Origin of the sequence: Luteimonas sp. TWI662, assembly GCF_039673825.1 — a bacterium.
In the GTDB taxonomy this organism is placed as follows: Bacteria; Pseudomonadota; Gammaproteobacteria; order Xanthomonadales; family Xanthomonadaceae; genus Luteimonas.
The window spans coordinates 55,840-113,152 of record NZ_JBDJMI010000007.1; the positions used below are offsets into that span (position 1 = coordinate 55,840).

Here is a 57,313-nt window from a genome sequence, read left to right on the forward strand (position 1 = left end):
GCGCGATCACTTTCAGCACGCGGCTCCTCCTGATACTGGCTTGTGCTTGCTCGCGCCACTGCGCGAGAGAGCACATGAGCAAACGACAACGGGGCGGCCCGAAGGCCGCCCCGCTCGGTGCTGCATGTCATGCGCCGCAGCGCGCGACATGGCTCACTTCAGCCCACGATGCTCCAGCAGCGGCTCGACGCTGGGGTCCTTGCCGCGGAACTCGCGGTAGGCGGTGGCGAGGTCTCGCGAGTGGCCGATCGACAGGATCTTGTCGCGGAAGGTCTGGCCGTTCTCACGGGTCAGGCCGCCGTTCTCGCCGAACCACTGGAAGGCGTCGTGGTCGAGGACTTCGGCACCGAAGTACGCGTAGTAACCCGCCGCGTAGCCGCCGCCCCAGATGTGGCTGAAGTAGCTGGTGCGGTAGCGCGGCGGCACGGCGGCCAGATCGACCTTGTACTTTTCGAGCGCCTGCTTTTCGAACGCGTCGACGTCCTGCTTGGCCTCGCCGGCCGGGAGCGTGTGCCAGGCGAGGTCGAGCAGCGCGGCCGAGAGGTACTCGGTGGTCGCATAGCCCTGGTTGAACGTACGCGCCTTGACGATCCGGTCGACCAAGTCCTGCGGCATCGCCTCGCCGGTCTCGTGGTGCTTGGCGTAGTTGGCGAACACCTTCGGGTCGAGCGCCCAGTGCTCGTTGAACTGCGAGGGGAACTCGACGAAGTCGCGCGGGGTGTTGGTGCCGGCGACCGACGGGTACTTGGTGTTGGAGAAGAAGCCGTGCAGCGCGTGGCCGAATTCGTGGAACAGCGTGGTCACGTCGTCGAAGCTCAGCAGCGCGGGCTGGCCGGCGGCGGGCTTGGTGAAGTTCTCGACGTTGTAGACCACCGGGATGGCGCCGGTCAGGCCGTTCTGCTCGACGAAGTTGCCCATCCACGCGCCGCCCTGCTTGCTGTCGCGCTTGAACGGGTCGAGGTAGAACAGCGCGAGCTGCTTGCCGTCGGCGTCCATGATGTCGAACACGCGCACGTCGGGGTGGTAGACCGGGATGTCCTTGCGCTCCTTGGCGGTGATGCCGTAGAGCTGGTTGGCAGCGAAGAACACACCGTCGTTGAGCACGCGGTCGAGCTCGAAGTAGGGCTTGATCTGCGCTTCGTCGAGGTCGAACTCAGCCTTGCGGACCTGCTCGGCATAGAAGTCCCAGTCGGCCGCGCCGGCGGTGAAGCCACCGTTCTGTGCGTCGACCACGCCCTGGATCTTCGCCAGCTCGGCGCGCGCACGTGCGGTGGCGGCCGGCACGGTGTCGGTCAGCAGCTTGAGCGCCGCTTCCGGGGTCTTCGCCATCTGATCGGCAATGCTGTAGGCCGCGTAGTTCGGGTAGCCGAGCAGCTGGGCCTGGCGCGCACGCAGTTCGGCCAGACGCTGGATGGTGGCGCGGGTGTCGTTGGCGTCGCCCTTCTCGGCGCGGCCGGTGGAGGCGGCGAGCACGCGCTCGCGCAAGCTCCGGTTCTTCAGCGAGGCCAGCACCGGTTGCTGGGTGGTGTTCTGCAGGCTCAGCAGCCACTGGCCCTCCTTGCCGGCGGCCTTGGCGGCGTCGGCCGCCGCGGCGATCGCGCCGGCGTCGAGGCCGTCGAGTTCGGCCACGTCGGTGACGAACACGCCACCGGCGTTGCTGGCGGCCAGCAGCTTGTTGCCGAACGCGGTCGACAGGGTGGACGACTCGGCGTTGAGCTTGCGCAGCTCGGCCTTGTCGGCGTCATTGAGCAACGCGCCGGCGCGCACGAAGTTGTCGTGCGTGTGCGCGAGCACGGTCGCCTGTTCGGGCGTGAGGCCCAGCGTGTCGCGCTGGTCGTACAGGGTCTTGACCCGGGCGAACAGCGCAGGGTCGAGGTAGATCGCATCGCTGTGCTCGGCGAGCTTGGGCGCCAGCGCCTCTTCGGCCGCCTGCAGGGTGTCGTTGGTGTTGGCGCCGGTAAGCATGAAGAACACGTTGGCGGCGCGGGTCAGCAGTTCGCCGCTGCGCTCCATCGCTTCGATGGTGTTCTCGAAGGTGGGCGCCTCGGTGTTGTCGGCGATCTTGCGGATCTCGGCCAGGTGCTGCTTCATGCCCTCTTCGATTGCCGGCTGGTAATCGGCGTCCTTGAGCTTGTCGAAGGGCGGGGCCTGGAACGGCAGCGTGCTGGCGACGAACAGCGGGTTGTCGGCCGGCGCGGCCGCGGCGGAGGCATCGGTAGCGGGCATCGTGGACTCGGCAGCAGGGCGGTCGCCGCAGGCGGTAAGCGCCAGCGCGATCGCGGAAGACAGGAGCAGCTTATGCAACATGGAGGGAACTCCGTTAGGGGACAGCGCGGTAACGGCGTCGGTCGCGGCACGCGGCCCGCCAACTGCGCAGGGTGCGCTCAATGGTAGAGCTTGGAAATGTGCCGTTGGTTTGCCGATTCAGGCGGGCGGTCGCCGGGTGGGGCACCCTGCACGCGTCCTTGTCGCTCGGAGTGCCCACGATGTCGTGCATTTTCGCGTTCGCGGCGGCGCTGGCTATGTGGGCCGCTGCCGAACCGGGCGGGCCGGCGACGCCGGTGGCGCCGGATCCGGCGATGGTTGCGGAGACTGCGCCGATCGGGACGGCGGTCATGCTCGCCGACGGCACGCTGGTGTTGCAACTGCGCGCGGCGCTCGACGGCGGCGCGGCGCACGGCGAGGCCGAAATCCGCTACCGGTCGGGCACGCCCGAACACGCGGCGGTACTGGCGCATATCGGTGGTCTGGCGCCGGGAGAGCGCAAGGCGGTGCCGCCCTGGCCGGAAGGGGAGTGACCGGCGATCTGGCGAGCCAGGCCAAGCATGGCGGGGCCTGGGGCCGGCCCGGCTCTGGGTCGTCTGCGATTGCAGGCCATGGCGGAGCATGTCCAAGTGCCCCAACCAAAGCGCACGCGACCTGCATGCGCAGGCGTGCCGATTCATTCGAACGACGCTTCGATCTGACCGGCATGTTGCCGCGCTTGGCCCGTGCCTTGGCCGCCAGAGGGACGCCCCCCGCGCAGCGACCACGGACGCCAGCTCAGATACGACGCGAACAGTCTGTCGGGGGAGGGGGTCCGCAAGGCGGACGAAGGCCGCCACCGGATGGCCGCCACGCGACGGCGTTCGCCCTGGCCCCGCTCCCGTGGGGAGCGGGCGCATGGCCGCACATGCGCGTGCGGCGGTCGATCTGCCACGGTACGCCGTCGGTCCGACGCACCTGGCTTGGGGTCACCGCGTCCGGCACGCGCCCGTCGAGCGGGTCGCGTGCCGAGTTGCGGTCAGAAGTGCCAGCGCCAGTTGAGCTGGGCGCCGAAGTCGCGGGCGCCGTCGCCCCTGCGGCCTTGCGCGGCGATCGACAGGCGACTGCGCTCAGACGTGCTCAAGGCGATGCCGAGGTCGGCGACCGCGGCGTTGGCCGCCATCGGCGCGCCCTGCACCATGAAGGCATCGCCGCCAGCAACGAACCGATGACGGCTGTCGCGCGTCAGGTCGCCGCTCGCGTGCTCCCAGGCCAGGCCACCGAACAGGGTGGCTTGGTCGCGCTGCCCGCCGCTGATGTCCCACGTCGCGCGGACGCCGGCGGTGGCGACGGTGTAGCGATCCTTGCTGGCATCGACGTGCAGCGCCGCGCTGCCGCCACGTTCGGACGCGGCATCGGTCTCCAGCCGCGTGTGCGCGACCGCCAACGTCGGCGTCAGCGTGAGCCGGTCGAACGGGAACTCCCATCCGGCCTGCAGGAAGGCGGTGGTCGCCTTGGCGTCGTAGCGCGACCCCACCTCCTGTGCCAGCGTGTTGCCAGCGACGACGCGACGCGATGTCTCCACGCGATAGTCGGCGCGGGTCGCGCCGCCGTGCAGCCACAACGCATCCCAGCGCGCGCCGGCATAGAGGCCGTACTGGGTGGCGTCGGTGTCCGCCTGCGATCCGCGCGCACGGACGCGGGTGGTGATGTCCTCGTTGCCCAGTGCCAGGCCGACCACCCAGTGCTCGCCCAGGCGCCGATCGGCACCGGCCATCAGGCCCTGGCGGCTGGTCCGAGTGCCGGCCGCGTTGCCGTCGGTGTCCATCCGCCCCTGCATGCCGCTGCCGGCGACCCAGGCCACGGTGGCATCGGTCCGCGTGGCGGCGGCCTGGCCATGGAAGCGCTGGCCGATGCCATCACGCAGGAAGCGGTCTTCGAGCAGCGTGCCGCGAACATCGGCATGCAGTTCGCCAGCCAGGTGGTCGAATGCAGTGCGCCCGGTGTTCGCATCGAACAGCAGCAGGGTGTTGTACAACGCCAGCGCGTCACCGGACTGCGGAAGCGTGTTGAGCGCCAGCGCGGTGCGGTACTGGTTGCCTGTCTGCGCGACGGTCTGGAAGACCGCCGGCGGCTTCGGCGTTGTCGGCGGCTCTGGGGTCGTGGGCGGCTCCGGCGTTGTGGGCGGCTCGGGCGTCGTGGGCGGTCCCACATCCTTCAGCGCGATGCCCAGCACGACCCGGTCGGGTTCGTAGGTCAAATGGGTGTCCAGGAACGCGGACTGGCTGGCCACGCTGGCGAAGGTGCCGGCGACGCCGCCCTGGGCCTGCACGATGGCGTAGGTCTGGCCGGTCGTGTAGCTGGTCTGCGGGTCCAGTGCGGTGACCTGCACGCGACCGCCGCCGAGGGTGGCCTTGCCGGTGGTGGTCAGCGTGTCGCTGCCGCCGTTGCCGGCGATGTCCACTGCGAAGATCGAATCGGCTGCGAACCGCACATCGCCGCTGGACGTCAGGCTGCCCAGCGCGCCGGTGCCACCGATCGACAGGGTGCCGCCGCCGAGGACCTCGAGGGCCCCGATCGTGCCGGTGCCGGTGTAGGTTTCGCCGTTGCCGACGGTCACGTCATCGTTGCCGCCACCGCCCAGCAGACCGATCTTCAGGTCGACCGAGGTGCCGGTGTAGGACAGGGCCACGTCGAGGAACGCGGACGCGCTGACGGCGTCGGCGAACGTGCCCTTCACGCCCTTGGCCGCCGTCAGGATGGTGTAGCTCTGCCCATTCTGGTAGCTGGTCGCCGGGTCGAGCGCGGTGACCACGACGCCCGCAGGGCCGCCGTCGAAGCCGTCGTGGGCGCCGATGCTGGCCTCGCCGCTGACCACCAGCAGGTCGCTGCTGCCGTTGCCCAGGATGTCCACGTCGTAGAACACCTTCTCGTCGCCGGCCGAGCCAGCGCCCAGCCGCAGGTCGCCGTCGATGGTCAGCGTGCCCACGGTGCCGTCGCCGGGGGCGATCCGCCCGCCCCGGCTCAGGCTCACGTCGCCGATCGTGCCGGTCCCGGCCAGCACGCCACCGGAGGTGACGCTCGCGGTGGCGGTGCGCTTCATCACGGGCGCCGAGACACCGGTGTTGAACTCCTGCAGGAAGCCGGCGGTGCCGTTGAGGACCAGCGTGCCGCCGGTGACCCGGTACTGCTGGTCGGCCAGGCGCCCGCTGAAGGCCGGCTCAGCCGGCTTGGCGTAGAGGTCGGCATCGAGGATCAGCTTGCCGCCGGTCACGACCACGTCACCACCGAACCGGCTCAGGTCGCCGGTCAGGCGCGTGGTGCCGGCCGCCTGGGTGATCGCGCCGGCGGTATGCGCATGGCCATTCGCGCCGCTGTTGGGCGCGCTCACGACGGCATTGGACAGTGCCAGCTCGTCGGTGTGGTTGAACAGCAGGCCGCCAGCACCCGACTGCATGGTGATCACGTCGTCGGTGTCGATCCCGCCGGCCGCCATGGCGGCCTCCAGCGCCGGACCGGCGGGTTGCGTGGCCCACGACGCCATGCCGCCGCCAAACACCAGATAGCCGAGCGACTTGAGCGTGATGCCGCCGGTGCCGCCGCCGACCTGGCCGCCGCGCGAGACGGTCAGCACGCCGTAGGCGTCGAACACCGAGTTGCCGATGGCGATGCCGTCGGTGGCCTGCAGGCGCGAGCCGGCGCCGTCCACGCGCACCTGTTCGTGCTTGAGGGCCGGGACGAACGAGACGCCGTCGCCACCACCGGAGATCAGCATGGTGCCGGTCTCCAGCACCGCCCCGTCGACGATCTGCAGGTTGGTGGTGACGTCCAGTTCGCCGGTGTTGGTCCACTTGGTCCCGGCGCCGGTCAGCGTCGCGGTCTCTTCCTGCTTGGCGAAGCTGTCGCGGACCTTGGCGGTCGTCGACGCGATGCTGGCCCCGTCCTCGACCCGCAGGTGGTTGGACACGACCAGCTCGCCCGCTTGGAGCGTCGAGCCCGCGCCGCGGACGATCACCCGGCCGGTCTGGTCGAAGTCGCCGATGCCGAGCGAATCCTGGGCCTCGGCGCGCAGCGAATCGGCAACCACCCGCGCCCCGTCTTCGACGGTCAGCGTGCCGTCGGCATTCTGCGCGACGACCACGCTGCCGGCCTCGAGTGCGGTACCGGCGCCGCTCAGCAGCAGCGTGCCGCTGCTGTCACGGCGCGACCCGATCACGACCGAATTGGCGGCGATGCGCGCGCCCTCACGGGCGCTGACAGTGCCGTTGCCTTCGTAGCCAATGGTGATGTTGCCGTTTGCGCCATTGGTGGCCAGGCGCGTGTCCGGGCCTTCCAGCTCGACGCGACCAGCGACGCCCTGGCGCAGGCCGATGGCGATGTTGTTGGCCCAGGCCTGGCCGCCGTCGGCAAGGCGCAGCGTGCCCTGACCCTCGCCGCCGACGTACAGGTCGCCGCCGGTGGCGCGCAGCGCCGAGCCGGCACCGGTGACCGTGGCACTGCCCACGCCGCCCGCGGAGGTGCCCAGCGAAATGCCGGCCCCATTGCCGCCGCGGGTCGCGGTGACCTGCGCGCCATCGGCGACATTCAGTGTGCCGGTGCCCGCGAATCCGATCTGCAACAGCTGGGCGGTCGCGCTGGAGCCGGCGCCCAGGACGTCCATGCGTCCTTCCGAACCGGCATCCACGCCCAGCGAAACCCGGTCACGCGCGGTGAACGTGGCCCCCGACAGGACGTCGAGACGGCCCTTGCCGGCGACGCCGATCCGCACCCGGTCGTCGTCGCCGACGGTCAGGCTCGCCTGTGCACCCTCGACGACGATCGTGCCGTCGGCACCGGCGCCCACGCCCAGTTGCAGGTGGCTGCCATCCACCACGACCGCGCCGTTACCGACGATGCGCAGCGTGCCCGTGCCCGCGTTGCCGACATTCAGTCCGGTGGTATAGCGCCGCGCCTCGTCGATCGTCAGCTGCTCGTCGACGTTGACCGCCTGCGCCGCTGCCCCGCTGGCGGCGGCCATACCCAGCACGGCCAGAACGGCAGCCGCCAGCGGGTGCCGGCCGACCGCCGGCAGCGCGCGGGCACAGGCGCCCGCGGCGCTGCCGGCGGCCAGTTCGGAGGCGACCTGCACCAGGCCGAGGCGGCGATTGAAGACCAAGCGGAAAACTCTGTTCACGGCGTTGAGATCCTTCGGATTTGAAGCGAAAAGGGGAGAAGGCGTCGACGACGGCGGGGGCCGTCGCGCATGCCTGCAAGGGCGCCGCGGCGGCCGGTCCGACCGCCGACGGGATGCGGGGGAGCGGCGCCGTCCACAGGGACTTGCGCGCCGGGCGCCACCATAGGCAGGCCGGTCCGGCATCGGGGGTACTTTCCGGTAACGGATAGGTAACGGCCCGTTTCGAGGCGGCGGACTGGTATCGTGACCGGCCGCGAACCGGCGCCAGAAGCGCGTCGCACCGCCATCGGACTCCACCTTGACCACCATCGACCAGACCGACGAACCGCTCGCCAACGACGACGAAGGCCTCGACTTCCGTTACCGGTTCGGCACGGCGACGTTCGACGAATCCACGTTCGAGCTCTGCGTCGACGACGCCCCGGTCGCGGTCGAGCGGCGCGCGTTGGAGGTGCTGGCCTACCTGCTGCGGCATGCCGGGGAGGTCGTCACCAAGGAAGAACTGTTCAAGGAGGTCTGGGCGGGACGGATCACCGTCGACAAGGTCCTGCCCAACGCCATCACCAAGCTGCGCAAGGCGCTGGGGCCGGCCAACGCGGGGGTGCTGACCACCCAGCCTCGGCTCGGCTATCGCCTGACCGGCCTGACCGAGCGCGTCGTCGTGCGCGCGCGCGCGCCGGCGCATCTGGCGCTACGCGAGTCCGATCCTGTGCCGCTGCGGCCGCGTTTCGTGCTGCGGCGGCTGCTCGGCAGTTCGTCGCATAGCGAAGTGTGGCTGGGCGAGCACGCCCGGACCGGCGAGCACCGGGTCTACAAGTACGCCAGCAGCGGCGGGCGCCTGCGCAGCCTCAAGCGCGAGGCCACGCTCGCGCGGTTGCTGGCCCGCGGCCACCAGGGGCCGTCGGAGGCGCCGTTCGCGCGACTGATCGACTGGCATTTCGAGGCGCCGCCGTTCTTCCTCGAATACGCCTACTGCGGCACCAACCTGTCCGAGTGGTCCACGACCCATCTGGCCGAACTGCCGACGCCGGCGCGACTGGCGCTGTTCCTGCAAATCGCCGACGCAGTCGCCGCGGCGCACCAGATCGGCGTGCTGCACAAGGACATCAAGCCAGCCAACGTGCTCGTCGCTGCGGCCGGCGACGGCTGGCGCGTCTGCCTGACCGATTTCGGCAGCGGTAGCCTGCTGGAACCGGGCCGGCTCGATGCGATGGGCATCACCCGCCACGACCTCACCGCGACCGGCCTGCTCAAGAACGGCCCCGATTCGGGCACGCCGCTGTACCTGGCGCCTGAAGTGGTCGCCGGGCAGCCGCAGACCGTGCGCAGCGACGTCTACGCACTGGGGCTGATCCTCTACCAACTGCTGCAGGGCGATCTGAGCCGGCCGATGGCCTCGGGCTGGGAGCACGACATCGACGATGCCCTGCTGCGCGAGGACATCACCCTGGCCACCCACGGCAACCCCGAACGCCGGCTGGCCTCGGCCCCGGAGCTGGCACGGCGCCTGCGTCGGCTCGGGCAGCGGCGCGAGGAGGCCGAGCGGGCCCGGCAGGACCGCGAGCACGCGCTGCAGACCGCCGCCGTGCTCGCCCGCACCCGCGCGCAGCGTCCCTATCTGATCGCCGCCTTCGTCCTGCTGGTCACCGGTCTGTCGGCCTCGCTCTGGTTTCACCGCGAGGCCCGCCACGCGCAACAGATCGCCGAGACCGAACTGGCGCGCGCCAACGCGCTCAATACCTTCGTGACCGAGGACGTGATCGGACGCGCCAATCCGCTGATCACCGCCAACGGCCACAACGCCAACATCCGCGACGTCCTGCTGGCCGCCCGTGACCGGGTGGACCCGCGGTTCGGCGCGCGCCCCTTGATCGCCGCAACCGTACACGCCTCGCTGGCGACGCTGTTCAACAGCGTGGAGCTGCTGCCCGAGGCCCGCCAGGAGTTCGCCCGCGCGCTCGAGTTGTTCGAGGCCCAGACCGGCGCCGACAGCCTGGAGACATTCAAGGCACGCTCCACGCTGATCCGGGTCATGACCCGGACCTCGGAGTTCGAGGCCGCGCGGCGCGCGCTCGACCTGCTCGAGGCGCAATACGCCGCCGCGCCCGATCCCGAGCGCGCGTACCAGCTCGCGCTGGCCCGGAGCACCTACTTCACCAACGCCGGCGAGTTCACCCGCGCCGTGCCCGAGTACGAGACCGCGTTGCGCCTGCTCGCGCAGTTGCACGCCGACGACCTGCCGATGCACGACTCGCTGCGCTTGGACCTGGTGCAGGTCTATACCCAGGTCGGCCGCGCCGAGGACGGGCGCCAACTGGCCCAGACCATGCTCGAGGACCTGCAAGCACGTGATGCACCCAATGCACTGGCCATTGCCGTCACCCGCCAGGTCATGGCCGGCGCCGAGATCAAGCTCGGCCGCTACGAGGAGGCCGAACGCATGCTGCTCGACGCGCAGCAGACCGTGGTCGCGATGACCGGCGCCGGCAGCATGCGCAACATGATGCTGGTCAACAGCCTGCTGGAAATCGACCAGCACAGGCAGCGCTGGCCGCAGGCGCTGGCCCACGCCCGCACGCTCTACGAAGGGATTCGCGCCAAGCTCGGCGAGGACAGCATCTTTGCCGCCACCACGCTGGGCGTTTGGGGACAGGTCCTGTTTCTGGCCGGCCAGCCGGACGAGGCCGCTCCCAAGCTCGAAGCGGCCTACCGGCAGTTGGTCCAGCTGCAGTCCTCGGCCAATCCGCAGACCCAGCTGATCGGCTTCTGGTACGCGGCCACGACCGGCGCGCTCGGACACTGGGAACAGAACGAGGCCACCCTGGCGACCCTGGACGCGGCCCAGCTCAACGCTGCCGCCGCCAGTCCCGCGTGGCCGCTCCGGCTGGACGCCCTGCGCGGCGTGCTGCGCCACCAGCATCACCACGATGCCCAAGCGCGCCCGGCCCTTGAGGCCACGCTGGCGAGCCTGCGCCAGCAGCCGGACGTCGAGCCGGCGCTGGTCGCGCTGGTCGAGACCGCATTGCACGCGCGCTGAACCACACCCGGCCGGCGGGAACCTTGGCGGCGGGGTGATGCCAAAGCTCTGCGCCACGCCCCAGGACGCGCTGTCGGGATGCCTCCAACAGCGCGTCGATCCGCGCATCCTTGCAGACAGCATGGCCGCCGACGGCCGACCGGGTCACACCGTGCCGCGGTTCTTGCCCATCCACGGGGCGTACCAGGCACGGATCCTGGCCATGTCGGCGTCGAGGTCGTCGCCGGGCTCGATCAGCGGGCCGAAGCCGATGACCTTGTCGGGATAGTGGAAGTACAGGGTCTGGATCGGCACATTGGCGGCCTTGGCGATCTTCCAGAAGCCGGTCTTCCAGCGCTCCACGCGCTTGCGCGTGCCTTCGGGTGCCAAGCCATACCAGAACGGGGCGCCGCCGTGGATCGCCGCGGCGGCCTGTTCGACCACGCGCGAGGCGCGGCTGCGATCGACCGGGATCACGCCCAGGCCGCGCATCGCCCAGCCCAGCACAGGCACACGGAACAGCGAGTCCTTGCCGAGCACGCGGATATCCAGGCCCAGCGCGGCCTTGGCCGCGAAGCCCCAGACGCCGTCCCAGTTCGACGAGTGCGGGGCACCGATGAGCACCAGCCGCGGCAGGTTGGGCAGCTCGCCGACCATGCGCCAGCCGCCCAGGCGCAGGATGCTGCGCCCGATCCAGCGCGCGAGCCGGCTGGGTTTGACCCGCGGCGCGAGCGGCGGGACGGGGATCAGAAACGGGTACTTCGATGTGCTCATGCGTCCTCGGCGCGAAGGCCCGCTCCGGCGGGCGTCAATCCCAGTCACGCCCGGCGCGACCGCGCTTGATGGTACTGCGTTCGCGTTTCGCGCCCAGTCGTCGTTCCTTGGCACCGCGCGTGGGGCGGGTGGCGACGCGCGGCTTGGGCACCTCGTAACCCGCGGCGACAAAGGCGGCCAGCCGCGCGCGCGCGTCTTCACGGTTACGGTCCTGGGTGCGGAAGCGCTGGGCGCTGATGACCAGCACGCCGGCGTCCGTGACGCGGCGGTCGCGGCGCGCCAGCAAGCGGGCGCGCACGGCGTCGGGCAGCGACGGCGAGCCGGCGATGTCGAAGCGCAGTTCGACCGCGGTGGCGACCTTGTTGACGTTCTGCCCGCCTGGCCCGCTCGCGCGCACGAAGCGTTCGACGAGTTCGGACTCGGGAATGGCGGGCGGCGTGGACATCGTCAGCGATTGTAAGAGGGTGGGTGTCGACGCGTGCTCGCGGGACAACAGCCCGTCATGCCGGTGGACCGGGAAACAGCAGCAAGGCCTTGGCGAATGCATCGCCGGGCGGCGCGGCGATGTCCATACGCTGTCCGGTGTGCGGATGGGTGAAGCGCAGACGCTCGGCGTGCAGCAGCATGCGGTGGATGCCGAGTGTGCGGAAATGGCGGTTGTGGCGCCCGTCGCCGTGGCTGGTGTCGCCGATCAGATGATGCGAGAGATGCTTGAGGTGGCGGCGGATCTGCCGGAAGCGGCCGGTCATCGGCTCGGCGCGCAGCAGGGCGTAGCGCGAGGTCGCAAAGCCCGCCGACGGCAGCGCCAGTTCGGTGGTCGCCAGCCGCGTGAAGCGCGTGACCGCGGGCTTCTTCGACGGTTTGCCGGGGCCGCCATCGAGCGGGTGGTCGACCTCCAGCGCGGCGTCGGGCCAGCCGCGGCACACGGCCAGGTAGTGCTTGTCGACGCTGCGCGCCATCCATTGCGTGCCCAGCGCCGAGGCGGTCTCGCGATCGAAGGCCAGCAACAGGCAGCCACTGGTGGCGCGGTCGAGTCGATGGACCAGGAACAACGGCCGGCCAAACTGCAGACGCAGTCGGTCGGCGAGAAAATCGTGCTCGCCGCGCGCGAGCGCGCTGTCGTGGACCATCAGACCGGCGGGCTTGTCGACCACCGCCAGCCAGTCGTCCGCATACCGCACATCGATCGTCATTCCTCGCGCTCCGGGCGTCGTGGGGCATCCAGGCGCGCGGATGCGATCTGCTATTTTCGGCGATCGACTCGCTCCAAGGGAAACCGCATGCGTCGCCGCCTTCGTGTCTGCCTGTTCGCGCTGCTGCTGTGCGCGGGCATCGCACCGGCCATCGCGGCGCCGCAGCTCGACGCGCCGGTGCACAGCGCCGAAGGCATCACCGAGTACCGCTTCGACAACGGCCTGCGGCTGGTGCTGTTTCCAGATCCCGGCAAGCCGGTGACCACGGTCAACGTGACCTATCGCGTGGGCTCGCGCCACGAGGGCTACGGCGAGACGGGCATGGCGCACCTGCTCGAGCACCTGCTGTTCAAGGGCACGCCGACACATCCCGACATCCCCGGCGAGATGAAGCAGCGCGGCATCCGCTTCAACGGCACGACCTGGTTCGACCGCACCAACTACTTCGCCAGCTTCTCCAGCGATCCGGTCACGCTCGACTGGCTGCTGGGCATGGAGGCAGACCGCATGGTGGCCTCGCGCATTGCGCGCGCGGATCTCGACAGCGAGATGACCGTGGTCCGTAACGAACTGGAGGCCGGCGAGAACAACCCGGTCCGGGTGCTGGTGCAGCGGCTGATGTCGGCGGCCTACGACTGGCACAACTACGGGAATCCGACGATCGGCGCGCGCAGCGACATCGAGGGCATGCCGATCGAACGGCTGCAGGCGTTCTATCGCACCTGGTACCGGCCCGACAACGCGGTGGTGGTGATCGCCGGCGATTTCGATCCGGCGCACGCGCTCGAGCGGGTGGCCGCGCACTTCGGCGCGCTGCCGCGGCCCGCGACCGCACTGCCGCGCACCTACACGCGCGAGCCGGCGCAGGATGGCGAACGCCACGTCGTCGTGCGGCGCGTCGGTCGCACCCCGTACCTGGCCGCGGGCTATCACATTCCCGCCGGCCGCCATCCCGATGCCGGCGCACTGACGGTCCTGGCGCAGATACTCGGGCATGCGCCCAGCGGCCGGCTGCACCGCGCCCTGGTCGAACCGGGCCTGGCGACCTCGGTCTCGGCCACGGGCTACCGCCTGGACGAGCCGGGGTATCTGAGCGTGGTCGTCGAGGCGCCGGCGGGCAGCGACCTCGATGCACTGCAGGCGCGGCTGCTCGCGGTGCTCGAACAGGAGACGGCGTTCACCGACGACGAGGTCGACGAGGCGCGGACGCGTCTGCTGGCCGGCTTTGAACGCGCGTTGCGCGACCCCAACGCGGTCGGCATTGCGCTGTCGGACGCGATCGCGCAGGGCGACTGGCGGTTGTTGCTGCAGTCACGCGATCAGCTGGAGGCGGTGACCGCGGCCGACGTGCAGCGGGTCGCGCGCGCCTACCTGCGCCGCGACAACCGCACGACGGCGCACTTCGTGCCGACCGACGCTCCCGAGCGCATCGAGATGCCCGAGGCCCCGGACGCGGCGACGCTGTTGGCCGGTTTCGTCGGCCGGCCCGCGCTCGCGGTCGGAGAGGCCTTCGATCCGACGCCCGAGATCATCGACGCGCGCACGCGGACCTGGACGCTGTCCAACGGGGCCAGGCTGGCGGTGCTCGACAAGGCGACCCGTGGACAGGCGGTGCAGTTGCGCATGACCCTGCGCCTGGGCAGCGAACAGACGCTGGACAGGCGCATCGACGCGGCGATGCTGGCCGGCGCGATGCTGATGCGCGGCGCGGGCGATCTCGACCGCGCGGCGATCTCGCGCCGGCTCACCGCGCTGCGCTCGACACTGGGTGCGAGCGGGGGCGCGACCACGGTCAGCGTCGCGGCCTCGAGCGACCGCGCGCATATTGCGGGGCTGCTCGATCTGATCGCGACCGTGCTGAAGCAGCCGACATTCCCGCAGGACGAATTCGCGCAACTGCGCACCCAGCGGATCACCGGCATCCAGGGCAGCATGAGCGAACCGGGTGCGGTGGCGAACCAGGCGATGGCGCGGCATTTCGACATCTTTCCGCCCGGCCATCCCTTTCACGCACGTACTTTCGAGCAGCGCATTGCCGGACTCGAGGCGACGACGCGCGATGATGCGGTCGCGTTCCACCGCGCGTTCTACGGCATGGGGCCGGGCACGACGATCGCGATCGTCGGCGATGTCGATGCCGAGGCGGTGCGTGCGCAACTCGAAGCGCTGTTCGGCGACTGGCGCCCGACCACCCCGTTCGTGCGCATTCCCACGCCGTATGCGGCGCAGCCAGCCGCGCAACTGCGCGTGGTCACGCCCGACCGGCCGAACGCGGTGTTCCTGGCGCAGCAGGCGCTGCGCTTGGGCCAGGATCACCCCGACTATCCGGCGTTGTATCTGGGCAATCACTTGTTCGGCAGCGGTGGCATGAAGTCGCGGCTGGCCGACCGTATCCGCCAGCGCGACGGCTTGAGCTACGGGGTCAGTTCGAGCTTTGGCGCCAGTGCGTTCGACACGGTCGGCACGTTCTCTGCGCAGGCGATTGCCGCGCCGGAGAACATCGCCAAGGTCGCGCAGGCTTTCGACGAAGAACTGCGTCGGCTGCTCGCCGAGGGCATCGACGAGACCGAGCTTGCGCAGACCCGCGACGGCCTGCTGCTGTCGCGCCGCACGGCACGAGCCAGCGATGCGCAACTGGCCGGCACGCTCAACGACAATCTCTACCTGGAACGCGACATGGCCTACTCGGCCGCGTTCGAGGACGCGCTGCGCGCGCTCGACGCCGAGGCCGTACGCGCGGCAATGGCGCGGCATCTGGATCCCGACGCGACCACAACCGTCGTCGCCGGCGATCTGGACGCGCCTGCCGCGGGACCTTGAGCCCGCGCAGCGTCCCGGCTATTCGGTCGCCGGCGCCGGCGCCGAGGACGCCATCGACTCGAGCTCGGCGCACATCTGCTGTTGCTGCGCCGGCGTCGCCGTGTCGTACTGCGCGCGCACCTTGTCGTGCGCGGATGCGAACTCGCGGTCGAACATCGCCGCGTCGCCGCCCATCTTCACGAACTCCTGCTGCTGTCGCGCCCTGGCCTGCGCCAGTTGCTCCGCCGGGATGCTCGGGTCGCACAGTTCGACCGCCGCGTGCATCGCACCGCCAAGACCGGCGAGCTGAGTCAGCATCGTCGTCGCGGCATCGCCGGTCAGCGGCGCTTCGACCGGGGCACTGCCGTCTTCGAGCTGTGCGGCCGCGGCCTCCGAGGGCACCGTGTGGGTGTCTTCGACTGGCGCGGTCTGCGCGGGCGCGCCGTCGGCCTGTCGGTCGCCGCAGGCAGCGAGTGCGAGCGCGCCAGCGATGGCCAGGCCCAGGGGAAGTCGTACACGCAGTGTCCGCATCCGGGTGATCTCCATGATCGGGTAGAGCTCGAGCCTAGCAGAGCGGGTGTGGCAGGCTGACTGCACGGCTGCGATCGCACATCACGGGGTGTCCGGGGTCTGGCGGCGGCTGCGATAGCACTGCAGGTGCACCCAGGCGGCCTGCAGCATCGGTGCCGCGATCTCCGCCGCCTTCGCCCGCGCCAGCATGTCGCCGACGATCTGCGCCGCTTCGACGTCCTGGCCCGATTCGAGATCGCGCAGCATCGACGCAGTGGCCGCAGAGCCGGCGCGGGTCAGCAGCGACCGGGCCTGCTCGGCGGGTTGCCCCGGAATCGCCTGGCCCTGCGCGGCGGCGACCGCAAGGCACTCATCGTGCAGCGCGGCCATGAAGGCGGCGCCCTCGTCGCTGGCCACGATCCGGCCGATGCTGGCGCGCATCAGGCACGTTGCCGCCGCCATCGCGGTGAGGAAGCTGAACTTGTTCCACGCCGCCTGCAGGAAGTCGTCGCTGCGCACGGCCTCGAAGCCTTCGGCGCGCGCGCACGTGTCGGCAAACGCCTGGGTGCGCGCGCTGCCGTTGCGGGCCGGGTCGCGCTCGCCGAACGTCAGCGACGGTGGCGAGGGCAGATGCACGACCTCACCATCGGCGCCCTTCACCGCGCTGATGAAACACAAGCCGCCGAGCACCGCGTCCGCACCGAAGCGCGCATCGAGCGCGGCATAGTGCTGCAGCCCGTTGAGGATCGGCATCACCGTCGTGTCGGCCCCGACGGCCGGTGCGATCGCGTCGATCGCGGCATCGAGGTCGTAGGCCTTGCAGCTGAGGATGATCAGATCGAACGGCTGCGCCGCAGCGAGCGCAGCCAGCGCGTCGGCGGTGACGTGCGCGACCGCGAGATCGGCATCGCCGAGCGGGCTACGCAGGCGCAGGCCCTCGCGTGCGAGTTGCGCTGCGCGCGCAGGGCGCACCAGGAACGTGACGTCGACGCCGGCCTGGGCCAGCCGGCCGCCGAAATAGCCGCCGGTGCCGCCGGCACCAAGGACGAGAATGCGCATGGGGGACTCCTGGCAAGAACGGGTGTCGCGTCCAGCTTAGCGGTGCGCGCAGCGCTGCGACCGCCGAACCGTTGCCACCATCGCGCTCGCTCGATGGCGATCGGCGACGCGTACACGGGTCAGCGTCAGCTGCGCAAGCCCACCCCGCGCTTGAGCAGCGTCAGCGCGACCACCGTGAGCACGACCACAAAGCCCAGCATCAGTGTGTAGGCCACGGTCAGCGGAATGTCCGAGGTGCCCAGCAGGCCATAGCGGAACGCGTTGACCATGTAGAAGATCGGGTTGGCGTGGGTCGCGGCCTCGGCCCAACCGGGCAGCAGCTTGACCGAATAGAACACGCCGCCCAGGTACGTCAGCGGGGTCAGGATGAAGGTCGGCACGATCGCGACGTCGTCGAACTTCTTGGCGTAGACCGCGTTGATAAAGCCGGCCAGCGAGAAGATCGTGGCGCCCAGCAGCACCGTGCTCAGCGTCACCAGCGGATGCGGGATGCGCACCGTGGTGAACAGCATCGCGATGCCGAGCACGATCACGCCGACCGCCACCCCACGCGCGACCGCGCCCATGACGTAGCCGCCGAGCACGACCCAGCCGGGCATCGGGCTGACCAGCAGTTCCTCGACATGACGGCCGAACTTCGCGCCGAAGAAGCTCGAGGAGATGTTGCCGTAGCTGTTCTGGATGACGCTCATCATCACCAGGCCGGGCACGATGAAGTCCATGTAGGACACGCCGCCCATGTCGCCGATGCGCGCGCCGATCAGGCCGCCGAAGATCAGGAAGTACAACGTCATCGTGATCGCCGGCGGCACCAGGGTCTGGGCCCAGATCCGCAGGATGCGCACGATCTCGCGCCGGGCGATGGTGCCCAGGGCGGTCAGGTTGCGGGCAGTCGTGGTGGGTTCTGTGTGCATGCTCGGCGTCTGTGGAAAGAGGGGCGGGCGGGAGGCTCGCTGTGCGCGACCGGCGTCTACGACGCCTGATGCCCCGATCCGGAATCGCGTGCGGTCAGCCGCACGAACAGTTCTTCCAGGCGGTTGGACTTGGTCCGCATCGAGCGCACGCGCAGCCCGGCCGCATCGAGCGCGGCGAACACCCGGTTGAGATCCATCGCGCGCGGCATGTCGATGTCGAGCGTGTGCGCGTCGGGCGCCGTGATCGTCACGCCGTCGATCGCCGGCAATGCGTCGGGCAGCGCGCCGTCGATATCGAACATGAAGCCCTCGACGTCGAGCTGGGCGAGCAGGGCGCGGATCGGCCCCTGCTCGACGATGCGGCCGTGGTCGATGATCGCCAGGTTGCGGCACAGCGACTCGGCTTCCTCGAGGTAGTGCGTGGTCAGGATGATCGTCGTCCCTGCCGCGTTGATGTCGCGCAGGCTGCGCCACATGCCGCGGCGGATCTCGATGTCCACACCGGCCGTCGGTTCGTCGAGGATCAGCAGTCGGGGTCGGGTCATCATGGCGCGGGCGATCATCAGCCGCCGCTTCATGCCGCCCGACAGCGTGCGGCTCATGACGTGGGCCTTGTCCCACAACTGCGCGGCGCGCAGCTCGGCCTCGGCCCGCTCGGCGGCCTCGCGGCGCGAGACCCCGTAGAAGCCGGCGTAGTTGACCAGGATGTCGAAGGGCTTTTCGAACAGATTGAAGTTGATTTCCTGCGGCACCAGGCCGATCAGGCGCATGGCCTGGTCGCGGTGGCGGACGATGTCCACGCCGAACACCTCGACGCTGCCCGCACTCATGTTGACCAGCGAGGAGACGATGCCGATCAGCGTGCTCTTGCCCGCGCCGTTGGGGCCGAGCAGGGCATGGAAATCGCCGGGCGCGACGTCGAGCGAGATGCCCTTGAGCGCCTCCACGCCACCGGCGTAGGTCTTGCGCAGCTCACGGACGGACAGCGCCGGCGCATCGGCCGGCAGGGGGCGGCTTGGAGTCATGGGTGCGAGGGGTCCGATGCCGGCGGCCGGGGGGAGGCCTGGGCGGAAAACGCTAGTATAGGCGCCCGGTCGCAGCCGGCCCCGCGATGCAGCGTTGCGCGGACGCGCGTCCGTTCCGCTTACGATCCGGTTGACCCGTGGCCATCCAGCACTTCCCACTCAAGCTCACCGGCCGGCGCATGATCGCGCCGACCGTCGCCCATCTGTCGTTCATGCGCGACGACGGCCAGCCGCTGGATTTCGTGCCCGGCCAGTTCATCCAGGTGCACTTCGCCTACGCCGACGGCACGCCGACCAAGCGCTCGTACTCGCTGGCAACGATCCACGACCATGCGATGGGGCCGGGCGAGGCGGTGGAGATCGCGGTCAGCTACGTGCCCGGCGGCGCCGCGACGGCGCTGTTCGAAGGCCTGGCGCTCGGCGACCACGTCCAGGCCAGCGGTCCGTTCGGCCGGTTCTGCCTGCTGCCGCACGACAGCAACCGCCGCTACCTGTTGATCGGCACCGGCACCGGCGTGACCCCGTATCGGTCGATGCTGCCGCTGCTGGAACGGGCGATCGCCGAACGCGGCGTGGAGGTCGTGCTGTTGCTGGGCGCACGCACGCCGGCCGAGCTGCTGTACGGCGACGATTTTCGCGCCTTCGCGCAGGCGCACCCGCAGTTCCGCTTCGTGCCGTGTTTCTCGCGCGAGCTGCCGGCGCCCGGGGATGCGCACGCGCACGCCGACGTGCGCCATGGCTATGTGCAGCAGTTCGTCGGCGAGTTCGCGCCCGACGCCGACGACATCGCCTACCTGTGCGGCAACCCGGACATGGTCGACGCGGCATTCGAGGCACTGAAGGGCTTCGGCTTGCCGGTGCCGCGGATCCGGCGCGAGAAGTACGTCAGCAGCAAGTAGGGCGGACATCATCGTGTCTGCAACCAACGCCCGATCGTCGATGCCGCATGAGGCGGACATCGCGGCGCTGATGCCGCCGCCCGATGCGCCGGCATCGTCGCGCACCGGGCTGCGCCGCCTGCTGCCGACGCTGGGCGGGGCGATCGGCGGCGCCGTGGTCGGCGTGGGCGCGGCGATGATCGGCATTCCGCTGCTCGACGCATTGCCGCCCGGTGCACTGACCGCGCTGCTGCTGGGCTTCGTGCTGTCGATCTGGCCACACGTCGTGCTGCACGAGGCCGGACATGCCGTCGCCGGGCTGTCGCGCGGCATGCGCGCGATCGCGTTCGGCGTCGGGCCGTTCCGGTGCGAGCGGCGCGGCACGCGCTGGCGTTGGCGGCGGGGCGGACGTCTGCACGGCATCGGCGGGTTCGCGGCGCTCCTGCCCCAGGGCACGCGCGGGCTGTCGCGCCTCGACCAGGCCGTGTTCCTGCTCGGCGGTCCGATGGCCAATCTCCTCACCGCTGTGCTGTTGTTGGCCTGTGCGCGGTGGCTGCCGCTGCCGGTGCACCTGGCGGCCGCCTGCATCGGCAGCGCCATCGCCGCCGCGCTGCTGGGCCTGGGCAACCTGCTGCCGTTGCAGCTCTCGGGCTGGCGCCTGGATGGCCGGGTGCTGCTGGACCTGCTGCGCCGGACACCCGATGCCGCGCTGCACCTGCAGATCAGCCAGCTGATGGCCCTGAGCCTGGCCGGCGTGCGGCCGCGCGACTGGCCCGAGGCCGCCATTCCTGTGCTGTCGGCGTCGCTCGCCAGCGACGGCCTGGCGCTGAGCGGACGGATGCTGCGGCTATCACATGCGATCGACCGACGCGATGCCGGGGCCGCCCAGACCGATGCCGTCGCGTTGACGGCCGCATTCGCCTCTGCGCCCGCGGTGTCGCGAGGCCCCATCGCCGTCACCCTGGCCAGCCATGCCGCGCTGCTGGTCGGCGACCGGGCCTTGCTAGCGGCGTGGCGCCTACGCTGCGACGGCGGGCTGCTGGACCTTTCGCCCTACCGGGCCTGGCTGGATGCGGAGCTCGCGCGACTGGACGGCGATGCGGGCGCGCTGACGACGCACCTGGCAGATGCGCGCGCGCTGGCCGAGCGGATTCCGGACGCGGCAAGCCGGAAGGTTTTCGACGACCGGCTTGAGGCCCTCGCCCAGGCGCTTCGGTCCGAGGTGTAAAGCGCGCTTGACATCCGGCGCGGTGCGGCCGCATGCTCACTGTCAAGTAAACTTGACAACGCAGGCCGCCATGACCCGTTGCTTCCGCCACCAGTTCCTGCTGACCGTCGCCGCGATGCTGATGACCGCGGCGATCGCATTGCGCCTGCTGCTGCCCGCCGTCCCGGCCTGGGCCCCCGCGCTGATCCTGCTGTCGGCGATCGCGATCGGTGCAGTCGCCGTGCGGCACGGCGCGAGCGACTGCGTGAACGCGCCGCCCGCCCTGCAGCGCCGCTACACCCGCGACATGACGATCGGGATGGTCAGCTATATGGCGTTGCTGTTCGCCTCGTTGCTGCTGCTGCGCACCGTGGAGGCGCCGGCGCTGCGGGCGCTGATCGCGCTGCTGCCAGCCGCACCGATCGCGTTGTTGTTGCGCGCGATGGTGCGCTTCATCCGCGGCGTCGACGAGCTGCAGCAGCGCATCGAGCTCGAGGCGATCTGCATCGCCGCCGCGCTGGTGTCCTTCGGCTACATGACCGGCGGGTTCCTGCAGGCGGCCCAGGTCATCGACGTGCCAGCGAGCGCCGCGATGCTGTGGGTGTTCCCCCTGGTGTGCGGCCTGTACGGCATCGCGAAATCGGTCGTCGCGCGGCGGTACCGGTAAGGGGCCCGGCATGAAGAGCCGGGTGCGGGCACTGCGCGAGGCAAGGGGCTGGTCACAAGCACAGCTGGGCGAACGTCTGCAGGTGTCGAGGCAGACGATCAACGCGATCGAGACGGAAAAGTACGACCCCAGCCTGCCGCTGGCGTTCCGGATCGCACGCGAGTTCGCCGAGCCCATCGAATCCATTTTCCTGTTCGAGGACGTTCCATGAGGACATCAACGCTTTCCGCGCTGGCGCTGGCCGCGGGCATCGGGCTCGCCGGCTGCAGTGGGAGTGCGCCGGCACCGGCAACCGGCGAGGCCGCCCGGCCGACGCGGATGTTCGGGCAGATCCCGTTCCACGCCTGCACGCTGGACGCGGGCAACGCGGCGACCCGGATCGAAGCGCAGTGCGCGACCTACGAGGTCCCCGAGAATCCCGGCGCGCCCGACGGCCGGCGCATCGCGCTCAACATCGCCTGGCTGCCGGCCGATGCGAAGGACGGCGGCACCGCCGATCCGGTGTTCTTCCTCGCCGGCGGCCCGGGCCAGGCCGCGACCGAACTCGCCGCGCAGATCAACGCCGGCCTGCGCGAAGTGCGCCGCCAGCGCGACATCGTGCTGGTCGACCAGCGCGGTACCGGCAAGTCGAACCCGCTGACCTGCACCGATGCCGACGGCAAGGCGATGGAACTCGATGCGCTGGCCGCACCCGACGACGCCGCGCTCGACGCCTACGTCGGCCGATGCCTGGCCGGCCTCGACGGCCGCGCCGATCCGCGCTTCTACACGACGGCCAATGCGATCGTCGACCTGGACACCGTGCGCGCCGCGCTCGGTGCCGAACAGGTCAACCTCATCGGCGGCTCCTACGGGACCCGCGTCGCACAGCAGTACGCGATGGCCTATCCGCAGCACACGCGCAGCATCGTGCTCGACGGCGTGGCGCCGAACGATCTGGTCGTCGGCGGCGAGTTCGCGCATACCTTCGAGGATGCGCTGGCGCTGCAGTCCAAGCAATGCGCGCAGGACGCCGAGTGCCGCACGCGCTTTCCCACCGATCTGCAGGCGCAGCTGCGTGGGGTGCTGTCGACGCTGCGCACGACGCCGGCCCCGGTGACCTATCGCGACCCGACCACCGGCGCGCAGCGCGATGGCGTGGTCACGCCGGACACGGTGACCGGCCTTGCGTTCCTGTTCTCGTACGCGCCGCAGACCGCGTCGCTGCTGCCGTTGATCCTCGACGAAGCGGCGCAGGGCCGCTACGGCCCGCTGATGTCGCTGTCGCAACTGATGTACAGCAACGTCGACGGCCAGATGACGCGCGGCATGCAGTGGTCGGTGATCTGCGCCGAAGACGCAGGCCGTTACCGCGAGGACGGTCGCGTCGCCGACACGATCCTGGGCCCCAGTGTCGCGCGCATGTTCTTCGGCGCGTGCCGCACCTGGCCGACGGGTGCGCCGCCGGCGAACCACACCGCCGCGCTGCAATCCGATGTGCCGGCCCTGCTGATGTCGGGCGAACTCGATCCGGTGACGCCGCCCGCCTACGCCGAGCGCGTGCTGGCCGGCCTGCCGAACGGACGCCATCTGGTGTTCAAGGGCCAGGGCCACGGCACGTTCGCGCTCGGCTGCGCGCCCAAGCTGCTCGCGCAGTTCATCGAATCCACCGATGCGAAGGCGCTCGACGCCAAGTGCCTGGACGCGATGCGTCCGGTGCCGCCATTCACCAGTTTCAACGGGTGGTCGCCGTGACCGCGCCGCGCCTTGCGATGTCCCTCTTTCTTCCGGAGCTCCGCCGATGATCACCGCCCAGAAACTGCACAAGGCGTTCAAGACCAAGACCGGCACGGTCCAGGCGGTCGACGGCGTGGACTTCGTCGCCGAGGACGGCCGCATCACCGGCCTGCTCGGGCCCAACGGCGCCGGCAAGACCACGACGCTGCGCATGCTCTACACGCTGATGAAGCCCGACCGCGGCCAGGTGTTGGTGGACGGCCTCGATGCGAGCCGCGACCCGGCGGCGGTGCGACGCGTGCTTGGCGTGCTGCCCGACGCGCGCGGTGTGTACAAGCGGCTGACCGCACGCGAGAACATCCACTACTTCGGCCAGTTGCACGGCATGACGCCCGACCAGATCGCCGCGCGCACGCAGGCGCTGAGCGACCAGCTGGACATGGGCGAGATCCTCGACCGCCAGACCGACGGCTTCAGCCAGGGCCAGCGCACCAAGACCGCGATCGCGCGCGCGCTGGTGCACGACCCGCGCAACGTCATCCTCGACGAGCCGACCAACGGCCTGGATGTGATGACGACCCGCGCGATGCGCGAATTCCTGTTCAAACTGCGCGACGAGGGCCGCTGCGTGATCTTCTCCAGCCACATCATGCAAGAGGTCGCCGCGCTGTGCGACCGCATCGTCATCATCGCCAAGGGACGGGTGGTCGCCGCCGGTACCTCCGATGAGCTGCGCGCGCGCTACGGCACGCAGAACCTCGAGGACGCGTTCGTGCGTGCGATCGGCTCGGAAGAGGGGCTGCTGGCATGAGCGGAGCACTGCGATGGGTGTGGTGCGTGATGCGCAAGGAGCTGCTCGACATCGGGCGCGACCGGCGCACGCTGTTCATGGCGCTGCTGCTCGGTCCGCTGCTGTATCCGGTGTTGATGACCGGCATGAACGTGATGATGGAAAAGCGCGCCAAGACCGAACAGGACCGCATCCTGGAGGTCCCGGTGCTCGGCGCGGCGCATGCGCCGAACCTGGTCGCGCATCTGGCGACAATGGGCATCATCGCGGTCGATGCGCCGGATGATCTCGATGCGGCCATCGCCCGGCAGGACGTCGACGTTGCGATCGAGATCCCGGCCTCGTTCGCCGAGGATTGGCAGGCCGGGCGCCCGGCGACGGTCGAGGTCATCAGCGACAGCACCCAGCGCAATGCGCAGACGCCGGCCACGCGTGTACGCGTGGCGATCGCGAGCTACGGGCAGCAGGTCGGCGCGTTGCGCCTGCTCGCGCGCGGCATCGACCCGTCGGTGGTGCAGCCGATCGCGGTCGGCACGCGCGATATGGCCAGCGAAGAGGCCAAACGCGGCGTCCTGCTCGCGGCGCTGCTGCCGTATCTGTTGATCCTGTCGAGCTTCATCGGTGGCTCGTATCTGATCATCGACGCAACCGCCGGCGAACGCGAACGCCAGTCGATCGAGCCGCTGTTGGCCACGCCCGCCGCACGCAGTGCGATCGTCAGCGGCAAGATGCTGGCCGCCTGCGCGATCGGCCTGCTGTCGTTGCTGCTCACGTTGCTGGCCTTCAAGCTCAGCGCCCAGATCGGCACCGGCATGACCCGCATGCTCGATGTGCGACTGGCGGCGATCGGCAAGATGCTGTTGGTGCTGCTGCCGATGCTCTTCATCGGGACCTCGCTGCTGACCTTCCTCGCGGCCGCGGCCAAGAGCATGAAGGAAGCGCAGAGCCACATCGTCTGGCTGATGCTGCTGCCGATGGTCCCGACGTTCGTGCTGATCGTCAATCCGATCAAGACCGAGCTGTGGCAGTTCGCGGTGCCGTTCCTGGCGCAGAACCAGCTGCTGCTCAAGATCATCCGCGCCGAACCGATCGCACCGCAGATCTGGGCGGTGTACCTGCTCGCGAGCCTCGCGCTGGTGGCGGTGTTCTGGGGACTGGCGGTGTGGCGCTACCGCCAGGAACGGCTCGCGATCTCGGGCTGAGTTCGCGCCGGCATGGGTCGCGTGCGTCATGCGTGGCCCAAGCGCCGTCTCGCGCGGAGGCCCGACGTCCGCACGAGCCATGCGCCGGTGGGGCGCTCGCGTCAGTTGGCGGTCGGAGAGAACCCGATTGTGCGCCGCGTGGTGACCGGCGCCGGCACCGGCTCGAAGCGCCAGCGTCGCACGGCCGACAACGCCTCGCGATCGAAGGCGCGGGGCGGGTCGGCACGCACGATGCGCGCGCTGCTGACCGAACCGTCCACGGCCACGGTGAACTCGACCTGGACTTCGCCGCTGATGCCCGCACGCAGCGCGTCGGGGGGATAACGCGGGGCCGGCGTGCTCAACGGGCGCAGCTGGACCGGGGCCGGGGCCGGCGGCGTCTCGGCGGGCGGCGCTTCGGTGGCCGGGGTCGGCGCCGGCGCCGGACGTGCGGGTGTCGGGCGCGGCGTGTCCTGCGCTGGACGCGGGGTCGTCTGCGCGGGCGCCGGCGTCGGTGCGGACGCCGGTGCGCTGCGCGCGCCGGCGGTGTCGGCCGGTGGCGGTCCAGGTAGCTGCTGCGCCGCCGAGACCTGTTGCTCGCGCTGCTGCTCGGCACGCTCGCGCGCGATCTGCTGCTGGCGCTCGGCCTCCTGCGCGGCGCCGCGCTGCCGATGCACGGCCGCCTCTTCGGCGGTGGCGATGCTGGTACGCAACCGGCCGAGCGCCGGGTGGGTGGCGTCCGCACGTTCGATCAGGCCCAGCAGCCGGCGGGCCTCGGCGAAATCGCCGCGGTCACGGTTCTGCTCGGTCGCGATCACGGTGATCGGCAGCAGATCGATCAGAGCGCTGGTCGCCGCGGCGTCGCCCTGGGTCTTGTCGCGCAGCGCCAGGTAGTACTCCATCGCGTTCTCGCCGGGCGGGAAGTACAGCCGGCTGTCCTGGTAGGCCTGGCTGGCCGCCTTGCGCAGATCGTCGGCCGAGAGCGCAGCGAGTGCATCGTCGGCCGCGCGTTGCTGGCGAGCGGCCTGGTCGGCCGCCTGGCGGCTCACGTCCGCGGTCTCGGCCGGTGTCGCTTCGGGCTCGGGCGCATCGTCCCGGCCGCCGCAGGCGGCCAATCCCAGCGCCACGCACAACGCCGCGGCCAGCCCGGTCCGCGACGACACTGCGGGCGTCGATCGATTCGAGACCATCATCGTTCCCCAGGGTGCCTGTTCTTCAAAGTGCGTAGCACGCGGCAGCGCAGACGATTTGTCAACCGCGCAGCCACGCGTGCGGGCTACGATTGTAGGCGCGTTGGCAGCGTGTTCACCGAACATACGCGTTTTCATTGGGCATGTCCGCTGCCGCACCCGCCTACTTGCCAATGCAGAAACTCGAGAAGATGTGCCCCAGCAGGTCATCGGGCAGCACCCGGCCGGTGATCTCGCCGACTGCGTCGTGGGCGACGCGCAGCGCTTCGGCCGTCAGTTCCAGGGTCTGCGCCTGCAGCGTCGCGCGCGCATCGTCCACCGCATCGGCGGCGACGCGCAGGGCATCGACGTGGCGTTGCCGGGCGGTGAATGCGCCTTCGCCGGCGGCGGGTCCGGCGCCCTGAATCGCCAGCGCGTCGCGCAGCGCATCCAGGCCCGCACCCGTGCGCGCAGAGACACGCAGCACGTCATCGTCCACGGCGGCGGCGTCTTCGAGCAGGTCGACCTTGTTGTGCACGACCAATCGCGCCGGCACATCGGCGATGTCGCCGGCCACCGCGCTCAGGCCTTTGTCCGGATCGCGTGCATCCAGCACGACGATCGCCAAGTCCGCGCGGCGCAACTCGGCGCGGGCGCGGCGGATACCCTCGCGCTCGATCGCATCCCCAGCCTCGCGCAGACCCGCGGTGTCGACCAGGGTCAGCTCGGCGCCGGCGATGCGCACCGTCTCGTGCAACAGATCGCGCGTGGTGCCGGCGATCTCGGTGACGATCGCACGCTCGCTGCCGGCCAGTGCATTGAGCAGCGAGCTTTTGCCGGCGTTGGGCGGGCCGACGATCACCGCATGCACGCCATCGCGCAACCGGCGTCCCTGCTCGGCTTCCGCAAGCAGGGTGCCCAGCGACACGGCCAGCGCATCGAGCCGTTGCGCCACGACATCGCCGCCGAGCGCATCGATCGGCTCGTCGGAGAAGTCGATCATCGCCTCGACGTGCACGCGCAGGTGCAACAGTTCGGCGGCCAGGGCATCGCAACGCGTCGAGAACGCCCCATCGAGCGCGCGGCGCGCAGCACGTGCGGCGCGCGCATCGCCGGCAGCGATCAGGTCGGCAACGGCCTCGGCCTGGGTGAGGTCGAGCCGGCCGTTGAGGAAGGCGCGTTCGCTGAACTCCCCCGGCCGCGCGAGCCGCGCACCGAGCGCGCGGCACCGTGCAAGCAGCTGCTGCAGCACGACCGGACTGCCGTGACCCTGCAACTCCACGACGTCCTCGCCCGTGTAGCTGGCCGGGCCGGCGAACGCGATGGCGATGCCGTCGTCGAGCGTCTCGCCATCCTGGTCACGCAAGCGGACGTGATGCGCGTGGCGCGACCGCAACTCCCGGCCGCACAACGCACGCGCGATCTCGACCGCACGCGGGCCCGACAACCGCACGATGCCCACGCCCCCTGCACCGGTCGGCGTGGCGATCGCAGCAATGGTGTCGGTCGGCTGCATCCACGCCTCCTCAAAACCGGGGTCAGAGTGGCTTTTCGAAGCGCCCGGGGCCACATGGACATCTGCGAAGACACTCCACTCTGACCCCGGTTCTGCTGTCTGCTCAGGCCTTGGCCGGGGCTTCGCTGTAGCGCTTGATCATCCACCACTGCTGCAACAGGCCCAGGCCGCCGTTGGTGACCCAGTACAGCACCAGGCCTGAGGGGAAGAAGATCATGATCACGCCGAAGATCAGCGGCATCAGCTGCATGATCTTCTGCTGCATGGGATCGACACCGACCATCGGCGACAACTTCTGCGTCGCCCACATGATCGCGATGTTGAGCACCGGCAGGATGAAGTAGGGATCGCGTGCGGTCAGGTCCTGGATCCACAGCATCCACGGGGCGTGACGCAGCTCCACCGACTCGAGCAGCACCCAGTACAGGGCGAAGAACACCGGCATCTGCAGCAGCACCGGCAGACAGCCGCCGATCGGATTGATCTTCTCCTTCTTGTACAGCTCCATCATCGCCATCTGGAACTTCTGCTTATCGTCCCCGTAGCGTTCCTTGAGCTGAGCGATACGCGGCTGGAACTTGCGCATCTTCGCCATCGACTTGTACTGCGCGACCGACAGCGGGTAGAGCGCCAACTTCACCAGCAGCACCAGGCCGATGATCGACCAGCCCCAGTTGCCGATCAGGCCGTGCAGCTTGGCCAGCACCCAGAACAGGCCTTCGCCGAGCATTGCGAACAGGGTGAAGCGGCTGTAGTCGACGACGCGGTCCAGGCCGCGCACGCCCTGTGCCTTGATCAGGTCGACCTGCTTGGGCCCGATCCACAGCCGGGCGCTGGTGGCGGCCTGCTGGCCAGCGGCGACCGAGATCGGCGGGCCGAGCTCGCGGATCAGGTAGCGCGGCGCGCCGGTGCTGCGATCGACCTGCATCGAGATCGTGCTCGCATCGTCGGCGCGCGGGATCCAGGCGCTGAAGAAGTGGTGCTGCGCCATCGCGATCCACACCTGCGTGTCTTTCGCGTTGAGCGGACCGTCGCTTTCGAAATCGCCGAGCTGGCGGCGGCTGTAGCCGATCTCGCTGCCGAACCAGGTCGCACCGACCAAGCTGTAGGACTCGGGGTTGGTCATGCCGCGCTTGACCGCAGGCGCGGTGCGCATCAGCTGGCGATACGCGAAGCCCTGCCACGGTGCGCTGCCGGCATTGACGATCTCGTCGCGCACTTCGATCGCGTAGTCGGCCCGTGAGAACACGAAGTTGCGGCGGATGGTGACGCCGTCGGCGCCCGTCCACACGAACGGCACCACCAAGGTGCCTTCGCCGTCGGCCAGCGTGTAGGTCGAGGCCTGGCCCTCGGGTACGAACGCACCCTCGTGACTGGGCGCGGCGTTGTTGCCGCTGACCCAACCGGCCTGGGCGACGTAGTAATGCAGCGGATCGGCGTCGAGCATCCGCACCGGCGGGCTGCCAGCGTCCCGGGTCTGCGGGTAGGCCAGCAGGTCGGCCTCGACCACGTTGCCGCCGTCGAGCACGACGCGCAGCACATCGGTCTGCACCACCACCCGGCGCGCAGCGGCGGCGGCACTGGTCGCCGGCGCGGTGCTCGCACCCGGGACGGTGGGCGCCGCGGTCGCGGCCGGTGCTTCGGGGACAGCGGCACCTGGTGCCTGCGGCGTCGGCACCGTCGGCGAGCCGGCGGTGGCGGCGCTGGTCTGGGCCGGCTGCGCGGCGGCCGCCTTTTCCTTGCCCCACTCCATCCAGAGCAGCACGGCAACCATCAGCCAGGCGAGGATCAGGAAAGTACGGATCTGGTTCATCAGGCGGGCAGGCTCATGCGCCGGGCGTCGCCGGCGTGGATGGAATCGGGGAAGCGGGCATTGTGCCGACCGGGGCGTCCAGCGGCAACGCGCGGGCACGTCGCAATGCGGAGACGAAGGCCGTGCGCAGCGCGGCGTTGTCGGCGCCGGCCGCAGGCGGGCGAGCGACGACGACATAACTGCCGGGCTTGAGCGCCGCCTGGAGGAGGCGGAATTGGTCGCGCAGCACGCGCTTGATGCGGTTGCGGCCGACTGCGCGCTTATCGACCTTGCGCGAGACCGCCAGTCCGAGACGGGCTGGGCCGGGCTCGGGCAACAGATGCACGGCCAGCAACGGCGACGCGGTCCGCGTCGCGCTGGCGAAGATGCGATCGAAATCGGCACGCGCGCGAACGCGCACGTGCCGCGGGTAGCGGGCACCTGCGTTCATCGGGATGGCGCGGCGGACGGAACGGCGCGCGGCAGGTTGCGGCGCACCGTTCCGGCAGGAAGCATCCTGGCGGCGATTAGGCCGAGAGGACCTTGCGGCCCTTGGCGCGGCGACGGGCCAGGATCTTGCGGCCGTCGGCGGTCGCCATGCGGGCACGGAAGCCGTGGTCGCGCTTGCGCTTGAGGTTGCTGGGTTGGTAAGTGCGCTTGGTAGCCATGGTGACGCCTTCTGGGGCAACGCGACGAAAAGGAACCGGAAATTCTAGCGGCGCCCCGCCTGGCCGGTCAAGTCGGCCCTCCGACACGGGACGGGCGCGCCGCCGCGTCGCAGGGCGAGTGCCGACGGCGACATGGTAGTCTGCCAGCCCTCTTTCCCGGTGCCGGAAGTCGCGCGGCTGCGCGACGGCCGCACCGTACTTTTTGGTCGATTGCGCGCCCTATGGATGTCTGGCCCCGCTGCCTCCAACGCCTCGAAGCCGAGTATCCGGCCGAGGAAGTCCACACCTGGCTCAAGCCGCTGCAGGCCCGGGCCGATGCGCAGGCCACAGTGCTCTACGCGCCGAATGCGTTCGTCCGCGACGAGGTGCAGGCGCGCTACATGCCTCGCATCCGCGAGCTGCTGGCGCATTTCGCCGGCCATGACGAGGTGAGCCTGCAGGTCGGGTCGCTGCCACGCGCTGCCGCCCCGCCGCCGCCACACGCCGCGCCCGCGGCATTCGGCGAGTCCCGCTCCAGTACGCCGGCGGCGCCGATCGAGGCGTTCGCCGGCAACATGGACAGCCATTACACCTTCGACAACTTCGTCGAAGGCCGCAGCAACCAGATGGGTCGGGCCGCGGCCTGGCAGGCCGCGCTCAAGCCCGGCGACCGCGCGCACAACCCGCTGCTGCTCTACGGCGGCACCGGCCTGGGCAAGACCCATCTGATGTTCGCCGCCGGCAACGAGATGCGCCGGCAGAACCCCCGCGCGCGCGTGCTGTACCTGCGCTCGGAGGAGTTCTACAGCGCGTTCTTCCGCTCGATCCAGGAGAAGACGTCGGACCAGTTCAAGCGCCAGTTCCGCCAGATCGACGCGCTGCTGATCGACGACATCCAGTTCTTTGCCGGCAAGGACCGCACCCAGGAAGAGTTCTTCCACACCTTCAACACGCTGTTCGACAGCAAGCAGCAGATCATCATGACCTGCGACCGCTATCCGCGTGAGGTCGACGGCCTGGAGCCGCGGCTCAAGTCGCGGCTGGCGTGGGGGCTGTCGGTGGCGATCGACCCGCCGGACTTCGAGACGCGCGCCGCGATCGTGCTGGCCAAGGCCGCCGAGCGCGGCACCCAGGTCCCTGACGACGTGGCGTTCCTGCTCGCCAAGAAGATGCATTCGAACGTGCGCGACCTGGAGGGCGCGCTCAACACGCTGGCCGCGCGCGCCAACTTCATGGGGCGTGCGATCACCGTCGAATTCGCGACCGAGACGCTGCGCGACCTGCTGCGTGCCCAGCAGCAGGCGATCAGCATCGCCAACATCCAGAAGGTCGTCGCCGACTACTACGGACTGCAGATCAAGGACCTGCTGTCCAAGCGCCGGACGCGCTCGCTGGCGCGGCCCCGACAGGTGGCGATGGCCCTGTCCAAGGAGCTGACCGAGCACAGCCTGCCGGAGATCGGCGAGGCCTTTGCCGGGCGCGACCACACGACGGTGCTGCATGCCTGCCGCCAGATCCGCACCCTGATCGAAAGTGACGGCAAGTTGCGCGAGGATTGGGACAAGCTGATCCGCAAGCTCAGCGAGTAAGCTGCGCAAATCCGGGGATTGCACAACACCGGGACGCGCAGTGGACAGCATGTGGATAATTTCGGACCTGCAAAGTTGCCCACAGCTTGATCCACTTCTCCACAGGCACTGTCCACCGGGTTTGAAGGCGTGAAATCTCGTTTGAAATCATTGGCTTAAATGAGATATCACCCGGTTTTCGCTGCATCCAGCTCCACCTTTTTTAGATTTATAACCATCTTAAGAAAGCACGGCTCAAGGGGATAACACCGACATGCGCTTCAGTCTGCAACGCGAAACCCTGCTCAAGCCGCTGGCCCAGGTCGTCAACGTCGTCGAGCGGCGTCAGACCCTGCCCGTGCTGGCGAACCTGCTGGTCCAGGTCCAGGATGGGCAGCTGTCGTTGACCGGTACCGACCTCGAAGTCGAGATGGTCTCGCGCCGCGCCGTCGACGACGCACAGGACGGTGAGACCACGATTCCCGCACGCAAGCTGTTCGACATCGTTCGTGCGTTGCCCGACGGCAGCAAGGTCGCGATCTCGCAGTCGGGCGACAAGATCACGGTGCAGGCCGGCCGCAGCCGCTTCACGCTGGCGAGCCTGCCGGCAGGCGACTTCCCGTCGGTGGACGAGGTCGAGGCGACCGAACGCATCGCGGTGCCGGAAGCCGCGCTCAAGGAGCTGATCGAACGGACCGCGTTCGCGATGGCGCAGCAGGACGTGCGCTATTACCTCAACGGCCTGCTGTTCGACCTGGGCGAAACCCGCCTGCGCTGCGTGGCGACCGATGGTCACCGGCTGGCGCTGTGCGAGACCGAACTCGAAGCGGCGGTGCAGACCAAGCGCCAGATCATCCTGCCGCGCAAGGGTGTCACCGAGCTGCAGCGCCTGCTCGAGGGCGGCGACAAGATTCTGGAGCTGGAGCTGGGCCGCAACCATCTGCGGGTCAAGCGCGACGATGTGACGTTCACCAGCAAGTTGATCGACGGTCGCTTCCCCGACTACGAAGCCGTGATTCCGATCGGTGCCGACCGCGAAGTCGCAGTGGACCGCGAGCTGCTGCGCGCGGCGCTGCAGCGCGTGGCGATCCTGTCCAACGAGAAGTACCGTGGTGTGCGCGTCGAGGTCTCGCCGGGGATGCTGCGGATCAATGCGCACAACCCCGAGCAGGAAGAGGCGCACGAAGAGGTCGAGGCCGATACGAAGGTCGACGAGCTCGCGGTCGGTTTCAACGTCAACTACCTGCTCGACGCGCTGACTGCGCTGCGTGGCGAACAGGTGATCCTGAAGCTGCGCGATGCCAACTCCTCGGCGCTGGTGCGCGAGGCCGCGGACGAGCGCAGCCGCCACGTGGTCATGCCGCTGCGTCTCTGACGACCGGACTATCATGCGCGGGCCCGCCCGACGCACTGTTTCACGTGGAACAAGCGCCCGGCCATGCCGGGCGTTTTCCGTTGTCGACTTCACAGGACTTGCGTGCAGCTCACTCGACTCGATCTTGGCCGCGTACGGAACCTGGATGCGGTCTCCCTCGCGCCGGGACCGCGCCTGAATCTGTTGCTGGGCGCCAATGGTGCCGGCAAGAGCAGCGTGCTCGAGGGCCTGCACCTGATGGCCTATGGCCGCAGCTTTCGCGGCCGGGTGCGCGATGGCCTGATCCAGCGGGGCGCCGAAGCGCTGGAGGTCTATGCGGAGTGGCGACCGGACCCCGCACGTCCCGAGCAGCGGCGGCGCGCGGGGCTGCGCCATAGCGGGCAGGCGTGGACGGGGCGGCTCGATGGTCAGTCCGTCGGCCAACTCGGCGAGTTGTGCGCCGCACTGATGGTGGTGACCTTCGAACCTGGCAGCCACGCACTGATGTCCGGCGGAAGCGAGATCCGACGCCGCTATCTCGATTGGGGATTGTTCCACGTGGAACAGGACTTTCTGACGCAGTGGCGGCGCTACGCGCGAGCGCTGCGCCAACGCAACGCGTTACTGAAGGCTGGCGTTGGTGGTTCGCAGCTGGACGCCTGGGATCACGAGCTCGCGGACTCGGGCCAGCCGCTCGATCTGCGCCGCGAGGCCTATCTGGCGCGGTTGCAGACGGCGCTGCAGCGGATCGCAGCGGTGCTGGCCCCTGCGCTGGGGGAGGCGACCCTGTCGTTCCAGCCAGGGTGGCGCAGGAACGACCTGTCGCTGGCGGACGCACTGCTGGTCACGCGCGATCGGGATCGTGCGCTTGGTCATACCTCCGTCGGGCCACATCGCGCGGACTGGCGGATCGCCTTCGAGGCGCGGCCCGAACAAGGATTGCTGTCGCGCGGCCAGGCCAAGCAGGCCGCGCTGTGCTGCCTGCTTGCACAGGCAGCGGACTGTGCCGACGCGGCTGGCGGGCGTTGGCCCGTCGTCGCGCTGGACGACCTGGCATCGGAGCTGGATCGCGATCACCAGCGCCAGGTACTCGAGTTCCTCCATGCTGCGGATGCGCAGGTGCTATTGACGGGCACTGAGCGGCCGCCGCACTGGCCAGCGGAGTTGCTCGCTGACGTGCGTGTGTTCCACGTGGAACACGGCAAGATCGAAGGCGCCTGCCAGGGCTGGTGACTTGCCTCGACGGTCGTACCGACGTCGAGGATGGTTCCACGTGGAACCGGCCCGGTGCGCAAGGTAGTGTTGGCGTGTTTCACGTGGAACCACGCGCCGCCCCCTCCAGGTCCCACTGCCCGCGTCTGGCACATGCGCTACCGATGGAGCGCGGAACCAACTTCTGCGCTTGCCGGCTTGGCGCCATGCATTCGGTTGGTAGGGATCTGCTTCGTTGCCGACAAAAGAGGCCGAGCCATCGAAGACGGGTCTCCCATTGCGCCTGCCGATGGCCAGGACGTGGGCCGCCACATCTTGGTGTTCTGCCGCCGATCCTCAGGCCATCCAATAGCGCGATGCTCGCTGGCTGGCGGATGCCGCCGCCATGGCCGCCGACTCTCGGGCGCTGGCGGCCATGGCGCATGCGCCTGGCGCGGCGCGGGCAATGCGCGTCAGCGATCGCTGGGGCAGGGGGTACCCCACGGACGCGCCGCAGCGCACATCGCATCCGTCGCCGTCGAGCGCCGGTGTCTGCAAAGCCGCTGGACGCGCTCAGAAGGGGCGGCGCGTCGCTTGCTTCAATTGTCGCGACAACATGGGCGCGCGGCGATGCGCCGTACGAGCGTACTCGCAAGCGGTAATCAGTCTTCGGCAGGGCTCGTGAGGGTCCTGCGACCCGCGTCGCAGGAGCGCCCGCCCAGTGGCAGCATCGTCCCGAATCTGTGCCGCCACAGCCGAAGGTTCCACGTGGAACCTCCCCGGGGAGGGCTGGGGGCGGGGTGGTATGATGGCCCTCTATGCCGGCCTGTTCGACCGCCGCATGTGCCTCGCGGCGCTTGCGCGTCGCGGACCGCGCGCCTGCCAGACAGCGAATCGAATGAGCGACGAGACCATCCACGGCGGCGCCCCCGCCAATACCGATTACGATTCCAGCCGGATCACCGTGCTGCGCGGCCTCGAGGCCGTCCGCAAGCGGCCGGGCATGTACATCGGCGACGTACACGATGGCACCGGCCTGCACCACATGGTGTTCGAGGTCGTGGACAACGCGATCGACGAAGCGCTCGCCGGCCATGCCGACGAGGTCGTCGTGACGATCCACGAGGACGGCTCGGTTTCGGTGTCCGACAACGGCCGCGGCATCCCGGTCGACATCCACAAGGAAGAGGGCGTGTCGGCCGCGCAGGTCATCATGACCCAGCTGCACGCCGGCGGTAAGTTCGACGACAACAGCTACAAGGTCTCCGGCGGCCTGCACGGCGTGGGCGTTTCGGTGGTCAATGCGCTGAGCGAGAAGCTCACGCTCGACATCTGGCGCGACGGCTACCACCACCATCAGGAATATGCGACCGGCGAGCCGGTGGCCCCGCTCGAGCGCCGCGAGGCCTCGACCAAGCGCGGCACCACGCTGCGCTTCTGGCCGGCCGTGGCGACGTTCAGTGACGTCACCTTCCACTACGACATCCTGGCCCGTCGCCTGCGCGAACTCTCGTTCCTCAACTCCGGCGTCAAGGTCACCCTGGTCGATCTGCGCGGGGAAGGGCGGCGCGATACCTACCAGTACGAAGGCGGCATCCGTTCGTTCGTCGAGCATCTGGCACAGCTCAAGACGCCGCTGCATCCCAACGTGATCTCCGTCACGGGCGAGCAGAGCGGCATCACCGTCGATGTCGCGCTGCAGTGGACCGACGCGTACCAGGAAACGATGTTCTGCTTCACCAACAACATCCCGCAGAAGGACGGCGGCACGCATCTGCAGGGCTTCCGCGCTGCGCTCACGCGCACGTTGACGCAGTACATCGAGCACAACGGCATCGCCAAGCAGGCCAAGGTCGCGCTGTCGGGCGACGACATGCGCGAGGGCATGATCGCGGTGCTGTCGGTGAAGGTGCCCGACCCGAGTTTCTCGTCGCAGACCAAGGAAAAGCTGGTCTCCTCCGAAGTCCGCCCGGTCGTCGAGAGTGCGTTCGGCCAGCGGCTGCAGGAGTTCCTCGAGGAAAACCCGAACGAAGCGCGCGCGATCGCCGGCAAGATCGTCGATGCCGCCCGTGCGCGTGAGGCCGCGCGCAAGGCGCGCGATCTGACCCGCCGCAAGGGGGCGCTGGACATCGCCGGCCTGCCGGGCAAGCTCGCCGATTGCCAGGAAAAGGACCCGGCGCTGTCGGAACTGTTCATCGTCGAGGGCGACTCGGCCGGCGGTTCGGCCAAGCAGGGCCGCAATCGCCGCAACCAGGCCGTGCTGCCGCTGCGCGGCAAGATCCTCAACGTCGAGCGCGCGCGGTTCGACCGGATGCTCGCGTCGGCCGAAGTCGGCACGCTGATCACCGCGCTCGGCACGGGCATCGGCAAGGACGAGTACAACCCCGACAAGCTGCGCTACCACCGCATCATCATCATGACCGACGCCGACGTCGACGGCTCGCATATCCGCACGCTGCTGCTGACGTTCTTCTACCGGCAGATGCCGGAGCTGATCGAGCGCGGTCATGTCTACATCGGCCTGCCGCCGCTGTACAAGATCAAGCAGGGCAAGAACGAGCTCTATCTCAAGGACGACGCGGCGCTCGACGCCTATCTGGCCGGCAATGCGGTCGAGGGTGCGCAGTTGATTCCCGCGGCCGGCGAACCGGCGATCGAAGGTGTTGCCCTGGAACGTCTGCTGCTCGATTTCGCAGCGGCCAAGGACGCGATCGCGCGCAACGCACACCGTTACGATCCGGCCGTGCTGGAACTGCTGCTCGACGCCGCGCCGCTGTCGGGCGATGCCGAGGCCGCGCAGGATGCACTGCGTGCGCTGGAAGGACGTCTCAACCAGTCCGGGCTGGGCCGTCCGCGCTACCGGTTCTCGGTGCAGCCGGCCAATGAATCGCGCGGCGCGGTGCTGACGATCGAACGCCAGCACATGGGCGTCGACCTGATCCAGATGGTGCCGCTGGCCGCGCTTGAAAGCGGCGACCTGCGTGCCGTCGGCGAGGTCGCGCGCCAGCTGCACGGCCTGATCCGAGAAGGCGCGCAGATCGTCCGCGGCAATCGCGCCCAGCCGGTCAAGACCTTCGCAGGCGCCCAGGCGTGGCTGCTCGAGGAAGCCAAGAAGGGGCGGCAGATCCAGCGCTTCAAGGGCCTGGGCGAAATGAATCCCGAGCAGCTGTGGGACACGACGGTCAACCCCGAGACGCGACGCCTGCTGCAGGTGCGGATCGAGGACGCGGTCGCCGCCGACGAGATCTTCAGCACGCTGATGGGCGATGTCGTCGAGCCGCGCCGCGCCTTCATCGACGACAACGCGCTCAAGGTCGCCAACCTCGACGTCTGAGGACGCGCTCCGCGCGGCCTGCACCGCGCAGGCCGTGCGCCCGGATTGACGGAACGTTAATCCGGGCCGCACTACAACGGATGCCCTGACCATCCGTATTCGAGCAAGGGGAAGCCCGACCATGAAAGCGCCCATCGCAGCCGTGACCGTTGCGTTGCTGCTCACCGCCTGCGCCACCACCACGTCGCCGACCGGGCGCACCCAGTACGTGGGCGGCGTCTCCCAGGCCCAGCTCAACCAGATGGGCGAGCAGGCGTTTGCCGAGACCAAGGCCAAGACCCGGCAGTCGAGCGACGCCCGGCAACAGGCCTACGTGCGCTGCATCGTGACCGACATCGTGCGCGAGCTGCCCGCCAACTGGCAGCAACTCAAGTGGGAGTCGGTGGTGTTCGTCGACGACAACCCCAACGCATTCGCGCTGCCCGGCGGCAAGGTCGGTGTCCATACCGGCATCCTGACCGTGGCCAAGAACCAGGACCAACTGGCGGCCGTCATCGCGCACGAGATCGGCCACGTCTACGCCAACCATCACGACGAGCGCATCACCCGCCAGCTCGGTGCCCAGGGCGCACTCGGCGTCGCCGGTGCGTTGCTCGGCTCGCGCTACGGCGAAGGCGCGCAGCAGACCACCAGCCAGCTCGGCGGCGCGGCGTTGCAGGCGACGTTCCTGCTGCCCGGTACCCGCACCCAGGAAACCGAGGCGGACGTGGTGGGGCAGGAGCTCATGGCCAAGGCCGGGTTCGACCCGCGCGCGGCCGTTGCGCTGTGGCAGAACATGATCACCGCCAGCGGCGGCAATCAGCCGCCGCAGTGGCTGTCGACCCACCCCAACCCGCAGAACCGCATCGCCGAACTGCAGGCGCGCGCGACGTCGCTGGTGCCTGTCTACGAGCAGGCCCGCGCGGCCGGTCGCCGCCCCAACTGCGGTTGATCGGGCTGCCCACGACGGTCGAGCGTCGGCCATAATCGCCGTCCAGACTCCTGCGCCCGCGCTCGCGGCGCATCCACCCCAATCGAGGTGATCCGATGTCCAAGTCCCGTTTCTCTCACAAGGCGCTGGTCGCCGCGATGACCACTGCGCTGCTGGCCTTCGCTGTGCCGGCGATGGCGCAGGACGAGGGCGGTAGCGACCGCAGCGAGCGCAGCAGCCGTGCGGACCGCAGTTCGCGCTCGGCCGATCGCAGCGAGCGCCGTGGCGGCCGCCAGGCGCAGCAGAAGGAAGAAGCGCGCTATCCCAACGCCACGCGCAAGGAGCCGGGCGTGCAGGCCAGCCAGCGTGTGGTCAAGGATCTCAACGCGTTGTCGGAGGCCTACAACGCGCAGGACGCGGCGAAGGGGCTGCCGCTGGCCGAGCAGATCATCGCCAACGAGCGCGCGAACGAGTACGACAAGTCGATGGCCGCGCTGCTTGCCGGCCAGTTCCTGCTCAACGACGACAACGCCCGTGCGATCACGTACCTGGAACAGGCGATCGCCGGTGGCGGCCTGGACAACAACAACCACTTCCAGGCGATGCTGATCGTCGCCCAGCTGCAGGCGCAGGAGCAGGACTATGCCGCCGCGCTGGCGTCGCTGGAGCGCTATCTCGCCGAGTCCGGATCGTCCGATCCCAAGGATCAGGCGCTCAAGGGCAATCTGCTCTATCGCCTCGAGCGTTACCCCGAGGCAATCGCCACGCTCAAGCCGCTGGTTGAAGGCGGCGGCGAGGTCGATCCGCAGTGGACGCAGGTGCTGATGGGCGCCTACGCCGAGTCGGGCAACACCGCCGAGGCCACGCGCCTGGCCGAACAGGTCGCGCAGGCGACGCCGGACGACAAGCGCTCGCAGATCAACCTCGCCGTGTCCTACCTGCAGACCGATCAGAACGACAAGGCGATCGAGGTGTTCGAGCGTCTGCGCAGCAGCGGCCAGCTGACCGAGGACACGGAGTACCGCAACCTCTACGCGCTGTATCTCAACAGCGACGGCAAGGAGCGAGAGGCGATCGCGGTGATCAACGAAGGCCTGCAGAAGAACATCCTGCCGTCCGACTACCGCACGCTGTCGGCGCTCGCCCAGGCGTACTACTTCTCCGACCAGATCGAGCCGGCGATCGAGACCTGGCGCAAGGCGGCACCGCTGGCCGAGAACGGCGAGACCTACCTCAACCTGGCGCGTGCACTGCACCAGGAAGGCCGCAGCGCCGAAGCCAAGGAGGCCGCGCGCCAGGCGATCGCCAAGGGGCTCAAGTCCAATGCCGACGCGGAGCGAATCATCTCCGCCCGTTAAGGAAAAGTTCTGCGCGTCACGGATGGTGCACGTTACTCGGATTGGTATAAGCTTCAGGATTCCTGCCGCCAGACAGGGCGGCAGGTTGACCTTTCCACCGGAGCGTTTCGCTCTGGCCTCACGTGAGTTCTCCGCATGACGCAACGCTCGACGACGACCAACGACGAAGACGAAGGCCTGAACTGGGCCCGCATCGCCGGATTCACGATGGTGGTCGCCTTCCACGCCGCCGCGGTCATGCTGCTGCTGGCGCCGGTGAATCCGCCGAACGCTGCCCCCGAAGAAGAGATGGCCACCCGCGTGGTCATCATCGAGCCGCCGCCGCCGCCGCCGCCCCCGCCGCCGCCGCCGCCCGAACCGCCGAAGCCGCAGCCCATCAAGGAGCTGTCGCCGCCGCGACCGACACCGGTGCCACCGCCGCCCGAAGCGCCGCCGGTCGTGTTCGATGATCCGTCGCCGATGGATGCCCCGGCCCCGCCGCCGGCCCCGCCCGCGCCGCCCGCGCAGGTCGCCGACATCGGTGCCAGCGTCGACATCTCGTCGAAGAACATGAACCCGCCGCGCTACCCGCCGGCCGCCGCCCGTGCCCAGATCGAGGGCACCGTCATCCTCGTCATCGACGTCGATGCGCAGGGCAACGTCACCAACGTCTCGGTCGAGAAGTCCAGCCGCAACCGCGATCTCGACCGCGCCGCGATCGAGGCCGCTCGCAAGTGGTCGTTCGCTCCGGCGATGAAGAATGGCCAGCCGGCCGCCGGTCGCGTCCGCGTCCCGGTCGACTTCAGCCTGAGTTGATCATGGCGGCCTAAGGGCCGCGCAGATTCGGCGCCCGTTCGCGGGTGCCTGTTAGTCCCCGCGTCACGTTCCACTTCTTCAAACCACTACATCTAGAAGGTAAGCGTTATGCTGCAGGAAACCACCACCGCCCCGACCGGAGCCGGCAACGCTGCAGCCCTGCAGCAGATGGGCTTCGCGGACATGATTCAGCACATGGACGCGGTCGGCTGGGTCGTCCTCATCGTGCTCGTCACGATGTCGGCCATGTCGATCTACTGGATCATCTACAACGCGATCAAGAATGCCCGCCTGCGCGGCAGCTCCGACCGCGTCATCAACACGTTCTGGGAAACCCCGAACGCCCAGGATGCGATCCGTCACATGGAAGAGCAGCCCAAGAGCGAGCCCTTCTCGAAGGTCGCCCTGGACGCCGCCCAGGCCGCTGCGCACCACCAGCGTCACGAAGGCTCGCGCCTGGTCGAGTCGCTGAACCGCTCGGAGTTCGTCGACCGCGCGCTGCGTCAGGCCGTCACCCGTGAATCGCTGAAGCTCGAGAACGGCCTGACCGTGCTCGCGACCGTCGGTGCGACCGCGCCGTTCGTCGGTCTGCTCGGTACGGTGTGGGGCATCTACCGCGCCCTGATCCGCATCGGTGCCAGCGGCCAGGCCGACATCGGCGCAGTGGCAGGTCCCGTGGGCGAGGCGCTGATCATGACCGCGATCGGTCTGGGCGTCGCGATCCCGGCGGTGCTGGGCTACAACTTCTTCGTCCGCCTCAACCGCGGCACGAACAACAAGCTCGACACGTTCGCGCACGACCTGCACGACTTCTTCGCCACCGGTTCGCGCGTCGGCGATGCCGTCCCGCCGGCCAAGGTCTAAGAACGTACGTCAGTAGCGACAACGGAGTCCCGATATGGCTTTCAGCTCAGGTGGTGGCGGTAACGACAAGGTCAACGCCACGATCAACATCGTCCCGCTTGTCGACGTCATGCTGGTGCTGCTGATCATCTTCATGGTCACGGCACCGATGATGGCGCACAAGGTCAAGGTCGAGTTGCCGCAGGCCAATCTGGACGAGCGTCCGGATACGGCGCCCCCGGCGCCGCCGATCACGGTCGCGATCACCGACAGCGGCGAGATCTACGTCAACGACGAGCCGGTGTCGATTGAGTTGCTCGAGAGCACGCTGTCGGTCGAGGCGCAGAAGACGCCTCAGCCGCCGGTCAACATCCGGGCCGACTCGACCGCCAAGTACCGGACGGTCAACCAGGTGGTCAACGTTGCGCAGGCCCAGGGCATGCGCAAGGTCGGCTTCGTGGCGACGACCGAAAGCAACTAAACCGGAGCATCATCCATGGCATTTTCATCCGGTGGCGAAGGCCCAATGGCCGACATCAACATCATTCCGCTCTGCGACGTGATGTTGGTGCTGCTGATCATCTTCATGGTGACGGCGCCGCAGTTGTCCTATCCGATCGACATCGACCTGCCGCAGCGGTCGACCCAGCAGCCTGACAATCCGGTGGAACCGCCGGAGCCGATCAAGCTGCGCATCGACGGCTCGGGCCAGATCTTCTGGAACGACAGCCCGACGCCGGTCTCGGCGCTGCGCAACATGATGGAATCGGAAGTCCAGCGCGATCCGACCAACCAGCCCACGCTGGAGATCGACACCAACGAGGACGCCGATTACGGCGTGCTGGCGAAGGTGCTGGCCGAGGCCAAGAACGCGCAGATGCAGAAGATCGGATTCGTCCGCAAGTAATCCGCAATACCGCCGACGCGCCTGCAGCACGCTCGGCGCTTACCCTGCTTCATTTGACGCCGCCTTCGGGCGGCGTTTTTTTTAGGTTCGACGCTGCCGCGTGGATGGTGTTGCTGCGCATGCGCGGCGCGAACACGATGAGAGGCGATGAGGGCGATCCGCGGACACCGTTCGTCTTCCCGTTGCCGATGACACGGTGCCAACCTGCGCGAAGCGTCCCATCGCAGCCCCGCCGAGCGCGCGAGGCGCCCCGACCACTCCCGCACGCGGCGAAGGTACTCGCGACGCCCTCGCCTGTGCCGCGCGCACGCGGGAGCACATCAAAGCGCAGCCACTCACGCCTTCCCCCAGCGCGGGGGAAGATTGGGATGGCGGCGCTTTGCCGGCGTCAACGCTCTGCGTTGACGATCGCGAGATAGCGACCGACCGTGGGGGCAAGGCCGTCGTAGAGCGCCTCCCCGATCAGGGCGTGGCCGATGGAGACCTCGTCGACGGTGCCGAGCGCGTCGAGCAGCGCGCCGAGATTGGCCTGGCTCAGATCGTGGCCGGCATTGACGCCCAAGCCGGCCGCGCGTGCGCGGCCGGCTGTGTCGACCAGGCCGGGCAGCGCGGCTTCGGGCGTGCCGGCGGCGAAGGCTTCGGCCCAGGGGCCGGTGTAGAGCTCGATGCGATCGGCGCCGGTGGACACTGCCGCCTCGATGTCGGCGCCGGCATCGGCGAACAGGCTGACGCGGCAGCCCAGTGCGTGCAGTTGGGCGACCAGAGGATGCAGCACGGCGCTGTCGCGGGCGAAGTCGAAGCCGTGGTCGGAGGTCAGCTGTGCATCGCCGTCGGGCACCAGCGTGACTTGCGCGGGACGGACCTGTGCGCAGAGCGCGAGCAGGCCGGGATAAGCGCCGCGCGCAGGCGCGAAGGGGTTGCCCTCGATGTTGAACTCGACGTCGCGCGCGGCCGTCAGTGCGCCCAGTGCGAGGACGTCATCGGTACGGATATGCCGGGCGTCGGGGCGCGGGTGCACGGTGATGCCGTGCGCGCCGGCATCCAGGCAGACCCGGGCGGCGTGCAGCACGTCGGGATCGCGCCCGCCGCGTGAGTTGCGCAGCACGGCGATCTTGTTGAGGTTGACGCTCAGTCGGGTCGTGCGCCGAGTGAGGACACTGCGCGCATCGCTCATGCGCCGGGCGGAGGCGGCAGCTCTGGCGTCGTGGCGGCGTCGGCCCGGCGGGCTTGCGCCTGCTCGCGCAGACGGCGCAGTTCCACCGGATCGACCATCATCGCTTCGCTGCGGCTGCGTTCGCCCACGCGCTGGGCCAGCAAGCCGAGCACGCCGACGACGACCAGCGCCAGCGACAACAGCAGGGCAACCACCGCCACCGGCACCGATGTGGTGGTGAACGCAACGACGATCGCGCCGAGCGCGAGCAGCAGCAACAACCACGACATGGGCAGGGCCTCCGCCTGACTTGGGTGCAGTCTAACCGCTCGAAGGCGCAGCGCCAGAGGCCGAGCGTGACCTGCCATCGGACCGTGGTCGGCCGGTGTTGCCGCCCATCGTCGCGCGTCTGCGCTCAGGCGAACTCGGGCGGGAGATGGGCGGCGACCCGGGTCCAGTCGTGGACGATCGCGGCGGCGACGCGGCCGCGTGGCGTCGGTACCGCGCCGATATGGACCCGCAGGTGGGCCAGCAGCCAGGCATCCGACCAGCCCGACCAGTTGCCGGCCACGCTGCGCAGGTTGGGCGCCAGCACCGGGTAGACCTCGCCCCACAGGGCGCGGTGCACTTCGTCGGCGCTGTAGCTGGTGTCGCGCACCACGCGGGCGATCGCGGCGATCGCGCCATCGTCGATCTCGGTGTCGAGAAACAGCGCCGACAGCGCTTGCCACAGCTGCAATCGCTTCGGCTCGACGGAGGGCTGGACGGGCGACGCCTTGTTGCTGGGGGGCATGGGAAGGTGTCCTCGTGCGCACGCGCGTCGGGCGGGCGCGTCTTGCGTGTCGACTACAGCAGCGGCGAGCACAGCCGTGCCAGCGCCTCGGGCAAGCGCGCGGTCAGCAGCGGGCGGTGCCTGCCGCGCTGCACGCGCGGGGCATGCGCGAACTCCCGTTCGATGATCTGCGCGAGCGCGGTGGCGACGCCCGGATCGTCGAACAACACCGACAGCTCGAAGTTCAGCCGGAAACTCCGGTGGTCGAAGTTCGCGCTGCCGATGATCGCCAGGCTGTCGTCGATCAGCAGCGATTTGCTGTGCAGCATCCGCGAGCGGTACTCGTAGATCTTGACCCCGGCGACCAGCAGTTGACCGAAGTAGGATCGCGCGGCGAGCGTCACCAACTGCGAGTCGCTGGTGCGCGGCACCAACAGGCGCACGTCGAGTCCGGCGAGCGCGGCCGAGGTCAGCGCCATCATCGCCGCCTCGCCCGGCACGAAGTAGGGCGTCGTCAGCCAGACGCGATGCCGTGCGGCATGGATCGCGCCGACATGGAGGCGGTGGATCGCCTCCCAGTTCGAATCCGGGCCGGAGGTCAGTACCTGAGTGCGGATCGGGCCGGGGTCGGCGGCTGGCGTCTGCGCCTCGACATCGGCGAGGAAGTCGCGTCGGCCGGTCGCGTAGGCCCAGTCCTCGGCGAACACCAGTTGCAGCGTGCGCACCGACTTGCCGATCAGCCGCATGTGCAGATCGCGGTAGGCGTCGGCGCGCAGGCGCTCGTCCTGCTCGTCGGTGACATTCATCCCGCCGGTGTAGGCGATCCGGCCATCGATCACGACCAGCTTGCGATGGGTGCGCAGGTTGGTCCACGGGCGCTTCCAGACCCGCCCAAAGCGCATCGGGTGAAACCAGGCGAGTTCGCCGCCGGCCTCGACCAGTGCAGCGAAGAAACTGCGCCGGGCGCGCGTGCCGACGAAATCGAGCAGCAGCCGGACCCGCACACCGGCGCGCGCGCGCTCGACCAATGCGTCGCGCAGCGCGCTGCCGGTCGTGTCGGGCTCGAAGATGTAGTACTCCAGGTGCACATGGTGGCGTGCCTGGGCGATGTCGGCGAGCAATGCGGTGTACTTCGCTGCGCCGTCGACCAGCAGATCCACCTCCGCCGACGAAGTCGCCGGCAATCCCGTCGTGTTCTGCGCCAGGCGGACGAGCTCGGCGGCGTCACCGTCTTCGCTGTCGATCTGGGCGCTGTGCATCCAAGCGCGGCTGCGGCTGCGACGCAGCCGGTTGCGATGGATCTTCTGCGGTCCGAACACGTGATAGATCAGAAAGCCCACGTAGGGCAGCAGCGCCAGGCCGAGCAGCCAGCTCATGGTCGCGACCGGCTCGCGCTTCTGCAGCACGATCCAGCCGCCCAGCAGAACCAGATAGAGCAGCCAGCCGGCGATCAGAAGCGCGAGCAGGTGCGGGGCGGTGACGAGCGAATCCCAGGCGCGCTGCACGGTCGGTTCCAGCCATGGCGGCGCCGGTCGCGCCGCGCACAGGATAAATGCGCACGCGGCCGCTGCGATGACGGCCTCGTCGCACCCGCTGAGACGCCCGCCCGGCATCGTGAGCCGATGAGCGCCGATCGCCTCCGCCCGCCTGTGCTTGCGGCCCGCAAGGGGCGCGGCAGCGCGTCCTGGGTCCCCGGACGCTTTGAGAAACGGGTCGCGGTGGCCGAGGACGATGGCTGGCAGGCGCTGCAGATGCTGCAGGACGAGGCCTCGGCGCCGGAGACCGTGGTCGTCGAGGAACACGCGCGCAGCGTGCTCACCCGCAACCGCTCGCCCGATGTCGGTTTCGACCGCTCGGTCAATCCCTACCGCGGCTGCGAGCATGGCTGCATCTACTGCTTCGCGCGGCCCTCGCACGTCTACCTCGACCTGTCGCCCGGCCTGGACTTCGAGACCCGGCTGTTCGCCAAGACCAACGCCGCCGAACGGCTGCGCGTCGAGCTCGCCAAGCCGGGCTACGTCTGCGCGCCGCTGGCGCTGGGCATCAACACCGACGCCTACCAGCCCATCGAGCGTCGCTACCGGGTCACCCGCGAGCTGATCGCGCTGCTGGCGCAGGCCCGGCACCCCTTCAGCCTGATCACCAAGAGCGCCGGCATCGTGCGCGACCTCGACCTGCTCGCGCCGCTGGCGGCCCAGGGGCTGGTGACCGTGCACTTTTCGGTGACCACGCTCGACCATCGCCTGTCGGCTCGCATGGAGCCGCGGGCGGCCGCGCCGCATGCCCGCCTGCGTGCGATGCGCGCGCTGGCGGCGGCGGGTATCCCGGTCGGTGTGATGGTCGCGCCGGTGGTGCCGGCGATCACCGATCACGAACTGGAGGCGATCCTGGGCGCCGCACGCGAGGCCGGTGCGGACTCGGCGGGCTATGTGCTGCTGCGCCTGCCGCACGAGCTCAAGACGCTGTGGCGCGAATGGCTGGACCTGCACTATCCCGATCGCGCCCAGCATGTGATGAGCCTGCTGCAGCAACTCCATGGCGGGCGCGACTACGACAGCCGCTTCGGCCACCGCATGCGCGGCCAGGGGCCGTTCGCCGACCTGCTCGACCAGCGCTTTGCGCGGGCGCGGCGCGCACTGGGTTTTGGCCGGCTGCCGCCGCTGCGGACCGATCTGTTCGTCGCGCCGCAACCACCGTCGCCGCAGGGCACGCTGTTCTAGGGCGCATTCACGGCGCGTGCACGATACGTCCACGCCTGGATTTTCTACACTGCACGGCTTCCCGCCGCCTGCGCCGCGCATGCCCGACGCTGTCTCCCTGCCCTCGCCCGGTGCCCCCACCGCGCAGATCGATGTGTTCGACCATCTCGCCATCGGTCTGGCGCAGCTCGCGCCCGATGGCACGTGGCGGCGTGTCAATGGGGCGTTGACTGCGCTGCTCGACCGTAGCCCGGACGCGCTGGTCGGCACTGCCGCGCATCGCGAGGGGTTGGCACCGGTTGCCGCGCAGCTCGACCAGGCACTGGCTGGGTTCGCCGGTGGCGGCGACGGCCTGCACGCAATCCCGGTCGCGATCGACCGGGGCGAGGACGGCACGCGGTCGCTGCAGCTGACGCTGACCGCGCTGCCGGGCGGTGACGCGCTGCTGCAGGTCCACGATATGACCGCGCTGCGTGCGATGGAACTGCTGCAGGACACGCTGGCGTTCGGCATCTCGCACGAGCTGCGCGCGCCGGTGCGCACGATCGAGCAGTTCTCCCGGCGCCTGGCCGCGCAGGGCGAGGACGCCGATGCCGTCGTGGTGCGCGACCATATGCAGCGAATCCGTGGCGCAGCGACGCAGGCCGGCGCCTTGATCGACGCATTGCTCGAGACCATGCGCGCCGCGCGTCCGCTGCGGCAGCCCGGGCCCGTCGACATCAGCCTGCTGGGCGACTGGATCTGCGCCGAGCTGCAAGATGCCGATCCCGGGCGCGCGGCGCAGATCCACGTCGCTTCCGGGCTGTGGGCCTGGGGCGACGAGCATGCCCTCAAGCAGATGCTCGGCAAGCTGCTGCACAACGCCTGGAAGTTCTCCGCCGATCGCGACACCGTGCGGATCGATCTCGATGGCGAGCGAGTCGGCGACCGCCTGCGGCTGCGCGTGCGCGATGCCGGCCGCGGCTTCGACATGCGCTATGCTGATCGACTGTTCGTGCCGTTCCGGCGCTTGCACGGCGCCGACGACGGTGCCGGCCATGGATTGGGGCTGGCGATTGCCCAGCGGGTCGCGCATGCGCATGGCGGCCGCATCCGGGTGGAATCGGCGGAGGACGTCGGGACCACTTTCCACATCGACCTGCCGGCACCGCCGGCCGAGGACGCATCGCCCCAATGAGCGAACACACGATCCTGTTGATCGAGGACAACCCCGACGACGCTGAGCTCACCCGCATCGCGTTCGCGGAAGCCCGGATCGATGGCCGGCTGGTGGTGGTCGGCGACGGCGCCGAGGCGCTCGATTACCTGTTCGCACGCGGCCGCCACGCCGGACGCGATGCGAGCCAGCTGCCGTCGATCGTGCTGCTCGACCTCAACCTGCCCAAGCTCGATGGCCGCGAAGTGCTGCAGGCGCTGCGCGCCAGTCCGGCGACGCGCGGCCTGCCGGTGGTGGTGCTGACGACCAGCACCGAGCCGTTCGACGTCGAAGCCAGCTACGCGATGGGCGTCAACAGCTACATCCGCAAGCCTGTGGATTTCGCCAAGTTCGTCGAAGTCGTCAAGCAGATCGGCCTTTACTGGCTGGTGCTCAACCACCCGCGCGGCTAGGGCATCGCGCGCCCGGCGGTGCAGCGGCAGGGATACGCACATGCGGCGGCTGCCGGCGCCCCTGGCGCCGTCCCGTGATGACCGCGGCGCCTCAGCCCTTGCCGTACAGCGCTTGGGCGCGCTGGAACAGGATCCAGCTGGTGGCGATGAACTTGTCGCCGCCCTGCGGCTTGTTGCCGCGATGGGTATGGGTGAACGCGGTCGGCGCGATCAACAGGTCGCCGGTGCGCGGCGCGATCCGGCGCTGCTGGAACAGGAATTCGGTCTCGCCGGCCTCGAAGCCGTCGTTGAGGTAGATCGTCCACAGCAGGTGGCGATGCAGGGTCTCGCAGCCGGCATCGCGCGGGAACAGCTCGCAGTGCCAGTACGGGTAGCCACCCTCGCCCGCTGCGTACCACTGCAGGTTGATCTGGCCGGGCCGCAGGCAGGTCTGCAGCAGGCCGCCGAGCCGGGCGTCGTCCATGTCGGCGAAGTCCTCGGCAACCAGTCGCCGAGGTGTGCCGGCCGCATCGGGCTGTTGCAGCATCAGCGGCGCGATCAGGGCCTGCGGGTACCGGCGCAGGTAGCGCAGCAGGCCGCCGTAGACGGCCACGTTGAGCTGACGGACCACGTCGGCCCAGTCGCTGCGATCGCCCAGCGACAGGTCGCGGCTGCGCTTGAGCTCGGGGTGCAGCCCGCCGCCGACCTGCCCGGGCTGCAGGTCGGGGCTGGCGCGCAGCCGCGCGACGATCGCCGCGCAGGCCTCCGGCGCCAGGGCGCCGGGCACGACTTCGATGAAGTCGGCCGCGGTCACGCGGCGTCGCCGTCGTGTCGCAGGTGGTAGCCCGTCGCGGCCTCGACCTCGTCGCGCGAGCCCAGGAACACCGGCACGCGCTGGTGCAACGAGTCGGGCTCGATGTCCAGGATGCGGGTACGCCCGTTGGTCGCCGCGCCGCCGGCCTGTTCGACCAGCATCGCCATCGGGTTGGCCTCGTACATCAGTCGCAGCTTGCCGGGCTTGGACGGATCCTTGCGGTCCCAGGGATAGATGAAGATCCCGCCGCGGGTCAGGATGCGATGCACATCGGCGACCATCGCCGCGACCCAGCGCATGTTGAAGTCCTTGCCGCGGGGGCCGTCGGTGCCCGCCAGCAGGTCGGCGACGTAGGCCTGCGTCGGTGCCTCCCAATGACGCTGGTTGGACATGTTGATCGCGAACTCGCGGGTCGTCTCGGGAATGCGCAGATCGGCGCGGGTCAGCACGAACGAGCCCTGCTCGCGGTCGAGCGTGAAGGCGTGCGTACCGTGCCCGATCGTGAGCACCAGCATCGTGCTCGGCCCGTACAGGCAATAGCCGGCGGCGACCTGGGTGCGGCCGGCCTGCAGGAAATGCGCGTCCTCGACCGCGGCCGTGCCTTCGGGACAGCGCAGGACCGAGAAGATCGTGCCGACGCTGGCATTGATGTCGATGTTGGAGCTGCCGTCGAGCGGGTCGAACACCAGCAGATAGTTGCCGCGCGGAAAGGCGTCGGGAATGGGTTCGCAGTGCGCCATTTCCTCCGACGCGCACGCGGCCAGATGGCCGCCCCAGGCGTTGGCCTCGAGCAGGATCTCGTTGCTGATCACATCGAGCTTCTTCTGCGCTTCGCCCTGGACGTTGATGCTGCCCGCCTCGCCGCCGGCCTCGCCGAGCACATCGCCCAGCGCGCCCTTGCCGACCGCGACCGAGATGCGCTTGCATGCGCGCGCGACCACCTCCAGCAGCAGCCGCAGGTCCGGGGTGACGTGCTCCAGGCGTTGCTCCTCGATCAGGTGACGGGTCAGGGAGATGGCGGGCATGGCGGCTCCACGGCGGACAGGGTGGCGGCATTGTCGCCCGGAAGCGCCGCGCTGTCCCGGCGGCATCGCGCGCGCGACGCCGGCCGGCTATCCTGCATGGGTTTGCCGCGCGCCCGACGCGCCGCATCTCCTCCCCCTCAACCGTCGCAGGCCGTGCCGTGTCCTCCTTCTTCGCTGCTGTCGAACTCGTCCCCGGTGATCCCATCCTCGGTCTGACCGAGGCCTACAACGCCGATCCGCGCACCACCAAGGTCAATCTCGGCGTGGGCATCTACTACGACGAGGCCGGCCGCATCCCGGTGCTGGACGCGGTGCGCGAGGTCGAGCAGCGACTGGCCGCCGAAGCCAAGCCGCGCGGCTACCTGCCGATCGACGGCATGCCCGACTACACCCGCGCGACCCGCGAGCTGTTGTTCGGCGCCGATTCGCCGCTGCTCGCCGACGGCCGCGTCGCGACCACCCAGACGATCGGCGGCAGCGGCGCGCTGCGCACCGGCGCCGACCTGCTGAAGAAGCTGCTGCCGCACGCGACGATCGCGATCAGCAACCCGAGCTGGGAGAACCATCGCGCGGTGTTCGGCGCGGTCGGGTTCGAGGTCCTCGACTACACCTACTTCGACCCCGCCCGCCACGGCATCGACTTCGACGGCATGCTCGCCGACCTGCGCAAGCTCGAGGCTGGCACCGTCGTGCTGCTGCACGCCTGCTGCCACAACCCGACCGGCGCCGACCTCACCGCCGACCAGTGGCGCCAGGTCATCGAGGTGCTGGGCGAGCGCGGGCTGTTCCCGTTCGTGGACATGGCCTACCAGGGCTTCGACCAGGGCATCGCGCAGGACGCGGCCGCCGTGCGCCTGCTCGCCGCGTCGGGCATCGCCGAGTTCGTCGTCGCCAGTTCGTACTCCAAGTCGTTCTCGCTCTACGGCGAGCGCGTCGGCGCGCTGACCGTGGTCTCGGCCAATGCCGAACAGAGCCGCGCGGTGCAGTCGCAGATCAAGCGCATCGTGCGTGCGAACTACTCGAGCCCGTCGACGCATGGCGCGGCGCTGGTTGCCGGCGTGCTCGGCAGCGACGAGCTGCGCGCGCGCTGGGAGACCGAGCTCGGCCAGATGCGCGAGCGCATCCACGCGCTGCGCGCCGGCCTGGTCGAGAAGCTCGCCGCGCACGGTGCACCGCAGTTCGCCTTCATCCAGGACCAGGCCGGCATGTTCTCGTATTCGGGCCTGAGCCGTGCGCAGGTCGACCGGCTGCGCGACGAGTTCGGCATCTACGCCGTCGGCACCGGGCGCATCTGTGTTGCGGCGCTGAGTCTGAAGACCCTCGACTACGTCGCCGAGGCGGTGGCGACAGTGGCGCGCTGAGCCACGCATGAGCGCCAGGCGGCGTTCGCGCTCCCGCAACGCAGCCGTCCGCACGCGCCCGGGCCCGCCACCGGGCCCGGCGCGACCGCCGTGGTGGCGGCGCGCGCTGCGCTCGCCCCTGGCCTGGGCTGCGGCCTGTACGGCGTTCGCGATCGTCGCCGGACGCCACGGGATGGCGTTCCCGCCGTACCTGGCGGTGTTGCTGGCCGGGGTGCTGTGCGGCGTGTCCTTCGTCGCCGCGACCTTCCGGGTCTCGCCGCCGCGTCTGGGCGTCCTGCTTCATGTCGCCGGCGCCGCGATCGGCGTTGCAGTGGTGGCGTGGGCGATCCACGGCGACCTGCCCGATCTGTCTCCGCTGCCCGAGCCGCTGCGCCATGCCGCGCTCTGGATGCAGCTCGGGATCGCGCCGATGTTCGGCTGGATCTGGCTGGCGCTGCTCGGACGGGTGAGCGGGTACTTCCAGCGCGACGCCCAGGCGCGCGCGGCGACGATGACGCGAACGCAGTGGCGCCGCGACGGCGCTGCCTGGACGCTGTGCTTTCCGGCCGTGCCCATGCGCACGCGCACCCTCGTCGCACTGATCGCATCGGTGACGGTGGTCGCCGGGGCGCTGGCGATCGCCGGCCTGATCGCGTTCTACGACATTGCCCTGCGCATCGGCGCCTACGGCGCGATCCTGCTTTTCGCGCTGGTCGTCGGCCTGCCCGGCTACTTGGTGCTGACGGCGTTGTTGCGCCGTGGCACCGAGACCGTGACGCTGCGCATCGATGCGCAGCGCCTGACCCTGGAGCGCCCAGGCCAGCCGCCGCGCGCCGTTGCCTTGCGCGATCTCACGCTGTTCCGCTGGCAGAGCGCATCGGACCACGCGCGGCTCGAGTTCACCGCGCCCGGTGTCGAGGCGGTGAGCCTTCTGGCCGGCGTGGCGCGTGTGCCGCGCGGCACCTGCGCCGAACTGCCGGCGCTTCCGCCGCAACTGGTGCAGTGGCTGACCGGGGCGGGCCTGCGCGAACGGCCGATCCGGGTCGCGGCGCGGCCGCGGACGTTCGCGCGCGACTGACGCATCGGATCGGCCGGCGACCGGATCGATCATCTGCACCGAAATGTGGCGCGGTCGCGTTGCCGGCATGGGGCCGGGTGTAGCGCCGTGCGCCTGCTCGCCGGCGGCTACTCCAACAAGGAGAGCGCGCGCAGCCTGTTCCTGGCCGAGGGCACGGTGAAGAACGACGTGTCGGCGATCCTCGACAAGCTCGGCACGCGTGACCGTACGCGCGCGGTGCTCAAGGCGATCACGCTGCGCGTCATCTGACCCCGCCCGCCGCCGCGGCGACGGGATTGATGCGGATCAAGGCGCTCGCCCTCGCACCGCGCTAGCCTGATCTTCCCTTGACTGCGCTGGAGCCTGGACGATGGACAAGACGATGAAGGCGGCGGTGGTCCGCGAATTCGGCAAGCCGTTGGTCATCGAGGAGGTCGCGGTGCCGCGGCCGGCGGCCGGCGACATCCTGGTCAAGATCGAGGCCTGCGGCGTCTGCCATACCGACCTGCATGCGGTCGATGGCGACTGGCCAGTCAAGCCCAACCCGCCGTTCATTCCCGGCCACGAAGGCGTGGGCCACGTGGTCGCGGTTGGCCAGGGCGTGACCCACATCAAGGAAGGTGACCGGGTCGGCATTCCGTGGCTGTACTCGGCCTGTGGCTATTGCGAACACTGCCTGGGCGGCTGGGAGACGCTGTGCGAGGCGCAGCAGAACAGCGGCTACTCGGTCAACGGCGGTTTCGCCGAGTACGCGCTGGCCAATGCCGGCTACGTCGGCCACCTGCCGAAGAACGTCGGCTTCGTCGAGATCGCGCCGGTGCTGTGCGCCGGCGTCACCGTCTACAAAGGCCTGAAGGTCACCGACACCAAGCCCGGCGACTGGGTCGTGATCTCGGGCATCGGCGGCCTGGGCCACATGGCGGTGCAGTACGCCCGCGCCATGGGCCTGAACGTGGCCGCCGTCGATGTCGACGACGCCAAGCTCGACCTCGCCACGCGGCTAGGCGCGACGGTCACGGTGAATGCGAAGACCACCGATCCGGTCGCCTACCTGAAGAAGGAGATCGGCGGCGCGCACGGCGCGCTGGTCACCGCGGTCTCGCCCAAGGCCTTCGAGCAGGCGATCGGCATGGTCCGCCGCGGCGGCACGGTCTCGCTCAACGGCCTGCCGCCGGGCGAGTTCCCGCTCGACATCTTCGGCATGGTGCTCAACGGCGTGACCGTGCGCGGCTCGATCGTCGGCACCCGCCTGGACCTGCAGGAGTCTCTGGACTTCGCTGCGCAGGGCAAGGTCGCCGCGACGGTCTCGACCGATCGCCTGGAGAACATCAACGACGTGTTCTCGCGCATGCACGCGGGCAAGATCGAAGGGCGCGTGGTGCTCGATTTCGCGGCCTGATCTGCAGCGTGCCGCCGGCCCGAATGAGGCCGGCGGCACAGGCGCGTCGCAGGGCGTCTGCTACGGTGCACGGCCCTCGTTGCGCCCGCCTGCCGATGCCTCTGCCGTTCGTCGCGTTCCGCTCCGCCCCGTTTCTCGCGTCCCTGTCGCTGGCGATCGCCGCCTGCTGCGCCGCCGTCCCGGCCGGCGCGTTCGATGCGCCGCGCACCCTCGAACGGGTGCGGGTCGACGCCACCCGGCTGCGTGGAGTGTCGGACTTCGACACGCCGGCGTCGGTCGATGCGTTGCGGCTCGACGATGCCGACAGCAACCGCGGCGGCACCGTTGCCTCCGAGCCGCTGGCCGGCGTGCCGGGGCTGCTCGCGCGCGACCGCCAGAACCACGCGCAGGACACCCAGCTGTCGATCCGCGGCTTCGGCGCGCGTTCGACCTTCGGCGTGCGCGGCGTGCGGCTCTATGCCGACGGCATTCCGGCCTCGATGCCCGACGGGCAGGGTCAGCTCTCGCATTTCAGCCTGGTCGGCGGTGATCGGATCGAGATCATGCGCGGGCCGTTCTCGTCGCTGTACGGCAATTCCTCGGGTGGTGTGGTGCAGATCTGGAGCGCCGACGGCGCGCCGGGCGACGACTGGCGATTCAAGGCCAGCCACGGGCGCGATGCCACCACGAGCCTGGCCGCGCAGCTGCGCGGCGGCAGCGAGACGGTGGGTTACAACTTCGCGCTGTCGCGCTTCGACACCGATGGCTGGCGCGATCACAGTGCCGCGCGCCGCGATTCGGCGAACGCGAAGCTGCGCTTCGATCTGGGCGATCGGCGGCGCCTGGATCTGGTCGCCAACTGGGTCGATATCGACGCCCAGGACCCGCTGGGCCTGAGCGCCGACCAGGTCCGCGCGAACCCGCGCCAGGTCGCGCCGGTGGCGCGGCAGTTCGATACCCGCAAGACGGTGCGCCAGCAGCAGGCCGGCGTCGTCTACGAACACGGTGTGGGCGAGGCGCATACCCTGCGCGCGATGGCCTATGGCGGTGAGCGCGCGGTGGTGCAGGTGCTGCCGATCCCCGCGGCGGCACAGGCCAACCCGCTGAACTCAGGGGGCGTGATCGACCTGGACAACGCCTACGGAGGGCTCGACCTGCGCTGGAGCTGGGAAGGCGCACTCGCCGGCCGGCCGCTGGAACTGACCGTCGGCGCGAACGCCGACCGCCAGCGCCAGCATCGCCAGGGCTTCGAGAACTTCGCCGGCGACGCGCTCGGCGTGCGCGGCGCCCGGCGCCGCGACGAGCGCAACACGGTCGAGAACCGCGACCAGTTCGCACAGGCGTACTGGGCGTTCGCACCGCGCTGGTCGCTGCTGGCCGGCGTGCGCCACAGCGAGGTCGAATTCGTCTCGCGCGATGCCTACGTCACCGCGACCAATCCCGACGACAGCGGTCGCATCGCCTACCGCCAGACGTCGCCGGTCGCCGGGCTGATATTCGCACCGCGCGACGACCTGCGCGCCTACCTGTCGGCCGGCCGTGGCTTCGAGACGCCGACCTTCAACGAGCTGGGCTATCGCAGCGATGGCGGCGCCGGGCTGGCCTTCGACCTTGCGCCGGCGATCAGCGACAACCTCGAGCTCGGTGCCAAGTGGCGCGCGCCCGCCGGCGCCACCTGGAACGCCGCGCTGTTCCGCGCCGACACCGATGACGAGCTCGCGGTCGCGCGCAATGTGGGCGGCCGCAGCAGTTTCCAGAACGTGGGACGCGCGCGTCGCCAGGGCGCCGAACTGTCGCTGCGCCAGCCGCTGGGCGAGGCCTTCGAACTCCGTGTCGCGGCGACCTGGCTCGATGCGACCTTCCGCGACGCCTACCGCGTCTGCACCGGTGCGGGCTGCACCGTGCCGACGACGCCGGTCGCGGCCGGCGCGCGCATCCCCGGCGTGCCGGCGCGCCAGCTGTTCGCGCGGCTGGACTGGACCGGTGGCCCCTGGAGCGCGGCGATCGAAGGCGTCGGCGTGGGCGATGTCGTGGTCGACGATCTGGCCACCGGGCGCGCTGGGGGCTACGCGCTGCTGCATCTGGAAGGCGCGCGCCGCTGGCGTTTCGAGGCCGGCGAGCTGCGCACGTTCCTGCGCGTGGACAACCTGCTCGATCAGGCCTACATCGGCGCGGTGATCGTCAACGAAGGCAACGGCCGGTTCTACGAACCCGGCCCCGGCCGCGGCGTGCTGCTCGGCGCGCAGTGGACCTGGCACCGCTGAACGAAACATCAGCGCATCGTGCGCAGCCGACGCCTCACACGTCGCCGCCGCTGGCCCAGCCTTCGCCCGTGCCGCGATGGAACACCCGGTCACTGTCGTGCACCGTGCCGGCATCGATCGCGTCCAGCGACGCCAGCCGCGCATAGATCGGCGCGAAGTCCGGGCGCGTGGCCTCCATCAACTGCTCGAAGCTGTCGATGACGAAGTAGGTCTTCTGGAAGGTGTCGATGCGGTAGCGCGTGCGCATGATCCGCTCGAGATCGAAACCGATGCGGTTGGGCGCGTCGGACTCGAGCGAATGGATCGATTCGCCCTTCGACGACACGATGCCGGCACCGAAGATGCGCAGGCCCTGCGCCTGTCGGATCAGCCCGAATTCCACGGTGTACCAGTACAGTCGCGTGAGGTGCTGCAGCGCGTCGGGGCCGATGCCGTGCGCCTTCACCCCGCCGCGGCCGTAGGCCTGCATGTAGTCGGCGAACACCGGGTTCATCAGCAGTGGCACGTGGCCGAACAGATCGTGGAACAGGTCCGGTTCCTCGATGTAGTCGATCTGGTCCGGACGGCGGATCCACCACGTCACCGGGAAGCGGCGATTGGCGAGGTGGTCGAAGAAATCGAGCTCCGGCAGCAAGCCCTCGACGCCCATCAGCGTCCAGCCGGTTGCGGCCTCGAGCACGGCGTTGAGCTCGGA

The 57,313-nt window shown here is 69.6% G+C and carries 49 protein-coding genes and 1 pseudogene (2 of these 50 running past the window's edge); 28 read left to right on the top strand and 22 right to left on the bottom strand.

The window, feature by feature from the left end; translation table 11 throughout:
• Window positions 1-19: the 5' end (the start) of a putative quinol monooxygenase gene (locus ABE488_RS07110; RefSeq protein WP_346442024.1), read on the bottom strand. 269 nt of this gene lie to the left of the window's left edge; the window shows 19 of its 288 coding nt (coding positions 1-19); it begins with the start codon at window positions 17-19; its stop codon lies beyond the left edge, outside the window.
• 134 nt (window positions 20-153) lie between these two features.
• Window positions 154-2,307, bottom strand: a complete 2,154-nt coding sequence (gene dcp, locus ABE488_RS07115) for a peptidyl-dipeptidase Dcp (protein WP_346447636.1) — start codon at window positions 2,305-2,307, stop codon at window positions 154-156.
• 179 nt (window positions 2,308-2,486) lie between these two features.
• On the opposite strand from dcp, the gene ABE488_RS07120 reads away from it, so the two are divergent.
• Entirely contained in the window at window positions 2,487-2,798 is a 312-nt protein-coding gene (locus tag ABE488_RS07120; protein ID WP_346442026.1) for a hypothetical protein, read from the top strand.
• A gap of 485 nt (window positions 2,799-3,283) precedes the next feature.
• On the opposite strand, the gene ABE488_RS07125 is transcribed toward ABE488_RS07120, so the two are convergent.
• Window positions 3,284-7,417, bottom strand: coding sequence for an autotransporter domain-containing protein (locus ABE488_RS07125; RefSeq protein WP_346447637.1), 4,134 nt, complete (start codon window positions 7,415-7,417; stop codon window positions 3,284-3,286).
• 298 nt (window positions 7,418-7,715) lie between these two features.
• Between ABE488_RS07125 and ABE488_RS07130 the strand changes: the two genes are divergently transcribed.
• Window positions 7,716-10,454 carry a winged helix-turn-helix domain-containing protein gene (locus tag ABE488_RS07130; protein WP_346447638.1) on the top strand — a complete coding sequence of 913 codons (2,739 nt, stop codon included), beginning with the start codon at window positions 7,716-7,718 and terminating at the stop codon, window positions 10,452-10,454.
• 144 nt (window positions 10,455-10,598) lie between these two features.
• On the opposite strand, the gene ABE488_RS07135 is transcribed toward ABE488_RS07130, so the two are convergent.
• The 3 genes from ABE488_RS07135 to ABE488_RS07145 are packed head-to-tail and all read right to left on the bottom strand — an operon-like array spanning window position 10,599 to window position 12,400.
• Window positions 10,599-11,207: a lysophospholipid acyltransferase family protein gene (locus tag ABE488_RS07135; RefSeq protein WP_346442030.1), complete on the bottom strand. Its 609-nt coding sequence runs from the start codon at window positions 11,205-11,207 to the stop codon at window positions 10,599-10,601.
• A 34-nt stretch (window positions 11,208-11,241) separates the two neighbouring features.
• Complete coding sequence (arfB, locus tag ABE488_RS07140) at window positions 11,242-11,652, bottom strand: alternative ribosome rescue aminoacyl-tRNA hydrolase ArfB (protein ID WP_346442031.1); 411 nt, start codon at window positions 11,650-11,652, stop codon at window positions 11,242-11,244.
• A 55-nt stretch (window positions 11,653-11,707) separates the two neighbouring features.
• Window positions 11,708-12,400: a pseudouridine synthase gene (locus ABE488_RS07145; RefSeq protein ID WP_346442032.1), complete on the bottom strand. Its 693-nt coding sequence runs from the start codon at window positions 12,398-12,400 to the stop codon at window positions 11,708-11,710.
• 87 nt (window positions 12,401-12,487) lie between these two features.
• Here ABE488_RS07145 and ABE488_RS07150 point away from each other — a divergent pair, with 87 nt between their 5' ends.
• Complete coding sequence (locus ABE488_RS07150) at window positions 12,488-15,220, top strand: pitrilysin family protein (protein ID WP_346447639.1); 2,733 nt, start codon at window positions 12,488-12,490, stop codon at window positions 15,218-15,220.
• 18 nt (window positions 15,221-15,238) lie between these two features.
• Here the strand turns inward: ABE488_RS07150 and ABE488_RS07155 are convergent, their stop codons facing one another.
• From ABE488_RS07155 to ABE488_RS07170, 4 genes are all read right to left on the bottom strand, one after another.
• Window positions 15,239-15,730, bottom strand: coding sequence for a hypothetical protein (locus ABE488_RS07155; RefSeq protein ID WP_346447640.1), 492 nt, complete (start codon window positions 15,728-15,730; stop codon window positions 15,239-15,241).
• 81 nt (window positions 15,731-15,811) lie between these two features.
• Window positions 15,812-16,768: a 2-dehydropantoate 2-reductase gene (gene panE / locus ABE488_RS07160; protein WP_346447641.1), complete on the bottom strand. Its 957-nt coding sequence runs from the start codon at window positions 16,766-16,768 to the stop codon at window positions 15,812-15,814.
• Window positions 16,769-16,893: 125 nt separating this feature from the next.
• Window positions 16,894-17,682, bottom strand: a complete 789-nt coding sequence (locus ABE488_RS07165) for an ABC transporter permease (protein ID WP_346447642.1) — start codon at window positions 17,680-17,682, stop codon at window positions 16,894-16,896.
• A 56-nt stretch (window positions 17,683-17,738) separates the two neighbouring features.
• Entirely contained in the window at window positions 17,739-18,707 is a 969-nt protein-coding gene (locus ABE488_RS07170) for an ABC transporter ATP-binding protein (RefSeq protein ID WP_346447643.1), read from the bottom strand.
• Window positions 18,708-18,844: 137 nt separating this feature from the next.
• Here ABE488_RS07170 and ABE488_RS07175 point away from each other — a divergent pair, with 137 nt between their 5' ends.
• The 7 genes from ABE488_RS07175 (at window position 18,845) to ABE488_RS07205 (ending at window position 25,167) form a co-directional block, all read left to right on the top strand.
• Window positions 18,845-19,606, top strand: a complete 762-nt coding sequence (locus ABE488_RS07175; protein ID WP_346442038.1) for a ferredoxin--NADP reductase — start codon at window positions 18,845-18,847, stop codon at window positions 19,604-19,606.
• Between the two features lie 13 nt (window positions 19,607-19,619).
• Entirely contained in the window at window positions 19,620-20,813 is a 1,194-nt protein-coding gene (locus ABE488_RS07180; protein ID WP_346447644.1) for a site-2 protease family protein, read from the top strand.
• A gap of 70 nt (window positions 20,814-20,883) precedes the next feature.
• Complete coding sequence (locus ABE488_RS07185; protein ID WP_346447645.1) at window positions 20,884-21,459, top strand: hypothetical protein; 576 nt, start codon at window positions 20,884-20,886, stop codon at window positions 21,457-21,459.
• A gap of 10 nt (window positions 21,460-21,469) precedes the next feature.
• The gene (locus ABE488_RS07190) at window positions 21,470-21,670 is read left to right on the top strand and encodes a helix-turn-helix transcriptional regulator (RefSeq protein ID WP_346442041.1); all 201 of its coding nucleotides are present in this window, start codon (window positions 21,470-21,472) and stop codon (window positions 21,668-21,670) included.
• Window positions 21,667-23,193 (top strand): alpha/beta hydrolase, encoded by a 1,527-nt coding sequence (locus tag ABE488_RS07195; protein WP_346447646.1) that lies wholly within the window; start codon window positions 21,667-21,669, stop codon window positions 23,191-23,193. The genes ABE488_RS07190 and ABE488_RS07195 overlap by 4 nt, the downstream gene beginning before the upstream one ends.
• Before the next feature lie 46 nt (window positions 23,194-23,239).
• Complete coding sequence (locus ABE488_RS07200; RefSeq protein WP_346447647.1) at window positions 23,240-23,986, top strand: ATP-binding cassette domain-containing protein; 747 nt, start codon at window positions 23,240-23,242, stop codon at window positions 23,984-23,986.
• Window positions 23,983-25,167, top strand: a complete 1,185-nt coding sequence (locus ABE488_RS07205) for an ABC transporter permease (RefSeq protein WP_346447648.1) — start codon at window positions 23,983-23,985, stop codon at window positions 25,165-25,167. Before ABE488_RS07200 ends, ABE488_RS07205 begins: the two co-directional genes overlap by 4 nt.
• A 101-nt stretch (window positions 25,168-25,268) precedes the next feature.
• Here ABE488_RS07205 and ABE488_RS07210 read toward each other — a convergent pair whose 3' ends face one another.
• From ABE488_RS07210 to rpmH, 5 genes are all read right to left on the bottom strand, one after another.
• The gene (locus ABE488_RS07210; RefSeq protein ID WP_346447649.1) at window positions 25,269-26,309 is read right to left on the bottom strand and encodes an energy transducer TonB; all 1,041 of its coding nucleotides are present in this window, start codon (window positions 26,307-26,309) and stop codon (window positions 25,269-25,271) included.
• A 190-nt stretch (window positions 26,310-26,499) separates the two neighbouring features.
• The gene (mnmE, locus tag ABE488_RS07215) at window positions 26,500-27,831 is read right to left on the bottom strand and encodes a tRNA uridine-5-carboxymethylaminomethyl(34) synthesis GTPase MnmE (protein ID WP_346442046.1); all 1,332 of its coding nucleotides are present in this window, start codon (window positions 27,829-27,831) and stop codon (window positions 26,500-26,502) included.
• 103 nt (window positions 27,832-27,934) lie between these two features.
• Window positions 27,935-29,644: a membrane protein insertase YidC gene (gene yidC, locus ABE488_RS07220; protein WP_346442047.1), complete on the bottom strand. Its 1,710-nt coding sequence runs from the start codon at window positions 29,642-29,644 to the stop codon at window positions 27,935-27,937.
• 13 nt (window positions 29,645-29,657) lie between these two features.
• Window positions 29,658-30,074, bottom strand: coding sequence for a ribonuclease P protein component (gene rnpA / locus ABE488_RS07225; protein ID WP_346442048.1), 417 nt, complete (start codon window positions 30,072-30,074; stop codon window positions 29,658-29,660).
• 76 nt (window positions 30,075-30,150) lie between these two features.
• Window positions 30,151-30,291 carry a 50S ribosomal protein L34 gene (gene rpmH, locus ABE488_RS07230; protein ID WP_047138036.1) on the bottom strand — a complete coding sequence of 47 codons (141 nt, stop codon included), beginning with the start codon at window positions 30,289-30,291 and terminating at the stop codon, window positions 30,151-30,153.
• A gap of 221 nt (window positions 30,292-30,512) precedes the next feature.
• Here rpmH and dnaA point away from each other — a divergent pair, with 221 nt between their 5' ends.
• The 10 genes from dnaA to ABE488_RS07280 all read left to right on the top strand — a co-directional run bounded on the left by dnaA (window position 30,513) and on the right by ABE488_RS07280 (window position 42,530).
• Entirely contained in the window at window positions 30,513-31,859 is a 1,347-nt protein-coding gene (gene dnaA / locus ABE488_RS07235; protein WP_346442049.1) for a chromosomal replication initiator protein DnaA, read from the top strand.
• Between the two features lie 253 nt (window positions 31,860-32,112).
• Window positions 32,113-33,213: a DNA polymerase III subunit beta gene (gene dnaN, locus ABE488_RS07240; protein ID WP_346442050.1), complete on the top strand. Its 1,101-nt coding sequence runs from the start codon at window positions 32,113-32,115 to the stop codon at window positions 33,211-33,213.
• A 102-nt stretch (window positions 33,214-33,315) separates the two neighbouring features.
• Complete coding sequence (recF, locus tag ABE488_RS07245; protein WP_346447650.1) at window positions 33,316-34,425, top strand: DNA replication/repair protein RecF; 1,110 nt, start codon at window positions 33,316-33,318, stop codon at window positions 34,423-34,425.
• An 856-nt stretch (window positions 34,426-35,281) separates the two neighbouring features.
• Window positions 35,282-37,717 carry a DNA topoisomerase (ATP-hydrolyzing) subunit B gene (gyrB, locus tag ABE488_RS07250; protein ID WP_346447651.1) on the top strand — a complete coding sequence of 812 codons (2,436 nt, stop codon included), beginning with the start codon at window positions 35,282-35,284 and terminating at the stop codon, window positions 37,715-37,717.
• A gap of 121 nt (window positions 37,718-37,838) precedes the next feature.
• Window positions 37,839-38,648: a M48 family metallopeptidase gene (locus ABE488_RS07255; RefSeq protein ID WP_346442052.1), complete on the top strand. Its 810-nt coding sequence runs from the start codon at window positions 37,839-37,841 to the stop codon at window positions 38,646-38,648.
• A 95-nt stretch (window positions 38,649-38,743) separates the two neighbouring features.
• The gene (locus ABE488_RS07260; protein ID WP_346442053.1) at window positions 38,744-39,985 is read left to right on the top strand and encodes a tetratricopeptide repeat protein; all 1,242 of its coding nucleotides are present in this window, start codon (window positions 38,744-38,746) and stop codon (window positions 39,983-39,985) included.
• A gap of 135 nt (window positions 39,986-40,120) precedes the next feature.
• Window positions 40,121-40,780, top strand: a complete 660-nt coding sequence (locus ABE488_RS07265; protein WP_346442054.1) for an energy transducer TonB — start codon at window positions 40,121-40,123, stop codon at window positions 40,778-40,780.
• A 108-nt stretch (window positions 40,781-40,888) separates the two neighbouring features.
• On the top strand, window positions 40,889-41,644 hold the full coding sequence (locus tag ABE488_RS07270; RefSeq protein WP_047138029.1) for a MotA/TolQ/ExbB proton channel family protein: 756 nt from the start codon (window positions 40,889-40,891) through the stop codon (window positions 41,642-41,644).
• Window positions 41,645-41,678: 34 nt separating this feature from the next.
• The gene (locus tag ABE488_RS07275) at window positions 41,679-42,104 is read left to right on the top strand and encodes a biopolymer transporter ExbD (RefSeq protein ID WP_047138028.1); all 426 of its coding nucleotides are present in this window, start codon (window positions 41,679-41,681) and stop codon (window positions 42,102-42,104) included.
• A gap of 15 nt (window positions 42,105-42,119) precedes the next feature.
• Window positions 42,120-42,530 carry a biopolymer transporter ExbD gene (locus tag ABE488_RS07280; RefSeq protein WP_346442055.1) on the top strand — a complete coding sequence of 137 codons (411 nt, stop codon included), beginning with the start codon at window positions 42,120-42,122 and terminating at the stop codon, window positions 42,528-42,530.
• A 388-nt stretch (window positions 42,531-42,918) separates the two neighbouring features.
• Here the strand turns inward: ABE488_RS07280 and ABE488_RS07285 are convergent, their stop codons facing one another.
• The 4 genes from ABE488_RS07285 to cls form a co-directional block, all read right to left on the bottom strand.
• Window positions 42,919-43,704, bottom strand: coding sequence for a pyridoxine 5'-phosphate synthase (locus tag ABE488_RS07285; protein WP_346447652.1), 786 nt, complete (start codon window positions 43,702-43,704; stop codon window positions 42,919-42,921).
• Entirely contained in the window at window positions 43,701-43,973 is a 273-nt protein-coding gene (locus ABE488_RS07290) for a hypothetical protein (protein WP_346447653.1), read from the bottom strand. Before ABE488_RS07290 ends, ABE488_RS07285 begins: the two co-directional genes overlap by 4 nt.
• Before the next feature lie 125 nt (window positions 43,974-44,098).
• On the bottom strand, window positions 44,099-44,476 hold the full coding sequence (locus ABE488_RS07295) for a hypothetical protein (protein ID WP_346447654.1): 378 nt from the start codon (window positions 44,474-44,476) through the stop codon (window positions 44,099-44,101).
• A 53-nt stretch (window positions 44,477-44,529) separates the two neighbouring features.
• Window positions 44,530-45,960 (bottom strand): cardiolipin synthase, encoded by a 1,431-nt coding sequence (gene cls / locus ABE488_RS07300; protein ID WP_346447655.1) that lies wholly within the window; start codon window positions 45,958-45,960, stop codon window positions 44,530-44,532.
• Between the two features lie 117 nt (window positions 45,961-46,077).
• Between cls and ABE488_RS07305 the strand changes: the two genes are divergently transcribed.
• The 3 genes from ABE488_RS07305 to ABE488_RS07315 all read left to right on the top strand — a co-directional run bounded on the left by ABE488_RS07305 (window position 46,078) and on the right by ABE488_RS07315 (window position 48,762).
• Window positions 46,078-47,175: a PA0069 family radical SAM protein gene (locus tag ABE488_RS07305; RefSeq protein ID WP_346447656.1), complete on the top strand. Its 1,098-nt coding sequence runs from the start codon at window positions 46,078-46,080 to the stop codon at window positions 47,173-47,175.
• A gap of 79 nt (window positions 47,176-47,254) precedes the next feature.
• Window positions 47,255-48,331, top strand: coding sequence for a HAMP domain-containing sensor histidine kinase (locus tag ABE488_RS07310; RefSeq protein ID WP_346442061.1), 1,077 nt, complete (start codon window positions 47,255-47,257; stop codon window positions 48,329-48,331).
• Complete coding sequence (locus tag ABE488_RS07315; protein ID WP_346447657.1) at window positions 48,328-48,762, top strand: response regulator; 435 nt, start codon at window positions 48,328-48,330, stop codon at window positions 48,760-48,762. Before ABE488_RS07310 ends, ABE488_RS07315 begins: the two co-directional genes overlap by 4 nt.
• Before the next feature lie 91 nt (window positions 48,763-48,853).
• Here the strand turns inward: ABE488_RS07315 and ABE488_RS07320 are convergent, their stop codons facing one another.
• Both ABE488_RS07320 and ABE488_RS07325 read right to left on the bottom strand, forming a co-directional pair.
• A complete protein-coding gene (locus ABE488_RS07320) occupies window positions 48,854-49,555 on the bottom strand; it encodes a 2OG-Fe(II) oxygenase (RefSeq protein WP_346447658.1) in 702 nt (233 codons plus the stop codon).
• Window positions 49,552-50,580, bottom strand: a complete 1,029-nt coding sequence (locus ABE488_RS07325; protein WP_346447659.1) for a class 1 fructose-bisphosphatase — start codon at window positions 50,578-50,580, stop codon at window positions 49,552-49,554. The genes ABE488_RS07320 and ABE488_RS07325 overlap by 4 nt, the downstream gene beginning before the upstream one ends.
• 158 nt (window positions 50,581-50,738) lie before the next feature.
• On the opposite strand from ABE488_RS07325, the gene ABE488_RS07330 reads away from it, so the two are divergent.
• From ABE488_RS07330 to ABE488_RS07350, 5 genes and pseudogenes are all read left to right on the top strand, one after another.
• Window positions 50,739-51,941: an amino acid aminotransferase gene (locus tag ABE488_RS07330; protein WP_346447660.1), complete on the top strand. Its 1,203-nt coding sequence runs from the start codon at window positions 50,739-50,741 to the stop codon at window positions 51,939-51,941.
• Between the two features lie 172 nt (window positions 51,942-52,113).
• Window positions 52,114-52,998, top strand: a complete 885-nt coding sequence (locus ABE488_RS07335) for a hypothetical protein (RefSeq protein WP_346447661.1) — start codon at window positions 52,114-52,116, stop codon at window positions 52,996-52,998.
• 87 nt (window positions 52,999-53,085) lie between these two features.
• Window positions 53,086-53,247: pseudogene (locus tag ABE488_RS07340) on the top strand (LuxR C-terminal-related transcriptional regulator); the annotation flags it as partial.
• Window positions 53,248-53,347: 100 nt separating this feature from the next.
• Window positions 53,348-54,376 (top strand): alcohol dehydrogenase AdhP, encoded by a 1,029-nt coding sequence (adhP, locus tag ABE488_RS07345; protein ID WP_346447662.1) that lies wholly within the window; start codon window positions 53,348-53,350, stop codon window positions 54,374-54,376.
• Between the two features lie 95 nt (window positions 54,377-54,471).
• On the top strand, window positions 54,472-56,619 hold the full coding sequence (locus ABE488_RS07350; protein WP_346447663.1) for a TonB-dependent receptor: 2,148 nt from the start codon (window positions 54,472-54,474) through the stop codon (window positions 56,617-56,619).
• Between the two features lie 34 nt (window positions 56,620-56,653).
• On the opposite strand, the gene phhA is transcribed toward ABE488_RS07350, so the two are convergent.
• Window positions 56,654-57,313: the 3' portion of a phenylalanine 4-monooxygenase gene (gene phhA, locus ABE488_RS07355; protein WP_346447664.1), read on the bottom strand. The gene runs 243 nt beyond the window's last position; 660 of the gene's 903 nt are visible here — the last part of the coding sequence; its start codon lies off the right edge, out of view — the gene reads right to left on this strand; the stop codon is at window positions 56,654-56,656.

Excerpts from the sequence above, each read along its gene's own strand:
- gyrB (WP_346447651.1), top strand. The coding sequence starts at position 35,282 with ATGAGCGACGAGACCATCCACGGCGGCGCCCCCGCCAATACCGATTAC.
- ABE488_RS07255 (WP_346442052.1), top strand. The coding sequence starts at position 37,839 with ATGAAAGCGCCCATCGCAGCCGTGACCGTTGCGTTGCTGCTCACCGCC.
- dcp (WP_346447636.1), bottom strand. The coding sequence starts at position 2,307 with ATGTTGCATAAGCTGCTCCTGTCTTCCGCGATCGCGCTGGCGCTTACC.
- ABE488_RS07120 (WP_346442026.1), top strand. The coding sequence starts at position 2,487 with ATGTCGTGCATTTTCGCGTTCGCGGCGGCGCTGGCTATGTGGGCCGCT.
- ABE488_RS07170 (WP_346447643.1), bottom strand. The coding sequence starts at position 18,707 with ATGACTCCAAGCCGCCCCCTGCCGGCCGATGCGCCGGCGCTGTCCGTC.
- ABE488_RS07295 (WP_346447654.1), bottom strand. The coding sequence starts at position 44,476 with ATGCCCCCCAGCAACAAGGCGTCGCCCGTCCAGCCCTCCGTCGAGCCG.
- ABE488_RS07155 (WP_346447640.1), bottom strand. The coding sequence starts at position 15,730 with ATGCGGACACTGCGTGTACGACTTCCCCTGGGCCTGGCCATCGCTGGC.
- ABE488_RS07195 (WP_346447646.1), top strand. The coding sequence starts at position 21,667 with ATGAGGACATCAACGCTTTCCGCGCTGGCGCTGGCCGCGGGCATCGGG.
- dnaA (WP_346442049.1), top strand. The coding sequence starts at position 30,513 with ATGGATGTCTGGCCCCGCTGCCTCCAACGCCTCGAAGCCGAGTATCCG.
- ABE488_RS07200 (WP_346447647.1), top strand. The coding sequence starts at position 23,240 with ATGATCACCGCCCAGAAACTGCACAAGGCGTTCAAGACCAAGACCGGC.
- ABE488_RS07325 (WP_346447659.1), bottom strand. The coding sequence starts at position 50,580 with ATGCCCGCCATCTCCCTGACCCGTCACCTGATCGAGGAGCAACGCCTG.
- ABE488_RS07315 (WP_346447657.1), top strand. The coding sequence starts at position 48,328 with ATGAGCGAACACACGATCCTGTTGATCGAGGACAACCCCGACGACGCT.
- ABE488_RS07150 (WP_346447639.1), top strand. The coding sequence starts at position 12,488 with ATGCGTCGCCGCCTTCGTGTCTGCCTGTTCGCGCTGCTGCTGTGCGCG.
- ABE488_RS07290 (WP_346447653.1), bottom strand. The coding sequence starts at position 43,973 with ATGTCGTGGTTGTTGCTGCTGCTCGCGCTCGGCGCGATCGTCGTTGCG.
- ABE488_RS07265 (WP_346442054.1), top strand. The coding sequence starts at position 40,121 with ATGACGCAACGCTCGACGACGACCAACGACGAAGACGAAGGCCTGAAC.
- rnpA (WP_346442048.1), bottom strand. The coding sequence starts at position 30,074 with ATGAACGCAGGTGCCCGCTACCCGCGGCACGTGCGCGTTCGCGCGCGT.
- ABE488_RS07275 (WP_047138028.1), top strand. The coding sequence starts at position 41,679 with ATGGCTTTCAGCTCAGGTGGTGGCGGTAACGACAAGGTCAACGCCACG.
- ABE488_RS07145 (WP_346442032.1), bottom strand. The coding sequence starts at position 12,400 with ATGACGATCGATGTGCGGTATGCGGACGACTGGCTGGCGGTGGTCGAC.
- ABE488_RS07285 (WP_346447652.1), bottom strand. The coding sequence starts at position 43,704 with ATGAGCGATGCGCGCAGTGTCCTCACTCGGCGCACGACCCGACTGAGC.
- ABE488_RS07305 (WP_346447656.1), top strand. The coding sequence starts at position 46,078 with ATGAGCGCCGATCGCCTCCGCCCGCCTGTGCTTGCGGCCCGCAAGGGG.
- ABE488_RS07310 (WP_346442061.1), top strand. The coding sequence starts at position 47,255 with ATGCCCGACGCTGTCTCCCTGCCCTCGCCCGGTGCCCCCACCGCGCAG.
- mnmE (WP_346442046.1), bottom strand. The coding sequence starts at position 27,831 with ATGCAGCCGACCGACACCATTGCTGCGATCGCCACGCCGACCGGTGCA.
- ABE488_RS07260 (WP_346442053.1), top strand. The coding sequence starts at position 38,744 with ATGTCCAAGTCCCGTTTCTCTCACAAGGCGCTGGTCGCCGCGATGACC.
- dnaN (WP_346442050.1), top strand. The coding sequence starts at position 32,113 with ATGCGCTTCAGTCTGCAACGCGAAACCCTGCTCAAGCCGCTGGCCCAG.
- ABE488_RS07190 (WP_346442041.1), top strand. The coding sequence starts at position 21,470 with ATGAAGAGCCGGGTGCGGGCACTGCGCGAGGCAAGGGGCTGGTCACAA.
- ABE488_RS07270 (WP_047138029.1), top strand. The coding sequence starts at position 40,889 with ATGCTGCAGGAAACCACCACCGCCCCGACCGGAGCCGGCAACGCTGCA.
- ABE488_RS07350 (WP_346447663.1), top strand. The coding sequence starts at position 54,472 with ATGCCTCTGCCGTTCGTCGCGTTCCGCTCCGCCCCGTTTCTCGCGTCC.
- ABE488_RS07335 (WP_346447661.1), top strand. The coding sequence starts at position 52,114 with ATGGCGTTCCCGCCGTACCTGGCGGTGTTGCTGGCCGGGGTGCTGTGC.
- rpmH (WP_047138036.1), bottom strand. The coding sequence starts at position 30,291 with ATGGCTACCAAGCGCACTTACCAACCCAGCAACCTCAAGCGCAAGCGC.
- panE (WP_346447641.1), bottom strand. The coding sequence starts at position 16,768 with ATGCGCATTCTCGTCCTTGGTGCCGGCGGCACCGGCGGCTATTTCGGC.
- ABE488_RS07185 (WP_346447645.1), top strand. The coding sequence starts at position 20,884 with ATGACCCGTTGCTTCCGCCACCAGTTCCTGCTGACCGTCGCCGCGATG.
- ABE488_RS07280 (WP_346442055.1), top strand. The coding sequence starts at position 42,120 with ATGGCATTTTCATCCGGTGGCGAAGGCCCAATGGCCGACATCAACATC.
- arfB (WP_346442031.1), bottom strand. The coding sequence starts at position 11,652 with ATGTCCACGCCGCCCGCCATTCCCGAGTCCGAACTCGTCGAACGCTTC.
- yidC (WP_346442047.1), bottom strand. The coding sequence starts at position 29,644 with ATGAACCAGATCCGTACTTTCCTGATCCTCGCCTGGCTGATGGTTGCC.
- ABE488_RS07205 (WP_346447648.1), top strand. The coding sequence starts at position 23,983 with ATGAGCGGAGCACTGCGATGGGTGTGGTGCGTGATGCGCAAGGAGCTG.
- adhP (WP_346447662.1), top strand. The coding sequence starts at position 53,348 with ATGGACAAGACGATGAAGGCGGCGGTGGTCCGCGAATTCGGCAAGCCG.
- ABE488_RS07135 (WP_346442030.1), bottom strand. The coding sequence starts at position 11,207 with ATGAGCACATCGAAGTACCCGTTTCTGATCCCCGTCCCGCCGCTCGCG.
- ABE488_RS07165 (WP_346447642.1), bottom strand. The coding sequence starts at position 17,682 with ATGCACACAGAACCCACCACGACTGCCCGCAACCTGACCGCCCTGGGC.